This is a genomic window from Streptomyces sp. NPDC002835 (assembly GCF_053591995.1).
The window spans coordinates 1-57671 of the sequence record NZ_JBSFUW010000022.1 but is presented as its reverse complement, the minus strand read 5'-3'; the positions used below and the strand labels follow the sequence as shown (position 1 = coordinate 57671).

Annotated in this window: 46 protein-coding genes and 3 pseudogenes (1 of these 49 running past the window's edge); 30 read left to right on the top strand and 19 right to left on the bottom strand. The window is 73.1% G+C overall.

Annotated features, from left to right (window positions below; genetic code table 11):
- The 4 genes from ACWD01_RS22960 to ACWD01_RS22945 form a co-directional block, all read right to left on the bottom strand.
- Positions 1-303: the 5' end (the start) of an MlaE family ABC transporter permease gene (locus ACWD01_RS22960; protein ID WP_451164648.1), read on the bottom strand. The gene continues 531 nt to the left of window position 1, outside the view; the window shows 303 of its 834 coding nt (coding positions 1-303); the start codon lies at positions 301-303; the stop codon falls past the left edge of the window.
- Positions 300-1280, bottom strand: coding sequence for an ABC transporter ATP-binding protein (locus tag ACWD01_RS22955; protein ID WP_451164647.1), 981 nt, complete (start codon positions 1278-1280; stop codon positions 300-302). Before ACWD01_RS22955 ends, ACWD01_RS22960 begins: the two co-directional genes overlap by 4 nt.
- 260 nt (positions 1281-1540) lie before the next feature.
- Positions 1541-3067, bottom strand: a complete 1527-nt coding sequence (locus tag ACWD01_RS22950; RefSeq protein WP_451164646.1) for a DUF6801 domain-containing protein — start codon at positions 3065-3067, stop codon at positions 1541-1543.
- 281 nt (positions 3068-3348) lie between these two features.
- Positions 3349-3933 (bottom strand): hypothetical protein, encoded by a 585-nt coding sequence (locus ACWD01_RS22945; RefSeq protein WP_451164645.1) that lies wholly within the window; start codon positions 3931-3933, stop codon positions 3349-3351.
- A gap of 593 nt (positions 3934-4526) precedes the next feature.
- On the opposite strand from ACWD01_RS22945, the gene ACWD01_RS22940 reads away from it, so the two are divergent.
- The gene (locus ACWD01_RS22940) at positions 4527-5849 is read left to right on the top strand and encodes a PucR family transcriptional regulator (protein WP_451164643.1); all 1323 of its coding nucleotides are present in this window, start codon (positions 4527-4529) and stop codon (positions 5847-5849) included.
- 412 nt (positions 5850-6261) lie between these two features.
- On the top strand, positions 6262-6519 hold the full coding sequence (locus ACWD01_RS22935) for a hypothetical protein (protein WP_451164641.1): 258 nt from the start codon (positions 6262-6264) through the stop codon (positions 6517-6519).
- Positions 6520-6538: 19 nt separating this feature from the next.
- On the opposite strand, the gene ACWD01_RS22930 is transcribed toward ACWD01_RS22935, so the two are convergent.
- On the bottom strand, positions 6539-6931 hold the full coding sequence (locus ACWD01_RS22930; protein WP_451164639.1) for a hypothetical protein: 393 nt from the start codon (positions 6929-6931) through the stop codon (positions 6539-6541).
- Between the two features lie 116 nt (positions 6932-7047).
- On the bottom strand, positions 7048-7482 hold the full coding sequence (locus ACWD01_RS22925) for a YchJ family protein (protein ID WP_451164637.1): 435 nt from the start codon (positions 7480-7482) through the stop codon (positions 7048-7050).
- A gap of 115 nt (positions 7483-7597) precedes the next feature.
- Between ACWD01_RS22925 and ACWD01_RS22920 the strand changes: the two genes are divergently transcribed.
- The 10 genes and pseudogenes from ACWD01_RS22920 (at position 7598) to ACWD01_RS22875 (ending at position 17791) form a co-directional block, all read left to right on the top strand.
- Complete coding sequence (locus ACWD01_RS22920) at positions 7598-9418, top strand: hydroxysqualene dehydroxylase (RefSeq protein ID WP_451164635.1); 1821 nt, start codon at positions 7598-7600, stop codon at positions 9416-9418.
- A gap of 37 nt (positions 9419-9455) precedes the next feature.
- A complete protein-coding gene (locus ACWD01_RS22915; RefSeq protein WP_451164633.1) occupies positions 9456-10802 on the top strand; it encodes a 6-phospho-beta-glucosidase in 1347 nt (448 codons plus the stop codon).
- A gap of 99 nt (positions 10803-10901) precedes the next feature.
- Positions 10902-11957 (top strand): NAD-dependent epimerase/dehydratase family protein, encoded by a 1056-nt coding sequence (locus ACWD01_RS22910; protein ID WP_451164631.1) that lies wholly within the window; start codon positions 10902-10904, stop codon positions 11955-11957.
- Positions 11951-12637: a glycosyltransferase family 2 protein gene (locus tag ACWD01_RS22905; RefSeq protein ID WP_451164629.1), complete on the top strand. Its 687-nt coding sequence runs from the start codon at positions 11951-11953 to the stop codon at positions 12635-12637. Before ACWD01_RS22910 ends, ACWD01_RS22905 begins: the two co-directional genes overlap by 7 nt.
- On the top strand, positions 12634-13260 hold the full coding sequence (locus ACWD01_RS22900; RefSeq protein WP_451164627.1) for a TIGR04282 family arsenosugar biosynthesis glycosyltransferase: 627 nt from the start codon (positions 12634-12636) through the stop codon (positions 13258-13260). Before ACWD01_RS22905 ends, ACWD01_RS22900 begins: the two co-directional genes overlap by 4 nt.
- Positions 13257-13907, top strand: coding sequence for a class I SAM-dependent methyltransferase (locus ACWD01_RS22895; RefSeq protein ID WP_451164625.1), 651 nt, complete (start codon positions 13257-13259; stop codon positions 13905-13907). Before ACWD01_RS22900 ends, ACWD01_RS22895 begins: the two co-directional genes overlap by 4 nt.
- A gap of 309 nt (positions 13908-14216) precedes the next feature.
- Positions 14217-16508: a peptidoglycan recognition protein family protein gene (locus ACWD01_RS22890; RefSeq protein WP_451164623.1), complete on the top strand. Its 2292-nt coding sequence runs from the start codon at positions 14217-14219 to the stop codon at positions 16506-16508.
- A 101-nt stretch (positions 16509-16609) separates the two neighbouring features.
- Complete coding sequence (locus ACWD01_RS22885) at positions 16610-17056, top strand: TIGR03618 family F420-dependent PPOX class oxidoreductase (protein WP_451164621.1); 447 nt, start codon at positions 16610-16612, stop codon at positions 17054-17056.
- Between the two features lie 50 nt (positions 17057-17106).
- A pseudogene (locus tag ACWD01_RS22880) lies at positions 17107-17289 on the top strand (NADPH-dependent FMN reductase); the annotation flags it as partial.
- A gap of 178 nt (positions 17290-17467) precedes the next feature.
- A complete protein-coding gene (locus tag ACWD01_RS22875) occupies positions 17468-17791 on the top strand; it encodes a hypothetical protein (protein ID WP_451164619.1) in 324 nt (107 codons plus the stop codon).
- Between the two features lie 285 nt (positions 17792-18076).
- Here ACWD01_RS22875 and ACWD01_RS22870 read toward each other — a convergent pair whose 3' ends face one another.
- On the bottom strand, positions 18077-18469 hold the full coding sequence (locus ACWD01_RS22870; protein WP_451164617.1) for a hypothetical protein: 393 nt from the start codon (positions 18467-18469) through the stop codon (positions 18077-18079).
- The gene (locus ACWD01_RS22865; RefSeq protein ID WP_451164615.1) at positions 18469-19632 is read right to left on the bottom strand and encodes a molybdopterin-dependent oxidoreductase; all 1164 of its coding nucleotides are present in this window, start codon (positions 19630-19632) and stop codon (positions 18469-18471) included. The genes ACWD01_RS22870 and ACWD01_RS22865 overlap by 1 nt, the downstream gene beginning before the upstream one ends.
- Positions 19633-19747: 115 nt before the next feature.
- Here ACWD01_RS22865 and ACWD01_RS22860 point away from each other — a divergent pair, with 115 nt between their 5' ends.
- Entirely contained in the window at positions 19748-21163 is a 1416-nt protein-coding gene (locus ACWD01_RS22860; RefSeq protein WP_451164702.1) for a glycosyltransferase family 87 protein, read from the top strand.
- 61 nt (positions 21164-21224) lie between these two features.
- Here the strand turns inward: ACWD01_RS22860 and ACWD01_RS22855 are convergent, their stop codons facing one another.
- Together ACWD01_RS22855 and ACWD01_RS22850 are read right to left on the bottom strand one after the other, a co-directional pair.
- Entirely contained in the window at positions 21225-21461 is a 237-nt protein-coding gene (locus ACWD01_RS22855; RefSeq protein WP_451164613.1) for a DUF397 domain-containing protein, read from the bottom strand.
- The gene (locus ACWD01_RS22850) at positions 21462-22322 is read right to left on the bottom strand and encodes a helix-turn-helix domain-containing protein (RefSeq protein ID WP_451164611.1); all 861 of its coding nucleotides are present in this window, start codon (positions 22320-22322) and stop codon (positions 21462-21464) included. It abuts the gene before it with no gap.
- 125 nt (positions 22323-22447) lie between these two features.
- Here ACWD01_RS22850 and ACWD01_RS22845 point away from each other — a divergent pair, with 125 nt between their 5' ends.
- The 3 genes from ACWD01_RS22845 to ACWD01_RS22835 all read left to right on the top strand — a co-directional run bounded on the left by ACWD01_RS22845 (position 22448) and on the right by ACWD01_RS22835 (position 23716).
- Positions 22448-22936, top strand: coding sequence for an ATP-binding protein (locus tag ACWD01_RS22845; protein ID WP_451164609.1), 489 nt, complete (start codon positions 22448-22450; stop codon positions 22934-22936).
- A 5-nt stretch (positions 22937-22941) separates the two neighbouring features.
- On the top strand, positions 22942-23355 hold the full coding sequence (locus ACWD01_RS22840) for a hypothetical protein (RefSeq protein ID WP_451164701.1): 414 nt from the start codon (positions 22942-22944) through the stop codon (positions 23353-23355).
- A gap of 67 nt (positions 23356-23422) precedes the next feature.
- Complete coding sequence (locus ACWD01_RS22835) at positions 23423-23716, top strand: hypothetical protein (RefSeq protein WP_356890662.1); 294 nt, start codon at positions 23423-23425, stop codon at positions 23714-23716.
- Between the two features lie 48 nt (positions 23717-23764).
- Here the strand turns inward: ACWD01_RS22835 and ACWD01_RS22830 are convergent, their stop codons facing one another.
- Entirely contained in the window at positions 23765-24850 is a 1086-nt protein-coding gene (locus ACWD01_RS22830; RefSeq protein ID WP_451164607.1) for an MmyB family transcriptional regulator, read from the bottom strand.
- Positions 24851-25099: 249 nt separating this feature from the next.
- Between ACWD01_RS22830 and ACWD01_RS22825 the strand changes: the two genes are divergently transcribed.
- The 5 genes from ACWD01_RS22825 to ACWD01_RS22805 all read left to right on the top strand — a co-directional run bounded on the left by ACWD01_RS22825 (position 25100) and on the right by ACWD01_RS22805 (position 30457).
- Positions 25100-25750, top strand: a complete 651-nt coding sequence (locus ACWD01_RS22825) for a helix-turn-helix domain-containing protein (RefSeq protein ID WP_451164605.1) — start codon at positions 25100-25102, stop codon at positions 25748-25750.
- Between the two features lie 78 nt (positions 25751-25828).
- On the top strand, positions 25829-26359 hold the full coding sequence (locus tag ACWD01_RS22820; RefSeq protein WP_451164700.1) for a toxin-antitoxin system, toxin component: 531 nt from the start codon (positions 25829-25831) through the stop codon (positions 26357-26359).
- Between the two features lie 3 nt (positions 26360-26362).
- Positions 26363-27550: an MAB_1171c family putative transporter gene (locus tag ACWD01_RS22815; protein ID WP_451164603.1), complete on the top strand. Its 1188-nt coding sequence runs from the start codon at positions 26363-26365 to the stop codon at positions 27548-27550.
- Positions 27547-28995: an FAD-dependent oxidoreductase gene (locus tag ACWD01_RS22810; protein ID WP_451164601.1), complete on the top strand. Its 1449-nt coding sequence runs from the start codon at positions 27547-27549 to the stop codon at positions 28993-28995. Before ACWD01_RS22815 ends, ACWD01_RS22810 begins: the two co-directional genes overlap by 4 nt.
- A 187-nt stretch (positions 28996-29182) precedes the next feature.
- Positions 29183-30457, top strand: a complete 1275-nt coding sequence (locus ACWD01_RS22805; protein WP_451164599.1) for an ROK family protein — start codon at positions 29183-29185, stop codon at positions 30455-30457.
- A gap of 540 nt (positions 30458-30997) precedes the next feature.
- Here the strand turns inward: ACWD01_RS22805 and xylB are convergent.
- Complete coding sequence (xylB, locus tag ACWD01_RS22800) at positions 30998-32470, bottom strand: xylulokinase (protein WP_451164597.1); 1473 nt, start codon at positions 32468-32470, stop codon at positions 30998-31000.
- A gap of 167 nt (positions 32471-32637) precedes the next feature.
- Between xylB and xylA the strand changes: the two genes are divergently transcribed.
- Positions 32638-33807, top strand: coding sequence for a xylose isomerase (xylA, locus tag ACWD01_RS22795; RefSeq protein WP_451164595.1), 1170 nt, complete (start codon positions 32638-32640; stop codon positions 33805-33807).
- A 103-nt stretch (positions 33808-33910) separates the two neighbouring features.
- Here the strand turns inward: xylA and ACWD01_RS22790 are convergent, their stop codons facing one another.
- Positions 33911-34333, bottom strand: coding sequence for an ATP-binding protein (locus tag ACWD01_RS22790; protein WP_451164593.1), 423 nt, complete (start codon positions 34331-34333; stop codon positions 33911-33913).
- Between the two features lie 288 nt (positions 34334-34621).
- Between ACWD01_RS22790 and ACWD01_RS22785 the strand changes: the two genes are divergently transcribed.
- Positions 34622-37471, top strand: a complete 2850-nt coding sequence (locus ACWD01_RS22785) for an ATP-binding protein (protein WP_451164591.1) — start codon at positions 34622-34624, stop codon at positions 37469-37471.
- A gap of 210 nt (positions 37472-37681) precedes the next feature.
- On the opposite strand, the gene ACWD01_RS22780 is transcribed toward ACWD01_RS22785, so the two are convergent.
- The 4 genes and pseudogenes from ACWD01_RS22780 to ACWD01_RS22765 all read right to left on the bottom strand — a co-directional run.
- Positions 37682-38740 (bottom strand): YeiH family protein, encoded by a 1059-nt coding sequence (locus tag ACWD01_RS22780; RefSeq protein WP_451164589.1) that lies wholly within the window; start codon positions 38738-38740, stop codon positions 37682-37684.
- Positions 38740-39321 (bottom strand): cysteine dioxygenase, encoded by a 582-nt coding sequence (locus tag ACWD01_RS22775; protein ID WP_451164587.1) that lies wholly within the window; start codon positions 39319-39321, stop codon positions 38740-38742. The genes ACWD01_RS22780 and ACWD01_RS22775 overlap by 1 nt, the downstream gene beginning before the upstream one ends.
- 100 nt (positions 39322-39421) lie before the next feature.
- Positions 39422-40327 (bottom strand): LysR substrate-binding domain-containing protein, encoded by a 906-nt coding sequence (locus tag ACWD01_RS22770; protein WP_451164585.1) that lies wholly within the window; start codon positions 40325-40327, stop codon positions 39422-39424.
- A gap of 68 nt (positions 40328-40395) precedes the next feature.
- Positions 40396-40623, bottom strand: a pseudogene (locus ACWD01_RS22765) (transposase); the annotation flags it as partial.
- A gap of 50 nt (positions 40624-40673) precedes the next feature.
- Between ACWD01_RS22765 and ACWD01_RS22760 the strand changes: the two are divergent.
- The 4 genes from ACWD01_RS22760 to ACWD01_RS22745 all read left to right on the top strand — a co-directional run bounded on the left by ACWD01_RS22760 (position 40674) and on the right by ACWD01_RS22745 (position 43228).
- A complete protein-coding gene (locus ACWD01_RS22760) occupies positions 40674-41000 on the top strand; it encodes a transposase (RefSeq protein ID WP_442836407.1) in 327 nt (108 codons plus the stop codon).
- A 5-nt stretch (positions 41001-41005) separates the two neighbouring features.
- Complete coding sequence (locus ACWD01_RS22755; protein WP_451164699.1) at positions 41006-41761, top strand: IS3 family transposase; 756 nt, start codon at positions 41006-41008, stop codon at positions 41759-41761.
- Positions 41762-41961: 200 nt separating this feature from the next.
- Positions 41962-42990, top strand: a complete 1029-nt coding sequence (locus tag ACWD01_RS22750; protein ID WP_451164583.1) for an IS110 family transposase — start codon at positions 41962-41964, stop codon at positions 42988-42990.
- Positions 42991-43015: 25 nt separating this feature from the next.
- Positions 43016-43228: an IS3 family transposase gene (locus ACWD01_RS22745; RefSeq protein ID WP_451164581.1), complete on the top strand. Its 213-nt coding sequence runs from the start codon at positions 43016-43018 to the stop codon at positions 43226-43228.
- Positions 43229-43266: 38 nt separating this feature from the next.
- Here the strand turns inward: ACWD01_RS22745 and ACWD01_RS22740 are convergent.
- Positions 43267-43449: pseudogene (locus ACWD01_RS22740) on the bottom strand (IS200/IS605 family accessory protein TnpB-related protein); the annotation flags it as partial.
- 288 nt (positions 43450-43737) lie between these two features.
- Positions 43738-44271, bottom strand: coding sequence for a hypothetical protein (locus ACWD01_RS22735; RefSeq protein ID WP_451164579.1), 534 nt, complete (start codon positions 44269-44271; stop codon positions 43738-43740).
- Between the two features lie 132 nt (positions 44272-44403).
- Between ACWD01_RS22735 and ACWD01_RS22730 the strand changes: the two genes are divergently transcribed.
- From ACWD01_RS22730 to ACWD01_RS22720, 3 genes are all read left to right on the top strand, one after another.
- Entirely contained in the window at positions 44404-45537 is a 1134-nt protein-coding gene (locus tag ACWD01_RS22730) for a beta-ketoacyl-[acyl-carrier-protein] synthase family protein (protein WP_451164577.1), read from the top strand.
- A complete protein-coding gene (locus ACWD01_RS22725) occupies positions 45534-46508 on the top strand; it encodes a beta-ketoacyl synthase N-terminal-like domain-containing protein (protein ID WP_451164575.1) in 975 nt (324 codons plus the stop codon). The genes ACWD01_RS22730 and ACWD01_RS22725 overlap by 4 nt, the downstream gene beginning before the upstream one ends.
- Before the next feature lie 103 nt (positions 46509-46611).
- The coding region (locus tag ACWD01_RS22720; RefSeq protein WP_451164573.1) for an amino acid adenylation domain-containing protein at positions 46612-57671 on the top strand (11060 nt) is incomplete at its 3' end.

Below are 57671 nucleotides of genomic sequence, written 5' to 3'. Positions count from 1 at the left end.
GCCGCCGGTGAAGGACTGCGCGCCGAGCTGCTGGGTGAGCGAGCCGACCTGGAGGGCGATGACGGCGCCGAACGGGATGGAGACCAGCGCGGCGGGCAGGATGGTCACACTCGCCACGAACCAGAACTGTTCGACGAACTCCCGTAGTTGGAACGGCCGGCGGAACATGGCCCGGCTCACGGCGGCGGCGAGCGCGAACAGCTTCCCGGTCTCGCGGAGCGGCGCGAGCAGCTTCGAGGGCGGTCTCGGCGCGGGCCTGTCCTGCTTGGGCGCGTCCTGGCGCACCGGAAGTCCGGCGCTCACGTCGCCACTCCGCCGGCCGGGCTGTAGCTGCGCATGATGGCCGTACGGGCGGCCTCCGGCAGCTCGGACATCATGGCGAGGACACGTTCCCTGCGGCGCAGGGCGCCCTGGCGGACGGGCATCCCGGGCGAGGGCTCCAGCTGCGGGACCACGGTCCGCGGGCCGGTGTCGAACGCGCCGGCGGCCCGCTGCTCGGCGGCGAGGGTGGCGGCGTCCTTCTCCTCGGACATCCCGATGGGGCCCTCGCGCCGTCCGCCGAGGAACTGGGCGACGACCGGCTCCTCGCTGGTCAGCAGCACCTCACGGGGGCCGAAGGTGACGAGGCCCTGGCGGAAGAGCATCCCCATGTTGTCGGGGACGGTGGCCGCGATGTCGAGGTTGTGGGTGACGATCAGCATCGTGGCGTCGATCTGCGCGTTGAGATCGATCAGCAGCTGCGACAGGTAGGCGGTGCGCACCGGGTCGAGGCCGGAGTCCGGTTCGTCGCAGAGGATGATCTGCGGGTCGAGCACCAGGGCGCGGGCGAGCCCGGCGCGTTTGCGCATACCGCCGGAGATCTCGCCGGGGAGTTTGCCCTCGGCGCCGAGGAGACCGACGACCTCGATGCGCTCCATCACGATGCGCCGGATCTCCGACTCCTTCTTGCGGGTGTGTTCCCGCAACGGGAAGGCGATGTTGTCGAAGAGCGTCATCGAACCGAAGAGCGCGCCGTCCTGGAACATCAGGCCGAAGAGCTTGCGCGTCTCGTAGATGTCCCGTTCGGGGCTGTTGACCATGTCGACGCCGTCGATCATGACCCGTCCGTGCTCGGGCTTCAGCAGTCCGATGATCGATTTCAGGAACACGGTCTTGCCGGTTCCGGAGGGACCGAGCATGACGCTGACTTCTCCGGCCGGGAGGGTGAGCGTGACGTCCTGCCAGATGTTCTGTCTGCCGAAGGACTTGGTGAGTCCTTCGACGACTACCTCGATTCCCATTTCACCTCCCGATTCGTGTGGCCGTGGGCAGCGGGCTGCGCACAGGTGCCGAAAGTTGCGGAAGTGCACCGGGCGCCCGCACGTTACGTTCGGGTACGCGGCCGGGGCAATGGCTGTGACCAGCGGTTTCAGGTCGAACTGGCGGGTTTGTCACCTGGTGACAAAGCGGTGCGGAAACCTTGTCCCGCGATGCGTGTCCGGGCCGGCCGGCGCGCCCGGCGGGGGTGACCTCGCGGCCCGGGGGGGGTGGGGCCGCGAGGTCACCGGGAGGGTGGCCGGGGGGTCTCCTGGCCGGGGAGGGGCGGGATGGTGGGCGGGCACTCGTTGTTCGGGCTGTTCGGGATGCACAGCGGCCCCTGCGTCATGGCGATCAGGTTGTCCGGTCCGGAGAGCGACGCGCTGAACAGCTGGTCGAAGTCCTCCCCGCCGCTGCCGCAGCCGGAGAACTCGGGGATGGTCACCGTCCCCCGCATCGGACCGCCCTTGAAGACGCTCTCGTAGTCGGGGAACCGGCCGTGCAGGACCACCCGGTAGGGCCGGGCGGTACGGCAGTCGGGGCCCACGTCCAGCGGTACGCCGTTGACCTTCACGTCGTAGACGCGCAGGGCCTGGTAGAAGCCGGCGGTGGCGAAGTTGACCTGGTTCGGCTTGGAACCGACGGCGCCGGTCGAGATGGTGAGCGGGCCGTTGGTGAACTCCACCCGGGCGGAGACCGGCTGGAACCCGAAGGCGAGGAAGGTGCTCGACGCGTCGGGCAGGATGATCTCGCCGTACGAGTCGACGCGGAAGTAGTAGCCGCCGGGGCGGCTGCCGGACCGCGACAGGGTACGGGTGACGGCGAGTACGTTGATCGTCTCGGGGTCCGCGGCCGGGTCGTTGACGATCATCGCGCTGCCGAGCTTCTTCACGTTGGCGAGTCCGACGGCGAAGGCGCATCCGTGCCGGCCGGGGAGGTTGAAGGCTCTGGGCGGCTCGCCCGGCGGCGGCTGCGGTACGAAGCTCTCGTCGATCGGTCCGGGGGGCGGCTCGGAGGGGCACTCCGCGGCCGGCGTGCCGGTGGGCTGCGGCGGCTCCAAGGCGAGGCCCTCGCCCGCTCCGGGGTCCGCCTGCCCGCCGGGCGTCCCCTCGCCGTCCTCCGCGCCCGGCGAGGGGGTGCCGGTCGGTGCGGGGGACGTCTCCGCGGGGACCGGGACGGTGGCGAGGAGACCGTCCTGACCTGCGGCGGGCCGGCATTCGACGGCGGGCAGCGGCATCGGCTCGGCGCCGTCGGCGGTCACCGGCAGCAGCTCCAGCGAGAGGTCTCCGGCGGTGAAGGCGACGTCGCCCGCCGCGGTGACGGTGACCGAGGGGACGTGGCCGGTGTGTTCGAGCTCGAGTGCTCCGTCGTCGCCGAGGGGGGCCGCGGGTGCGGCGAGACCGGTCCAGGCCGCCTCGGCGGCCTTGGTGTTCTGGCTCACCCGCGTGGTCATGCTCAGCGAGCCGGCGACGGTCCGCGCCCCGGCGGGCAGGGCGCCGTCGAGCGCCCCGGCGGGAATCGCCACCCGTACGGTCGGCGCGCCCGGCTGGATGGGGCGGCCGACCCCGCCGGTGTCCGGGAAGGAGCCGCCGACCGCGACCCGTACCGTCCGCGTGCCCCGCGTGAAGTCGCAGTCGTACGCCAGGTCCACGCCGATGTCGCGGGCCTGGGCCGCGGACCCGGGGCCGACGAGCAGTGCGGCGACGAGTCCGGCGGTGGCGAGCACGGCGACACGCGCCGGGCGGGAGCGAGTGCTGATGAGGCCTGTCATCGTCGGTGTCTCTCCAGCTCTGGTCGGTCCGGCGGCGCGGGCGGGCGACGATCGCGGCGCGGGGTCGGGGGCAGCGCGAGCGGGGCCGCACGGCGGCCCGGTCGGCGGCGGCAGTCCGGACCGCGCGTCGTGCGGGCCGGCGGTGGCAGGGTCCACGGACCGGGGCGCCCCGGTCCGTGGCGGGCGGCACGGGTCTCCGTGCCGGTCTTGTGCCTGCTCCGGGTCCCGGAGGGACCCCGTGGCCCGAGGGGCCGGCCACGGGGTCCCCGCGTGCCGCCGGGTCAGGCCGGGTTGATCGTGTGGCCGCCGGAGACGTCGAACGTCGCCTCGAAGAGGGCCGGGTCGTCGTCGTTGATCAGGCCGAGGCAGTCGGCGTTCGACGCGACGAGGGTGCCGCCGTCGATCACCAGCTGCTTGGTGTCGTTCTTGTAGTGGCCGGTGGCCGTACCGGTGAAGTCGGCGGTGCAACCGCTGCCGCTGATGCTGGCGTCGACGCCGGTGATGGAGCCGTCGACGGCGTTCGGGACGGAGCTGACGCCGAGCGCGTTGAGGTCCCACGGCGTGTTGTTGCTGGTCACCTCGAACGGGATGCCGATGACCGAGCAGTCGTCGAAGGTGAGGGTCGCGATGTCTCCCACGTCGTTGGAGGAGCTGGACGCGACGGTGCCGGTGGCGGTGGCGGAGGCGCACTCCAGCACGGCGGCCGGCACGCTGAGCGTCGGGTACTGGGCGACGGCGGTGAAGGCGCCGCCCGGGCTGACCACCCAGCCGGCGGCGGAGGTGGCGGAGGCCTGGGTGACGGCGAGACCGAGGGCCGCCACGGCCGACGTCCCGACCAATGCGGCATTTCTGATGAATCTACGCACGGGTGTGTTCCCTTCAGGGGGATCTGCGTACCTGGGGATCACTCTTCGTCCGCACAGACCGAAGAGCGGTTTGCGGCTCGATCACGCGACGCGCACTGTGGGGGCGCCACCCGCGGCCACCGGGCCGCAGGAGGAGGAACACGGGTCGAATTCTGCCGGCCACCCGCTCGCCCTGCTTTCGGACAGTGACGCTACGAGCGGGTAACCAGTCGCGCAATACGGGTTCGGCAGATTCCCGCAAAGCCCCTACCAGCGGGTATTTTCTTGTCGCCGGCGCAACATGCCGCCGCGGTTTCTTGTCCGGAAGTGAGCGCCGCTCCCCCGCCCGCAGAGGGGTGCACCGGATCCCCCACAACGCCGTCACCACGCTCGGCGCCGCTCCCCGTCCGCACGCGGCGCCCCGTGCGTCTCCCGGCCACCTCCACCCCCGGCCAACCCTGTCCGCCCGCTGTGCAGTTGCGCTCCGCTGGACTATGTTCAGCACCCAACGAAGTTCAGCACCAAACGAAGTCGTCATGCCTATCGGTCCGTGGGAGCGCTTCCCGCCGCCCCGACCCCCCAACCGGACAACCGGAGACCGAGGGGAGAGAACCATGCCGAGAAAGTCCACCCAGCCGTCGGACGCCGGCGAGCCGCTGGGTCCGCTGCCGCAGGAGTTCGCCGCGATCATCAGGCCCGAACTGCCCAGTCTCATCCAGGAGATCGGCATCGAGGTGACCCGCGCGTACCCGGAGTACGGGCGGCTGCTGAAGGGTCCGTACGGTCAGGCGATCCAGATCGGCGTCGAACAGAACATCTCCGTCTTCGTCGAGCAGGTCGCCTCACCGTCGGCCCCGTCGCCGCTGCGCGACGAGATGCTGCGCCGCTTCGGCCGGTTCGAGGCGTACGAGGGCCGCAGCCTGGACTCGCTCCACGGCGCCTACCGGCTCGGCGCCCGGGTGGCGCTGCGCCGGGCCAAGCGGGTCGGCCGGCGGTACAACCTCTCCCCCACCCTGATGCTGAGCTTCGCCGACGCCCTCTTCGCCTACGTCGACGAGCTCGAAGCCCTCACCAGGGAGGGCTACTTGGAGGTGCAGACCAGGACCGTCGAGCAGGGTTCGGCGGCGCGCCGCAGGCTGCTGCATCTGATCATGGCTGGGCCGCCCGTGCCGCGTTCGACGGTCGCGGAGCTGGCTGAACAGGCGGGCTGGCCGCTGCCCGAGCAGGTCACCCTGGTCGCCCTGCGCCCGTCGCCGGAATTGGCCGGAACGGACCTCGACAACGATGTCCTCGCCGAATTAGGCGGCCCCCAGCCGCACTTACTCGTCCCGGGACCGGTCGACCTCCGGCGAAGACGCCTGCTGGAGAAGACGCTGACCGGCCACCGGGCCACCGTGGGTCTGACCGTACCGACAGCCGACGCCGCGGACTCGATCCGCTGGGCCCGCCGTCTGCTGGAGTTCATCGACTCGGGCGTCGTGGACGACGCCCCGCTGACCTTCTGCTCCGACCACATGCTCACCCTGTGGCTGCTCTCCGACCCCGCCCTCCTCGACCAGCTCGCCGAGCGTGAACTCGCCCCGCTCGCCGGGCTGACGCCGACCCGCCGGAGCCGGCTGATCGAGACCCTGCGGATCTGGCTCGACACCCGTGGCACCGCCGCCCAGATGGGCGAGCTGCTCGATGTGCATCCGCAGACGGTCCGCTACCGGCTGCGCAGCCTGGAGTCCATTTTCGGCGACCGGCTCAGCGATCCCGACGGCCGGTTCGCCACCGAGGGCGTGCTGCGGGCGCTCCAGCTGCGGGAGCGGCGCGGGCGCCGGTGGGCCGAGCCGGGAGCAGGCGGGTCTGCCGGGCCGGGCGGGCCGGGCGGGTCGCCGCCGGGCGCCGAGCCCGGAGCCCGGTCCGGGCCTCGGCACCGGCCGTCCCCGTCCTAGTCGCCGCTGCGGTGCACCGGCGGCGGCTACGGCGGGTGTGTCCGGAGTCACTCCCGGTCCGCCGCCGGGGCCCGGTCCGAAGACGATCAAGCCCTCTGCCGTTTCGCCGACTTGACCTGCGGATTCGGCCGCTGAAGGGGGTCCAGGGGCGGCCGTCGTCACCTTTGTGCCGCCGGACCACCGATTCGGGTGCTTCGGCCGCGTTCGCGTAAGGTATGTCGGCGGTGCTGCCGGAGACGGAGAGCCAGGCGGGGACGGGGTGTGCGCCTCCCGTTCGGCACCGCCCTCGCCGACCGGCACCACGGGTACGCGATCGACGGGTTGACGGGACCCCCGGCACTTACTCGCGGGCAGCGCACTCCCGCGCAACGAGAGACACGGGGCGACCCGTAACGGTAAAGAAGGACTTCACGTGACCGCCTCCCCACTCGTCCCGGTGCCGATCCCCGACCGTGTCGCGGCCCTGATCGGCTCCTGTATGCCGGTCCACATCCTGCAGGCGGAGATCGACGCGGAGTGCGCCGCACGTGAGGTGAGCCTGTTCCGCGGACCGCTGTGCGCCGAGGACCGGGTGGACCGGGAGCGGGCGCTGTCCGTGCTGGCACGGGCCAACAAGGTGCTGGCCGCCTACGACCCCCGGCTCACGGTCGGACCGCGCCGCGGTCGCTGACCCGGCCGCTCCACTGCGCTCACGCGCTGTCGAGGGCCTTCACGACCGGGTCCAGCTCCTCCGGCATGACGGCGATCAGCACGGTCTCGCCGCCGGCCTCGCACTCGATGATCCGGGATCGCGGGTTGAGCCCCATCGCCTCCCGCATCGACGGCGGCCGGAGCCCGGTGCGGCGCAGACCGGCGGGCAGGACGACCGTCCGCCCGCCCCAGGACGCCTTCCAGGCGAGCGGCCCCGCGCCGACGAGCAGCCGCCCCGGCCGCCAGCGCGTCCCTCCGGGCCCACCCTTGATCATGCACGCGATCCCCGCCTCGCCCGCCGGGGCCGGGGCGGACGACCGCTGCCGTTGCTTGCGGTGCACCAGCCAGCCGATCAGTGAGGCGAGCGCCCCGAGCAGTACGAGTTCGACCATGACCGCATTCAAGCAGGTGGGACGGGTCTTCCCCGGCGAGCCCTTCCGTGCGGCCGGTCCTGGCGGGGCCGGTCCGGGCGGCGCACCCGGCGCGGCCGATCACCCGGTGCGGCCGGTCATTCCATGAACGTTCCGTCGACGTACACCCACGCGCCCTTCTGGCGCTCGAACTTGCTGCGCTCGTGCAGCTCGCCGCGCTTGCCGTGGTGGCGGTAGCGGGCGCGGAAGGTGACGGTCCCGGTGGTGTGGAAGGCGCTGCCCTCCGTCGCGTCGACGATCTCGAGGGACGTCCACTGCATGCCCGGGTCGAGTTCGAGGTGGCGCGGGCGGGTCGACGAGTGCCAGGTGCGCAGCAGGTACGCCGCGTCGTGGGCGGCGAAGGCGCTGTAGCGGGAGCGCATCAGCAGCTCCGCGGTGGGCGGCGACTCCTCTCCCCGGTGGTACCGGCCGCAGCACTCGCCGTAGGTGGCGGGCAGCCCGCAGGGGCAGGGCGAGTCGGCGGTGAGGTCGGGAGGGGTGGTGCCTCTGGTGCGCTTGGTTCGTCGGGACATGGCTTCATTTTCCAGCCAATGCGCGCGGCAGGCGTACCTGTGGCTTCCGAGTCGTGGGGGATCTCCGTATGCTCCGGCGCCTGATATGGAAGTTACCGTCGGTAAGGGGCACCGGATGGATCGTACGGACACCTCACGACGCGCCTCTCGGCGCACCTTCATGGGCGGCGCCGCCAAGGTCACCGGAGCCGCCGCCCTGGCCGGCGCCGGCCTGCCCGGCACGGCGGCGGCCGCGGCCACCCGTCCCGCCGCCGCGCCCATCACTACGCCCGCCGCGCCCGCCTTGTCCGTGGCGGTGCTCGGCGGCGGCGTCGCCGGCCTGACGGCCGCTCATGAGCTCGCCGAGCGCGGTTTCGCGGTCACCGTCTACGAACGCCGGGCCCTGGGCGGCAAGGCCAGGAGCATGGACGTCCCGGAAAGCGCCAGAGGCGGCCGCAGACCGCTGCCCGCCGAGCACGGCTTCCGTTTCATCCCCGGGATCTACCACAATCTGCCCGACACCATGCGCCGCATCCCCTTCCCCGGGAACGCGAACGGCGTCTGGGACAACCTGGTCGCGCCGTCCGAGATGTCCTTCAGCCGCACCGGCCGCGAGGACCTGCGCTTCCCGCTCCCCTGGCCCGGCCACCGGCCGCCCGGTCTCACCCTCGACGACATCCGCCGCGCCCTGACGGCGATGGTGGACACGGCCCTCGGCATCCCGTTCCACGAGAGCGCGTACTTCGTGAACCGGATGCTCGTCTTCCTCACGAGCTGCGACGAGCGCCGCGACCGGAGCTGGGAGGCCACTCCCTGGTGGGAGTTCATCGGGGCGGACCGGATGAGCTACGACTATCGGCGCATTCTCGCCGTGGGCCTCACCCGCAACATCGTGGCGACCAAGGCGGAGGAGGCCAGCACCCGCACGGTGGCCACGCTGCTGGAGGCGTTCGTCCACAACGGGCTCGGCCGGGGCGCCGACGGGCCGCTGGACCGGATTCTCGACGCCCCGACCAACGAGGCGTGGATCGACCCCTGGGTGGCTCATCTGACCTCGCTGGGCGTGGAGTTCAAGGTCGGCTGGACCGTGCGGGACATCACGTACGCCGCCGGGCGGGTCCGTGCCGTCGTGGTCGAGAACCCGCGGGGCGGACGCGAGTCGGTCACCGCGGACCACTACGTCTCCGCGATGCCCGTGGAGCACGCCCGGCGCACCTGGGGGCCCGCGCTGCGCGCCGCGGACCCGCAGCTCGCGCGCTGCGACCGGCTGCGGACCGACTGGATGACGGGCATCCAGTTCTATCTGACCGAACGCGCCCCGCTGCTGCACGGACACATCAACTGCGTCGACTCCCCCTGGGCGCTGACGGCCATTCAGCAGGCGGCGCACTGGCCCGGCCGCGACTTCCCGGCCGACTACGGCGACGGCGCCGCCGTGGACTGCCTCTCGGTGGACGTCTCCGAGTGGGACCGGCCCGGCATCCTCTACGGGAAGACCGCCAAGCAGTGCACCCGCGCCGAGGTCGCCAAGGAGGTGTGGGCGCAGCTGAAGGCGGCGCTGAACGACACCGGCAGGACGGTCCTCAAGGACAGCGCCCTGCACTCGTGGTTCCTCGACCCGGGCGTCGACGGCCTCGGCACACCGCACCCCACCAACGAGGACGAACTGCTCATCCATCCCGTCGGCACCTTCCACAACCGCCCACGGGCGGCGACCGCCGTGCCGAACTTCTTCCTCGCCGGCGACTACGTGTCCGTCTCCATCGACCTGGCGACGATGGAGGGCGCCAACGCCTCCGCCCGGGCGGCCGTCAACGCGCTGCTGGAGCGCACCGGCTCGGCCGCGCCCCGCTGCACGGTCACCCCGCTGTTCCGCGCCCCGGAGCTGGAACCGCTGCGCCGGCACGACCGCGTCCGCCACCGCCTCGGGCTGCCCAACGCGCTCGACCTCGGCTGACCGCCGCCGGGCCGCCGGCGCCGAGTAGCGTACGGGCATGAAGCTCACGATTCTCGGCGGCGGCGGGTTCCGGGTGCCTCTCGTGTACGGGGCGCTCCTCGGCGATCGCGCGGAGGGCCGGGTCACCCGCGTCACCCTGCACGACGTGGACGCGGGCCGGCTCGACGCGGTGGCCCGGGTGCTGGCGGAGCAGGCGGCGGGGCGGCCCGACGCGCCGGAGGTCGTGGTGACCCGCGATCTCGACGAGGCCATGCGGGGCGCCGGCTTCGTCTTCTCCGCGATCCGGGTCGGCGGTCTCGAGGGCCGCGCGGCGGACGAGCGGGTCGCGCTCGCCGAGGGCGTCCTCGGGCAGGAGACGGTCGGCGCGGGCGGCATCGCGTACGGGCTGCGCACGGTGCCGGTGGCCGTGGACATCGCCCGCCGGATCGCCGCGCTCGCGCCCGACGCGTGGGTCATCAACTTCACCAACCCGGCCGGTCTGGTCACCGAGGCGATGAGCCGGGTCCTCGGCGACCGGGTCATCGGCATCTGCGACTCGCCGGTGGGCCTCGGCCGCCGGGTGGCGAGGGTGCTCGGGGCCGATCCGGCGACCGCGTGGATCGACTACGTGGGCCTCAACCACCTGGGCTGGCTGCGGGGGCTGCGCGTCGGCGGACGCGACGAACTGCCGCGGCTGCTGGCGGACTCCGAGGCGCTGGACTCGTTCGAGGAGGGCCGGCTCTTCGGGCCGGACTGGCTGCGGTCGCTGGGCGCCGTACCGAACGAGTATCTGCACTACTACTACTTCAACCGTGAGACGGTCCGCGCCTATCAGCAGGCCGAGCAGACCCGGGGCGCGTTCCTGCGGGCCCAACAGGCCGGTTTCTACGAGGAGATGGAGCGGCCCGGCACCCCGCCGCTCGCCACCTGGAACCGTACGCTCGCCGAACGCGAGGCCACCTACATGGCGGCCAACCGGGAAGCGGCCGGCGTCGGCGAGCGGGACGAGGACGATCTGGAGTCGGGCGGGTACGAGAAGGTGGCGCTGGCCCTGATGCGGGCCGTCGCCCGCGACGAGCGCACCACGCTGATTCTCAACGTCCGCAACCGCTCCACCCTGTCCGTGCTCGACGCGGACGCCGTGATCGAGGTCCCGTGCCTCGTCGACGCGAACGGCGCGCATCCGGTGGCGGTCGACCCGCTGCCGCTGCACGCGGTCGGGCTCGTCACCGCGGTCAAGGCCGTCGAGCGCGAGGTGCTGGCGGCGGCCGAGAGCGGTTCCGGGGCGCACGCGGTGACTGCGTTCGCGCTGCATCCGCTGGTCGACTCGGTGAGCGTCGCCCGCCGGCTGCTCGACGGCTACCGCGCCGAGCACCCGGGGCTCGCGTACCTGAACCGCCCGTAGGGCGGCTTCACCCGCTCGGAGGATCCCACTCCTTACCGACCTGTGACGGCGCGGCGCGGAACGGCCGTTCGCGGCGCCTGCGGCCGTAGCGTCGCGGTCATGCGTGTACTCGTCACAGGCGGCGCGGGCTTCATCGGCTCGCAGATCGTCACGGCCCTCACCGCGCGCGGCCATGACCCGGTCGTGCTCGACGCCCTCCTTCCCGCCGCCCATCCCCGGCCCCCGCGACCGCCCGACGCCGAGTGGGTCCACGCGGACGTGCGGGACCCGGCGGCGGTGGCGCGTGCCCTGCGCGGCGTGGACGCCGTGTGCCACCAGGCCGCGATGGTGGGCCTCGGCACGGACTTCTCCGACGCGCCCGACTACGTCAGCTGCAACGACCACGGCACGGCCGTGCTGCTCGCGGCGATGGCCCGGGCGCGGGTCACGGACCTGGTGCTCGCCGGGTCCATGGTGGTCTACGGTGAGGGCCGCTACGACTGCCCGGCACACGGCCGGGTCCGGCCGGGCCCGCGGGCGGCGTCCGACCTCGAAGCGGGACGCTTCGAGCCGCGGTGCCCCGAGTGCGGCGAGGAGCTGGCCCCCGGGCTCGTCGGCGAGGACGCGCCCGTCGACCCGCGCAACGTGTACGCCACGACGAAGCTGACGCAGGAGCATCTCGCGGCGGCCTGGGCCCGGTCGACGGGCGGGCGGGCCGTGGCGCTGCGCTACCACAACGTGTACGGGCCGGGGATGCCGCGCGACACGCCCTACGCGGGCGTCGCGTCCTTCTTCCGGTCCGCGCTGGCGCGCGGCGAGGCGCCGCGGGTCTTCGAGGACGGCGGCCAGCGGCGGGACTTCGTGCACGTACGGGACGTGGCGGAGGCGAACGCGATCGCGCTGGAAGCGGTCCACGGCCGTGATCCGGGCGCCCTGACCGCGTACAACACCGGCAGCGGGACGCCGCACACCGTGGGCGAGATGGCGGCCGCGCTGGCCGCGGCGCACGGCGGTCCTGCGCCGGTCGTGACCGGCGAGTTCCGGCTCGGCGACGTACGGCACATCACCGCGGACTCCGGGCGGCTGCGCGCGGAACTGGGCTGGAAGGCGCAGACCGGCTTCGCCGAGGGCATGGCCGAGTTCGCCGCGAGCGGGCTGCGGGGTGCGCCGTGCTGACCGCGGACGTCGTCCTGCCCTGTCTGGACGAGGCAGAGGCGCTGCCGTGGGTGCTGTCGCGCATCCCGGCCGGCTGGCGGGCGATCGTCGTCGACAACGGCTCGACGGACGGCTCCGCCGACATCGCCCGCGCGCTGGGGGCGCACGTCGTCCACGAGCCCCGGCGGGGTTTCGGGGCGGCGTGCCATGCCGGGCTGAGCGCGGCGGAGGCCGAGTACGTCTGCTTCTGCGACTGCGACGCGTCGCTCGACCCGGGGCTGCTGACCGGGTTCGTGACCGACATCGCCGCCGGCGGCACGGACCTGGTGCTGGGGCGGCGGCGCCCGCAGAGACGGGGCGTGTGGCCGGCGCACGCCCGCGCCGGCAACGCGGCCCTCTCCCATCTGCTGCGCCGGCGCACCGGGCTGCGGCTGCACGACCTCGGCCCGCTGCGCGCGGCCCGCCGCGCCGACCTGCTGGCGCTCGGACTGACCGACCGCCGCAGCGGCTACCCGCTGCAGATGGTGGTCCGCGCCGGCGACGCGGGCCTGCGGGTCACCGAGGTCGACGTCCCGTATCTGCCCCGGTCGGGGAAGTCGAAGGTCACCGGCACCTGGCGGGGCACCTGGCAGGCCGTACGGGACATGAAGGCGGTGCTCGCCGAACAGCCGCGGGCCCTGGCGGACGGCGGCGTGCGATGAACGGAACGCTGCTGGTGATCGCCAAGGCTCCGGTGCCCGGGCGGGTCAAGACACGCCTCACCCCCTTCCACACCCCCGAGGAGGCGGCCGCCCTCGCCGAGGCCGCACTCCGCGACACCCTCGACACGGTGCTCGCCACGCCCGCGCGGCGCCGGGTCCTCGTACTCGACGGCGAGCCCGGTCCGTGGCTGCCGGCCGGGATCGACGTCGTGCCGCAGTGCGCGGGCGGGCTGGACGAGCGGCTCGCGGACGCGTTCGGTCTGTGCGAGGGGCCCGCGCTGCTCATCGGCATGGACACCCCTCAGGTGACGCCCGGACTTCTCGCCTCCGGGCTGGAGTCGGGCCCCGGCGAGGCCGTGTTCGGTCCGGCGGACGACGGCGGGTTCTGGGCGCTGGGACTCGCGGAGCCGGACGGGCGGCTGGTGCGCGGCGTGCCCATGTCGTCGCCGGACACGGGCGCGGCGCAGCGGTCGCGGCTGGTCGGGGCCGGGCTCGCGGTGCGTGAACTGCCCCGGCTGCGGGACGTCGACACGCCGGACGACGCCCGGCGGGTCGCCGCCGTCGCACCGGGCACCCGGTTCGCCGCGGCGCTGGCCGCCATGGACCGGGCCGGGACGCGATGACGGCCGCGCCGCCCGCCTGGCAGGCCGACCCGTACACCGACGCCCTGCGCACCGGCCGCGGCCCGCTCTATCTGCGGCGGCCCGACGGCTGGCTGCTGCCGCTGGAGGTCGAACGCTGGTGCGCGGAACCGGACACCGCCGACGGCACGGTCCTCGCCCGCAGCCACGGCGCGGTCCTCGACATCGGCTGCGGCCCCGGCCGCCTGGTCGCCGCGCTCGCCGGGCGGGGCCGCACGGTGCTCGGCATCGACGTCAGCGCGGCGGCCGTCGCCCGCACGATACGCATCGGCGGCAGCGCGCTGCGCCGGTCCGTCTTCGACCCCCTGCCGAGGGAGGGCTCCTGGGACACGGCGCTCCTGATCGACGGCAACATCGGCATCGGCGGCGACCCGCGTGCGCTGCTGTCCCGCATCGCCCAACTCGTCGCCCCCGGCGGCCTCCTCCTCGCCGAGACGGCCCCCCTGGACGTCGACGAACGCGTCCGCGTCCGGGTCTTCGACGGCATCGCGACGGAGGGCACGCCGTTCCCCTGGGCCAGGGTGGGCACGGAGGCGCTGCTGCGGCACGGGCGGGGCGCGGGGTGGGCGCTGCGGGACGAGTGGGGGGTGGGCGCGCGGAGGTTCGTGGCGCTGGGGCGGACGGGGTAGGAACCCCGTACCGCCCTCCGGGCGGCGGGTCGGGCTCCGCCCGGACCGGTACCGCGCTTCGCGCGGTGGCCTCAATCTCCCCCTACGGCCTGGCGGCCGTGGGTGGGGGAACCTCCCACGCCGCCAGGCGTAGGGGAAGTACCCCCAGGCCGGACTCGAGACCGCCGGCCCCGCCGACAGCCTCAGTTGCCCCGGGCCCCGTCGGTCGGGTCGGAACAGGGGCTGTACGTTCTCCCTCGGTACGTCACTCATGGCACGCAGTCGTAGGTCCGCGTGTCTCGATGGGTTGATTGAAGGGGTGGGGGCTGCATGAAGCGGCGTCGGATATGGGGAACGGCCGCCACGGCGGTCGCGGGTCTGGTCGGTGTGCTGGTGTTCCAGGGAGTGACCGGTGACAGCGGTGTCACCGGTGCCTCGGCGAGGCCGGACGGGAAGGCCGGTCCGGTGAGCACCCGGGCTATGACCGCGCAGTTGGGGACGAGTGGCGACGGGCGCAGCGCCTCACTCGGCCGGCGTGAGACCGAGCCGTTCAGCATGCTGGGTGTGACCTGGACCGATCCTGGTGCACGGGTGAGTGGGACGGTCGAGGTCCGCACCCGGGTCGCGGGGTCCGGCGAGTGGTCCGGCTGGCTGCGGCTGGAGGGTGACAGCGGGCAGGGCGAGACGGGTGCTCTGCGCGGTGGTACCGAGCCCGCGTGGGTCGGGCCGTCGGACGGTGTCGAGGTCCGGGTGGCGTCGGGAGGGAAGACGTCGGCGGGGCTTCCGGCCGGGCTGCGGCTGGACATGGTCGACCCCGGCACGGGAAGCGTGACGGCCGTGGAGCCGGCGGCGTTCGCCGTCGAGGAGACCGAGGAGCCCACTCCATCGGCCACTGAATCCAATGATCCCGCACCGGATGCGACGGTCTCGCCGGACGCTTCCGTCAGCGACGAGCCGTCCGCCGAGCCGTCGGCGAGCGAGTCGGCGACCGTGTCGCCGACGCCGTCCGGTACGCCTTCCGCGTCCGCTTCGCCGTCCACGACCGCGAGCCCGTCCCCGTCCTCGTCCGCGACAACGGCTCCTCCGGCACCGCCGTCCACAGCGCCGCGGCCGCCGATCACCTCGCGGGCCGGCTGGGGCGCGGACGAGTCGATCAGCCCCGAGGCTCCCGGCTACCTCCCCGGCGGCAGGATCAAGGCCGTCGTCGTGCACCACACGGCCGAGTCCAACAACTACACCTGCGCCGACGCGCCGAAGCTGGTCCGCGGCATCTACGCCTACCACGTCAAGCAGCTCGGCTGGAAGGACGTCGGCTACAACTTCCTCGTGGACAAGTGCGGCACCGTCTACGAGGGCCGCAAGGGCGGCGTCGACCGGCCCGTCCAGGGCGCGCACGCCTACGGCTTCAACGCCGAGACCACCGGTGTCTCCGTACTCGGCACCTACACCGACGCCGCCCCCTCACAGGCCGCGATGACCTCTGTCGCCCGGATCGCCGCGTGGAAGCTCGGCCAGTACGGCGTCAACCCGGCCGGCACCACCACGCTCACCGCGGGTGACAGGGGCACCAACTACTTCGGGAAGTCCTGGGCCAAGGGCGCCCAGTTGTCGTTCCCCGTCATCCACGGCCACCGGGACGGCTACAACACCCAGTGCCCCGGCAGCGCCTTCTACAACCGGCTGGCCACCATCCGAACCTGGGCCGCCGGCCCCGTCACCGGGCTGACCGTCAAGTCGATCGCCGGCGCCGGACTGTCCGGCACCACCTACTACACCAAGGCCGGCATCACGGTGAACTGGTCGGCGACCACCCCGGCCTCGCTGATCAAGCAGTACGAACTCCTCGTCGACGGCAGGCCGGTGGCGACCACCGCGGGTACCGCGGCCTCGGCCCAGGCAACCCTCGCCCTCGGCTCGCACACCGTGGCCGTGCGGGCCACGCACGTCTCCGGGAGGCAGACCACCAGCCCTGCGGCGACGGTGATCGCGGAGACCACCGCACCCACCTTCACCACCAAGCCCGCCCTGACCCTGCGCACCGGGACCGTGAACACCACCGCCGTGCCGGTCACCCTGCGCTGGAAGGCCGCCGACAGCAACGCGCTGAGGGACGTCCGCCTGACCGCCCCGCTGGCCAGGACGTACGGCCCGACCACGTACAGCGCCTCCCACACCGCGAAGTCCGCAGTCGCGACCGCCTGGAACATGACCGCCTACGACCGGGCCGGAAACACCGGGAGCGCCTCGGTCACCGGTACTCCGGTCATCCTGCAGGAGACCTCGGCCGTCAGGTCGGGCACCTGGACCACCAAGTCCTCCACCAGCTACCTGGGCGGCAAGTCCTACTCCAGCTCGTCCAAGAACGCGAGCCTGACCTGGACCTTCACCGGCAGGTCGGCGGCCTGGGTCGTCTCCCGCGCCGCGAGCTCCGGGCAGGCGTACATCTACGTCGACGGTGTCAAGGCCGCCACTGTCGACCTGAAGTCGTCCACCACGAAATACCGCAACGCGATCTGGACCAGGACCTGGTCCACCAGCGCCAAGCACACCGTCAAGATCGTCGTGGTGGGCACCAGCGGCCGCCCCACCATCACCACCGACGGCCTCGTGTATCTGAAGTAACCGCCCGCTCGCCCCGGCCCCGCGCCATTCGTCCGGTGCGGGGCCGGTGGCCGGCGGGTGACTCGGGCCGCTCCGCCGGTCACGGTCGGTAGCCTCCCGGGATGACTGCGATTTTCGACGAAGCTGTCCGGGCCTGGCTGCAAGCACCCAACATCTGGTACGTGGGCACCGTGTTCGCCGACGGAGCGCCGCAGGTCAGCCCGATGTGGGTGGATCTGGAGGGCGAAGGGGAGCTGACGTTCAACACCTCGGTGGGCCGGGTGAAGGAGGAGAATCTGCGCCGGGACCCGCGCGTCTACCTCTCGCACGCGGACGCCGCCGATCCCTTCGACCGGGTGCAGATCAGTGGTGTGGTGGCCCGCTTCATCGAGGGCGCGGAGGCGCACGACCGGATGGACCGGCTCGCCAGGAAGTACCTGGGCAGCGAACGGTTCGAGTGGCTCGCGCCGGGAGAGCAGCGGGTCGCGGTCATCGTGCGTCCGGTCAAGGTGCGGCACATCGTCGGGGTGGAGCGGTTCCGTCCGGGCGGCCCCGTTCCCAGTGCGTAACGGCCCGGCGGGCGTTGGATACACGGTGCGGGATCTGTGACGGTACGCGCCGGATCGCGGAGGCCGACGCGGCCGTGGTGGTGACGCCGGACTACAACCGCGGTTTCCCGGCGTTCCTCAAGGCCGCGATCGACTGGCACTACACGGAGCGGCAGGCGCAGCCGGTCGGCTTCGTCGGGTACAGCGGCGGCGGTCTGCCGGCGATCGAGCAACTGCGCCAGGTCTTCGGCGAGGGTGCACCCCCGGACTTCGGCGTCGAGCAGCGTCATTCCCAGCACGGGCCACGCCTCCCGCCTGCGACGGTGCAGCCGCGTGGTGTCCATCTCGCTGCGTAAGCTGTTGGCTCGTATGCCCGTCTGTGATGTCTACGCGCACACTGACGGTCTCCCGTTCGACCCGAAGGACTGAGCCGTGCCCGACCGACCTGAGATTGTCTGCATCTGCGGCTCTACCCGGTTCGTGGACGAGATGAGCGCGGCGAACCGTGATCTGACCTTCGCAGGTGTCATCGTCGTCGCGCCAGGCGTCTTCCTGCGCACCGAGGATCACGAAGCAGACGAGTTGATCACCGACGAGCAGAAGACCGCGCTGGACGCCCTCCACCTGCGCAAGATCGACCTGGCAGACCGGGTTCTGGTCGTCAACCCGGGCGGGTATGTCGGCGAGTCCACGAGCAGGGAGATCGCATACGCCCACGCCACCGGCAAGCCGATCTCGTTCACCGATCCCTTCTGACCAGTAGACGCTTCGTGGTACGCGCGGGCAACCAGTCTCGGTCAGCCTTGGAGCGTGTTGCTGGGACCTTGCGACCCGACTCGGCGACAGCGACCAGCGTGCCGGGCGCCTCTCCGAGCCTCTGCCATGTCACGTCGAACGCTCCGCGTTCTGGAGCGAACGACGTCGCGAAGTCGCGGGCCAAGGGCCGGACCTGATCGGCGTCTCCCGGCTGGGCGGGGCGGATTCAGGCATCGCCGCAGTCTTCCGGGCGCTCACGCGTGCAGCAAGGCTTTAGCAACACGCCTAGCGCCGCTCCCGCGCCCGCCCGCGCAGCCGCCGTCCCACGAGGACGGCGGCGGTCACCGCGGCGACCGCCGCGAGCGTCAGCAGCCAGTTGCGCGGGTAGTCCAGCGGCAGCACGGAGGGGTTGCGCGGGGTGCCCGGGGCCAGGAGCACCGGCAGGGCGATCACCGTGAGGCAGCCGGCGGTGACGAGGGCGCCCCGCAGCAGGCCGCGGGCGGGCAGCAGGGCCAGCAGCAGGCCGACGGCGAGCACCAGCGGTGCGACGAGAAGGTCGTGGAGGACGACGGCGCCGGCCAGCCACAGGGCGACGTCCTTGAACTGCCCGCCGGTGACGAGGAGATACAGGCCGACGGCCATCAGGGCGAGGCCGGCCGCGCCCAGCGCGGTGCGCATCACCTCACCTCCATGCCGCTGACCCACTTGGTCTGCCAGACGCCGGGCCGGTTGGGGGCGATGATCCGGGCGGGGTAGCCGTGGTCGAGGGAGAGGACCTCGCCGTTCAGGCGCAGCGCGAGGAGGGTGAGCGGGTCGTCGGTGTAGCCGCCGCCCATCTCCATCACCCGGTAGGCGCCGCGTTTCTCCAGGGACACGACCCGCAGCGCGGCGCCGGGCGGCGCGCCGGCCCTCTCCAGCAGGTCCCGGACGCGTACGCCGGTCCACCGGGCGGACTTGCTCCAGCCTTCGACGCAGGCGATGGGCAGGGTCACGGTGTGCTGCGGCAGGGCGGCGAGCTGGTCGAGGGTGAGGGCGTAGGAGCGGGGGCCGGTGACGGTGAGCCGCCAGCCGTCGAGGCTCTCGCCGCCGACGCGGGCCGCTGCGGCGGTGCGGTTGACGGGCAGGCCCTGTTCGCCGTGGTCGGGGTGGCGGGGCGCGAGCAGGTCGAGCCGCCGCAGCGGTGTGACCGACTGGCCGACGGTCGTCAGGGTCACCGCTCCGACGGCCACGGCCACCCCGGTGAGCAGGGAGCGCCGGTCGGGCCCGTCCTCGGCGGGCAGTTCCAGCGTCCCGGGCGAGCGGCGGCCCCAGTGCGCCTTGATCTCGGGGTATTTGACGGCGATGTGCAGGACGAGCGCGCCGAGCAGCAGCCAGGCCACCGCGAAGTGCACGGGCACGAAGGAGAACGGCCACGGATACCACTGGACGGTGTTCAGCAGGCCCGTGCCGAGCTGGAAGACGGACGCCGCGACGAGCACCGCCACCGAGAGCCGTTCGAGGGCGTGGCGCGGCGACCGCAGCGCGGGCCACACGAACAGCCTCGGGTAGACGGCCCACAACTTGGCCAGCAGCAGCGGGATCGCCGCGATGCCACTCGCGACGTGCAGTCCCTGGGTGAACCGGTAGCCCCAGGCGGGGCGGCTGGGCAGCGCCCCGGCCAGCCAGTCCGGCGGCCGCTGCACGTAGTGGCTGAGCACGCCGGTCACGAAGCACACGGCGATCGCCGCGGCGAGCCACCGGCCGATCGCGGTGGCGGTGCGGGCGTCGTGCAGCCGTCCTGCGAACCTCGGCAGCCGGAAGGTGGCCGGCGCTCCGGCCCTGCTGATCCTCATGTCCTCCATGAGAACCCCGGGAGCCTGGCCCGGGCCGGGTCCGACACCTTACGGAATGCGGACGCCGGGACGCGTCCGCGCCGTTCCGGGCGGTTCGGCTGCCAGGCTGGGCACCGTGATCAACATGCGCTCGCTCCTGACCGGCGTCCTCGTCGCCGGCCTGACCGCCGCGCTCGCCGTGACCGTCCTCAAGGACGGTTACGTGAGCGATCCCGGCGGCCTTTCCCGGTGGTACGCCGTCTGCTGGATCCTGTTCGCGGCGGCGGCCTTCGCGGTGCGCCGGGCGCCGGTGCGGCACGCGGTGGTGCTGATCCTGGCGGGCGGCATCGCGGTCGCCGCGACCGGGCTGCTCGCCCCGCCGCGTACCAGCACCGACTCGTACCGCTATGCCTGGGACGGCAGGGTGCAGGCCGCCGGGATCTCTCCGTACGACCATGCGCCGGCCGATCCGTCGCTCGTGGAGCTGCGTGACGACTGGCTCTTCCCGACCGGTGCGCGGTGCGAGCCGTTCGGGCGGGCGCGGATCGCCGGGCCGGAGGGCGAGGTGCACTGCACCCGGATCAACCGGCCGAACGTCCACACCATCTATCCGCCGTTCGCGGAGGGGTACTTCCTGCTGGTGCACGCCGTCTCGCCGGATGACGCGCGGCACAAGGCGCTCCAGGTGGGCGGCGCGCTGCTGGCCGTCGGCACGACGGTCGCCCTGGTGCTGGTGCTGCGCCGGCGCGGCGATCCGCGGACGGCGGTGTACTGGGCGTGGTGTCCCGCCGTACCGCTGGAGGCGGTGAACAACGCGCATGTCGATGTGCTCGGGGTGCTGCTGGCAGTCGTGGGGCTCGCGGTGGTGGTCCGCCGCCGTTTCGAGGGCGGTGTGCTCCTCGGCGCGGCGATCGCGACGAAGCTGCTGCCGGCGGTGGTGCTGCCGGGCGCGCTGGCGGGGGTGCGGCGATGGCGGGACGCGGCGGCCGTCCTGGTGCCGGCCGCGGCCGTCGTGGGGCTGTCGTATCTGCCGCACGTGCTGCTCTCGGAGAGCTCGGTGCTCGGTTATCTGAGCGGCTACACGAAGGAGGAGGGGTACGACGACCCGTCCGCCCGCAACCGGTACGCGCTGCTGCGGCTGGTGCTGCCGGACGCCTGGGCGCTGCCCGCGGTCGTGGTGGTGATCCTGACCGTCGTCTGGTACGTGCTGCGGCACGGCGATCCCGAACGCCCGTGGAGCGGGGCGCTGCTGGTGACGGGTACGGCGTTCCTGCTGATGACTCCGGGGTACTCCTGGTACGCGCTGCTGCTGGTGGCGCTGGTGGCGCTCGACGGCCGGTGGGAGTGGCTGGGCGTCGCGGCGGCGGGTGCGGCCAAGTACGTCACGGGGCGCCTGGACGCCGACGGGGACACCATCGGCACGACCGTGTACGCTCTCGCGGCCGCGGCGGTGCTCGCCGGTCATGTCCTGCGGCGCCGGGGCGGCACGAAACCACCGGCCGCCCGGGCGGGGGCGGCGGAGCGGGAGGGTGCGCCGGGGCGGGCGGTGGCGGTGGAATGACCGCCGTACCGCCACGCCCGGCGGCTCCCGGCCGACCGGCTGCCGCCCCCGCGGCGGCAGCTCAGTTGACCAGGAAGTCCGCCTTGCCGGACTTGGCTCCCTCTATGAACGCCTTGATCTCGCCGGAGGTGTAGATCAGGGCGGGGCCGTCGGGGTCGGCGGACTGACGCACCGCCACCCGGCCGTCGGCCAGCTTCATGGTCTCGACACAGTTGCCACCGTTGCCACCGCTCCAGGGCTTGTGCCAGCCGGTCTCGCCGAGTTCGGCCGCCGGCATCCCGTTGTATATGCGGTTCATTCACAGCTCCTTGCGGAGATCGTCGAGGATCTCCCTCGTGCGTTGTGCTGATGCGGCCTGTGCCGCCATGCGGTCCATGACCTCGAGGTGTGTGGCGACCTCGGGGCGCGCGTCGAGGTAGACGGCGCCGGTCAGGTACTCGCTGTAGACCATGTCCGGGAGCTCGGGCACGGCGAATCGGAAGAGGACGAACGGCCCGTACGTCCCCGGGTGGTGGCCGCTCGCGAACTCGGCGAGCTGGAGGGTGACGTTCGGCAGCCGGGCGGCCTCGAGCAACTTCTCGACCTGGCCCTTCAGCACGCCCGGCGCGCCGACGGGACGGCGCAGGACCGTCTCGTCCATGACCGCCCAGAGTCTGGGGGCGTCCGGCCGGGTCAGCAGGGACTGGCGCTGCATGCGCAGCGCCACGTGCCGCTCGACGTCCTCGGGCTCGGTGTGGCCGATGGCTCCGCCGAACATGATCGCCCTGGCGTAGTCCTCCGTCTGGAGCAGACCGGGCACGAACTGCGGTTCATACGCACGGATGAGGCTCGCGGCGCCCTCCAGGCTGACGTACATGCTGAACCAGTGGGGCAGGACGTCGTGGAAACGCTGCCACCAGCCGGGCTTGTTGGCCTCCTCGGCCAGCTCCACGAAGCCGCGGGCCTCCTCGTCGCCGATGCCGTAGGCGCCGAGCAGCAGTTGCACGTACGGGATCTTCAGTGCGACCTCTGCGGTCTCCATTCTGCGGATGGTGCCGGGGGCGACGCGGAGGACCTGTGCCGCTTCCTCGCGCTTCATGCCGGCGCGCTCCCGCAGATCCTGCAGGCGCTTGCCGAGGACGACCTGCCCCACGGTGGGGGCGGACCGCGGTTCACTCACTTCGAGACCTCCCCACGTGCTGTTTGCGAGCAGTGTGCCACGCACTCCGACCGATGAATATCTCCACTCTGCATCTTTCAGAGTGGGGGTTGCCAAGGTGATGGTTGCAGCGGGAGAGTGTTCATGTGAACCGTGACGCACTCGCCCCAGAGCTCCTGGCTCCCTCCGCGGGGCCCGATCTCACCCGGTACTCCTTCGAGTTGCCGGCGCGCGTCGAACACGTCTCCCGGGCGAGAAAGCTGGTCTCCGCACGGCTCGCGGGGTGGGGCGTCGACGGGGACCCGCACGACACGGCCCTGCTGGTCGTCTCCGAGCTGTTCACCAACGCCATCGTGCACACCGGCGGCCATCTGGTCGCCTGCGAACTCCGGGTCGCCGCCGAGTGGTTGCGCATCACCGTGCAGGACCAGGGCTGCGCGGACACCGGCCCGCGCGTGTGCCACGGCGCGGCGGGCGAGCGCGGGCGCGGGCTGCTGCTGGTCGAGGCGGTGAGCCGCGCCTGGGGCACGTACGACGCCGTGCCGGGCACCGGCCGCGTGGTGTGGGCGGAGCTGGCGTACACCCTCCGGCCGCCGTTCGGCGACCGGCCGCAGACGACGGAGTGGCTGTGCTGAGCGACCTGGCGCCGCTCCGCTCCTGGAGCGTGCGCCACGACCGCGCCGACCGCCTCACCCGGCTCGACGTCCCGGCCGGACTCCGGACGGATCTGGGGTGCGACGCGGTCGGCGTTCCCGCGCGCCACGGATTCCGCCTGCTCGGCCGGATTCCGGGGGCCGGCTGCGTCTTCGCCGACGGCGCCTGGTGGTGGTGGATCGTCCCCGCCGGCTCCGACCAGGGCCTGACCTGGCCGCTCCCCTCCCACTACGCCCCCGGCGCCCTGGCCCCCGCGGCCGACGCCCGGCTGATCCACCGGCCGGAGGGCCCGAGCCCGTACACGCCGCCCATTCCGCTTTACCTGCTGCTCTGTCAACTCACCGGCGCACAGCCGCGTTGGCCCGCCGGGGTGGGCGGCTCCGGCCGGGGCACGGTCTGACCCCGCAGGACGGTGAAACCCGGTCCCCACGGACCGCGAGGTGAACCGCCGGGATAGGCTTCCGCGCATGTCGGAAGCGAACACGGGCCCCGAACGAGAGGGCCTCACACCGCGCCAGGCCCGCGGCGTGCGGATAGCACTGTCGGCCGCCATCATGACCGCGGTGGCCGCGACGCTGGCGCTGCGGCTGGGCAGTACGCAGTCGGTGCTCACCGTCGGTTTCTACGGCATCGCACTGATCCTCTCCGGCAGCGCGCTCGTCCTCAGCCGCGCCGGGCGCACCCGGTGGGCCACGCTGGTCCTCGGCATCGGCGTGGCGGTGGCGGTCGTCGCGGAGTGGGCCGTCGCCTCGATGGGCTGAACGGGCGTACGGGTCCGGGGTCGTACGGGTTGGGCCTCCGCGCCCGCGTCAGCCGCCGGAGACGGCGCGCAGGTGGCTCCTGCCCCGGCGCACGCCGGGCGCACCGGCCGAGCGGTTCTCGCGGAGGGCCAGCGTCATGCGCGTGAAGCCCCGGTCCCGGAGCGTCGCCGGGGTCTCGTCAATGATCCGGCAGTCGGTGCGGCCCCAGCGCGGATCGGGGTGGTTCACCGGCCGTACGGCCCCGTCGTGGTGGATCGCGGCGGCCCCGACCGCGCTCATCCAGTGCGGCAGACCGCACCGGTAGGCGACGTCCATGATCGGATCGTCGGCGATGTCGTCACGAATGGCCTGAAGCGCACCGTCGTCGCCGTGCCGGTCGAGCGCCGCGGCGAGCTGGGCCATCAGCGGCAGGCACCAACTGGTCTCGTGCTCCCCGAGCACCGTCCGGGCATCGGGGTGGAAGAGCACGAACCGCAGGAAGTTGCGGTCCGGCATGGCCGTGGGGTGCGGCCCGATACCCCGGAAGAGGGCGTCGAAGGCGGGGTTGGTGTGCGCGACGTCCCAGTGCCGGTCGAAGAGGACCGAGGGCAGCGGCACCGCGTCCATCACCGCGGCGTAGTCCCGCAGGTAGGACCGCGTCCCGGGGGCCACCGGCGCGTCCGACGGCTGTGGCTCCGACGTCGGCTCCGGTGGCCGTACGGGCACCGGCGGCGGAACGGGGACCGGGGGCCGCTCCGGGACGGGCCGGTGCGCCGGCCGTGAGGGCGGCACCGGACCCGACGGCCGGACGGGCGTGTGCCCGTCGAAGGCGCCGTGCACCACGGCGGCCGCCTCCGGCTCGGCGGCGAGGCGCAGCAGCCGGCCGCCCTGCTGGTCGTTCAGCTCCAGGGCGTCCCCGAGGGCGCACAGCGTGCCCTCGGGCCACTCGCGGCCGGGTGTGCGCTCCCAGGTGGCGTAGGTGTAGGCGGTGACGCCCAGGCGGGCGGCCACCTCCTCGAGACTGAGGCCCAGTTCCTCGCGGCGCGCCCTGAGGGCGTCGCCGAGCCGCTTCGTACGGGCCGCGGCCCGCGCGGCACCGGCTGGGCTCGGGCGTCCACGGACACCCCGGCGCCCGACTCCCACCTCGTGTGTCATCGAGAACGCCACCCTTCTCGGAGCCTGCCGCAAGTCCCGCTGTGCCGGCCCCCTTTGGATCTTCACACCGCGTGGCGATCCTGCTACCGCGGACACGGGGATGTCAACTATCGTGGCATTCCACGTCGCTGAGCGCTCAAATCACGCCACAGCTGTGGCAAGACCTTGGCTGCCAGGACATGAATAGGGTTAACTTCCGGCAGCCCCACAGGATGCGGGGCCGCCTCGCGTGATCTAGGAGACCTACTGGTGACAGACGGCTTCTCGGTTCCGGGTCCAACGGCCACAGGCCCTCTGGCGGCATCGGTTGCCCGGGTCACCGAACTTGCGGACAAGCTCGGAATGAGCCACGGCGAGGTTTTCGACGCCCGGAAGCTCTCCGAGGCGTCCGGCGTCCCCGCCGACGTCGTACGCGCCCTCCTCGACGGGCACCCGGCAGGCGAACCCGACCTTCAGGCACGCTTTCTGCAACGCTTCGACCTGCTGCGACGCACCCGGCTCAAGCCCAACGGCCGCCGGTACACGCAGCAGGAGATAGCCGACGGGGCGGGCATGTCCCGCCAGCAGGCGGGCGCGCTCATCAACGGCGACCGCCGGCCGACGATGGAGCACTGTGACGCGATTCAGCGCTTCTTCAAGGTGCACGCCGGCTTCCTCACCGCCGACGACGCCGACGCGCTCGACGGCGCCCTGCGGCGCACCGAGCAGCGGCTGCTCCAGGACTACGCGGGGGACGGCGGCGACCCGCTGGAGCGGCTGCTCCAGGACCACGGCGTACGCGGCATCGCCTGGCGGGCGGCCCAACTGCCCAGCGACAAGCACCGGGACAAAGTGACCGAATGGCTCGACATGCTCCTGGAGAGCGTGAAGCCCGCTCCGGACACTCCCACGGAGCCCTGATTTCCGGACAGGCTTGGATTTGGACGTGTCTGTGAAGGTTCTGGCGGGGAGGGGAGAGCGGTGAGCATAGGCAAAGAGATGCGCCGACTGTGCGGCGAGCTGGTCGGCGGAATCGATCTCCCCGCCCCCGCCGAACCCGCCGACCTCTACTCCGCGCTGTGCGAGGGCATGAGCAAACGCCGTGGCAGGCCGGTGCGTTACCGCACCGCCTCGTTCCCTCCCGGCACCGCCAGCGGGCTGTGGCTCGACATGGCGGACCAGGACCTCGTCGTCATCGAGGAGCGCACGGCGCCCGACCACCAACTGGTGATTCTCGGCCATGAGCTGTGGCACATGAAGGCCGGGCACTGCAGCCACCACGTCGAGGGCGCGGCCGTGGCCGCCCGGCTGCTGTCCGACGAGGCCGATCTCCAGGCGACCGTCCTGAGGGTCGCCGCGCGCACCCGCTTCGACCAGGCAGAGGAGAACGAGGCGGAGAGCTTCGGACTCCTGCTCGGCAGCAAGTGCCGTGCCTGGCTCGCCGGTTCGGGCGGCCGCGGCCCCGTCCGGCGCGACGGGCTCGCGGGCCGCATCGAGGCGTCCCTGGGATACCGCGGGTCACAGGGCTGAGGCGTGGACGGACCGGACTACTACATCCCCGCGGCTGCACTGGGAATCGCACTCGCGTTCAAAATACCGGGGATGCGGCGCGACTGGCGCGACCCGATGCTGCGGTCCGTGTGCGCCCTGCTGATCCTCGGCGCGGCCACCTTCTTCTTCGCCGCGCCGCCCACCATCGCCGAGGTCAACCGCGCCACCGGCGTTCCCAACTTCTCCGCGCCGCTGGTCTACTGCATCCTGTCCGCGTTCAGCGCCTCCTGCCTGGTGCTCCTCGTCAACTGGCGCGGCGGCCCGCCGGAGGAGACCCGGCGGATCTCGCTGCGCTGGATGGCCGCGTACAGCATGGTCGTCGGTGCGCTCGTCCTGCTCTTCCTGCTGGGCGAGGCCCCCGTGGAGCGGCTGCGGGACCTGGACACGTACTACGCCAGGACGCCGTACATCCGCGAGATGATCGCCCTCTACCTCGCCGCCCACAGCGTCGCCGCGGTCGGCATGACCGTGCTGTGCTGGCGCTGGTCGCTGAAGGTGAGCGGCTGGCTCCGCGGCGGCCTGGTGACCATCGTCGTCGGATCGCTGTTCAATCTCGCCTACGGCGTCACCAAGTCGGCCGCCGTGGCCGCCCGCTGGGCCGGACACGACTGGGACGACCTCTCCACTCTGGCCGCGCCGCCGCTCGCCTCGGCCGGCGCGCTGCTGAGCGCCGTCGGCTTCATCCTGCCGCTCGTCGGCCAGCGCGTGTCCGACAGCTGGCACACCTGGGCGGTCTACCGCCGCCTCGGCACACTCTGGCGCGAACTGCGCTCCGCCGCGCCGCAGGGCACGCCCTCGGTGCGCATCTCGCTGTTCTCCCCGGCCGAACTGCGCGTCATCCAGCGGGAGTCCGACATCCACGACGGAATGCTGCAGCTCGACCCGTACTTCGACCGTGTGCTGCGCGAGGACTCCTACGCCGAGGCGCTCGCCGCCGGAGCCGACCCCCGGCAGGCCCACGCGGTGGCGGACGCGGCGATGGTCGCCGCCGCCCTGCGGGCCCGGGCGGCCGACCCGGAGGGGCAGATCGTCAGGTCCGCCGAGGCCTACACACCCGTGGCAGCCGCTGGACCGCGCGACCTCGTGCGCATGTCCCTCGCGCTGCGCCAGTCCCCCGTCGTCGAAGCAGCGCGCACGCGTGCGGCCAGGTCAGAGAGCGGCACCTTATGAGCAGCGGTCCCTTGAGAAGTTGTCCGAATCCGGGCAGCAGAGCCGTGGTGATCGGCGGCGGTCTGGCCGGCATGCTGACGGCAGAGGTCCTCGGCGCGTACGTGGCAGAGGTCACCGTCGTCGAGCGTGACGTGCTGCCCGACGGGCCTCGCCCCCGCAAGAGCCTCCCCCAGGCCCACCACGCCCATCTGCTGTGGTCCGGCGGGGCGCGGGCGATCGAGGAGCTGATGCCCGGCACCACCGACCGGTGGCTCGCCGCCGGCGCCCGCCGGATCCCGCTGCCGACCGGGCTGGTGTCCATGTCGTCGCAGGGCTGGTTCCGCCGCTTCCCCGAGATGCAGTTCCTCGTCGCGTGCAGCCGGGACCTGCTCGACTGGGTCGTACGCGAGCAGGTGCTCACCGGCCCCCGGGTCACCCTCCTCCAGCGCACCGAGCTGCTGGGCCTGCGGGGCGCCGCCGGACGTGTCGACGGCGTACGGGTGCGCGGCGACGACGGGGCCGAGCGGGTGCTCCCCGCCGATCTGGTCGTCGACACCAGCGGCCGCGGCTCCCGGGCCCCGGAGTGGCTGCGGGGCCTGGGCGTGGACAAGGTGCGCGAGGAGAAGGTCGACTCGGGCCTGGCCTACGCGAGCCGGATCTTCCGGGCGCCCGAGGGCTCGGACGAGTACCCGGTCGTCAACGTCCAGGCCGACGCGCGCGAGCCGCGGCCCGGCTGCACGGCCACGATCGTGCCCATCGAGGGCCGGCGGTGGCTGGTGACCCTGTCCGGCACGCGGGGCGGGCAGCCGACGAACGCGGCCGACGAGTTCGAGGACTTCGCCCGCTCCATCCGGCACCCCGTCGTCGCCGACCTCATCGCGCACGCCGAGCCGCTTGCGGACGTCGTCGTCTCCCGCAGCACCGTCAACCGCCGCCGCTACTACGAGAGGATCCGCGACTGGCCCGAGGGCTTCGTGGCGCTCGGCGACTCCGTCGCCACGTACAACCCGGTCTACGGGCACGGGATGTCGGTCGCCGCGCAGGGCGTCCTCGCGCTGCGCCGGGCGCTGGAGGCGACCGGGGGCGTGGACTCCCCCGGCCTCGGCCGCCGCGTCCAGCGGGCGGTCGCCCGGCCGGTCGCCACGGCCTGGGACCTGGCCACCGGGCAGGACATCCTCTACCCCGGCGCGATCGGCAAGGCCCCGGGGGCCGGGGTGCGCGCCCTGCGGACCTACGTCGACCGGCTGATGCTGACCGCGACGGGCCGGCCCCTGGTCGCCAAGGCCCTGTTCGACGTGATGACGCTGTCCGCGCCGACGGCCTCCCTCGTCAGACCGGAGATCGCCCTCGCGGTCCTGCGCGGCCCCACGCTGCCGCCGCTGCCGGGACCGCCGCTGAGCGACGACGAACTCCGCATCGCGAAGGAGCCCCACGACGAACGCGAGGCGGACCCGGCGGGGACGTGACCGCTCCGGCGGGGGCGTGACCCGCTCCGGCGGGTACGCGTCACGGAGGGCGCGCGACAGCGCCGACGCGTAGGGGCGGTTCGCGGCCGGTGGGCGCCGCCTATGCGAGCGCCCCGCGGGAGCCGGAGCGCCGTTACGGAAGGCGCGGGGCCGGGGCAGAGGCGCATCCCATAGGCTCGGCGGCAATATGAACGGCAATCAATCAGGCGGCGCCCGCACCGGCGCGGCGGCCCGCCATGCCCCGCTGGGAGCGAAGGCCGACCGTGAGACGGTGCGCCGGCACAATCTCAGCCTGGTGCTGCGGGCGGTCCACGACCAGGTCGAGGCCACGCGCGCCGGCGTCGCCGCCCGCGTGGGGCTGACCCGTGCCGCGGTCTCCTCCCTGGTCGAGCAACTGCTCGAGAGCGGCTTCCTCTCCGAGTCGGGCAAGACGTTCAGCGGCCAGGCCGGCCGCCCCGGCACCGTGCTCAAGATCGCCCGCACCGGGGTCGCCGGCATCGGGGTCGAGATCAACGTCGACTATGTGTCGGTGTGCGTCGTCGACCTCGCCGGCACCGACCGGGTACGGCTCGTGGAGCACCTGGACAACCGGAACTCCGCACCGGCCGAGGTGTTCGACCGGGCCGCGCGGATCGGGGCGCGGGCCCTCGGGTCGGCCACGGAGCAGGAGTTGCGTCCGGTCGGCGCGGAGCTGGCCCTGCCGGGCCTGGTCTCCGGCGGCTCGGTCCGCCAGGCCCCGAACCTCGGCTGGACGGCCGTCCCCGCCGAGGCCCCGTTCGCCCGCGCCCTGGCCGCGCTGCGGCCCGGGGCGCCCGCACTGCCGGTGCGTTCGGAGAACGAGGCGAACCTGGCGGCGCTGGCCGAGCTGTGGTTCGGCGGCCTCGGCGACATCCGGAGCTTCCTCTATCTGACGGGCGAGATCGGCGTCGGCGGCGCGCTGGTGCTGGGCGGCGAACTGCTGCGCGGCGCGAACGGGTTCGCCGGCGAGATCGGCCACGTCTCCGTCTCCGACGACGGCCCCCGCTGCCGCTGCGGCTCGCGCGGCTGCCTGGAGCAGTACGCGGGCCAGTCCGCGCTGCTCCGGGCCGCCGGCCTCGACGAGCACGCCGGCGCGGCGGGCGTCGCCGAGCTCGAACGCCGCGCCCGCGCCGACGACCCGGCCGCGCTGGCGGCGCTGTCCGGGGCGGGGCGCGCACTGGGCCGCGCGTTGTCCGGCGCGGTGAACCTCTTCGACCCGGACGCGGTCGTGCTGGGCGGCGTCTACCGCCCGCTCCTGCCGTGGCTGGCACCGCCGGTGGGCGCGGAGCTGGAGACCCGCGTCGTCTCCGGCCTGTGGCCGGCGGCGGGCACCCGGCTGCGGCCCTCCTCCCCCGCGGCGGACGCCGCGCGCGGCGCGGCGGCGCTGGTGGTCCAGGACGTCCTGGCGGACCCGGTGGCGTACGCGCCGCGCGGGGCGCACTGAGGTCTGCTGAGCCTTGGGGGCTCCGCCCCCGGGGTGCCTGCGCCTCAAACGCCGGCAGGGCTGGGAGCTTGCCGGTCACGTCGAGGCGCCGCCTCAAACCCCGCGCCTCAAACGCCGGCGAGGCTTGAGTTGCCCGGTTCCGTGCCGGGTCCGGCACCTGAGCGCGCGCGGGGCTGAGAGCTTGCCGGTCACGTCGAGGCGCCGCCCCGAACCCCGCGCCTCAAACGCCGGCGAGGCTTGAGTTGCCCGGGCACATCCAGCCCGGGCAACTCAAGCCCGGCCTGGGGGTACTCCTCCTACGCCTGGTGGCGTCGGAGGCCCCCACCCACGGCCGCCAGGCCGTAGGGGGAGATTGAGGCCACCGCGCGGAGCGCGGTACCGGGCCCGGGCGGAGCCCGGCCCGCCCACCCAGCGGCACGGGCCCGGGGCCCCAGCCCGAAGCGGCGCCCCTGGGGGCCGGGCTCCAGGACAGGCCGGCCCTGAGGGCGGGAAACGGGTCCGGGCGGAGCCCGGTTCGGGAAGGGGTGGGGTGGGGGAACGTCACCCCGTCGCCGCCTCCACCGCCGCCGACACCCGCTCCCACGTCTCCACGTCCCGCTCCATCGCCGACAGCGACGTCCCCGCCCCCGCGCCCCACCCCGCCGCCAGGGCCACCGCGTCCTCGCCCGTCGCCGCCGACGCGGCGAGGGCCGCCGCGCCCAGAGCGACGAGTTCGCCGCTGGACGGGAGAAGGACGGGCCGGCCCGAGAGGCGGCGGATGGTCTCGACCCAGTGGCGGCCGTTCGCGCCGCCGCCGACGAGCCGGAGCGGGCGGGACGCCGTGTCCGGTGCGGCCGGGTCCTCGCCACACGCGCGCAGGACTTCGTCGAGCGCGCGCAGCACGGTCACGGCGGCGCCCTCGTAGGCCGCGCCGAGGATCTGCTGACGGGTCGTCGTGTGCCGTAGCCCGGTAAGCGTGCCGGAGGCGCCCGGCAGGTCCGGGGTCCGTTCGCCGTCGAGGTACGGCAGGAGGACGACTTCGCCGCCCGCCTCCGCGGCCTCCCGGTCCAGGCCGAGCAGGGACGCGATCTTGTCGACGGCGAGCGTGCAGTTGAGGGTGCAGGCGAGCGGCAGGTAGGTGCCGTCCGTCGCCGCGAACCCGGCGAGTGCGGCGGAGGCGGGCCGGGTGCGGGTGGCGGCGAAGACCGTGCCGGAGGTGCCGAGGCTGAGCACGGGATGGTCGAGCAGCCCCGCCCCGCCGAGTCCGAGGCCGACCGCCGCGGCCATGTTGTCGCCGGTGCCGGCGGCGACGGCGATCCCGGCGGGCAGGCCGAGCCGGGCCGCGGCGGCCGCGGCGAGGGAGCCGACACGCGTGCCGCCGGTGGGGGCGACGGGCGGCAGCAGTGCGGCGTCCAGGCCGACGAGTTCCAGCAGGCCGGGGTCGTAGCCGCCGGTCGCGGTCGAGTACCAGCAGGTGCCAGACGCGTCGCCGGGGTCGGTGGCGGCGACGCCCGCGAGGCGTTCGGTGAGGAAGTCGTGCGGCAGGCGCACCGCCGCGGCGGCGGCCGCGGCGGCGGGCTCGTTCTCCCGCAGCCACTGCCACTTGGCGGCGGTCATGGAGGCGACGGGCACGGACCCGGTGCGGGCGGTCCAGGCGTCGGGGCCGCCGAGCGCCTCGGTGAGCTCGGCGGCCTGCGGGGCGGAGCGGGTGTCGTTCCAGAGCAGGGCCGGTCGAAGGGGCGCGCCCGCGCGGTCGAGGACGACGAGCCCGTGCTGCTGTCCGGCGACCGCGATGCCGGTGACGGCGGACGGCGCGACGCCGAGCCCGTCGAGTTCCTTGAGACCGGCGTGGACCGCCTCCGCGAGAGCCGTCCACCACACCTCGGGGTCGGTCTCCCGGGCGCCCCCCGCGCCGGTGACCTGGTGGGGCGCCCTGCCGACGGCGAGCAGCCGCCCGGTCACGGCGTCGGTGAACGCCGCCTTTGTGGACTGGGTGGAGCTGTCCACCCCGATGACGACCGCGTTCGCCGGCATTGCGCACCTCTCCGTCAGCGTCTCACCCCACCATTTGGTCGAGCCAGAAACAAATTACGCCACGCGCCCACGCGACAACAGACCCCGGGAGTCTTCTGTCATCGGGGCCATCCGTGCATTATTAGTAAGGTCAGAGAACAAACCAGTGATCCAAGGCGGACATGGCCATGACGGAACGCTTCACCCCCACCCCCGAGGACAAGTTCAGCTTCGGCCTCTGGACGGTCGGCTGGCAGGGCCGGGACCCGTTCGGGGACGCGACCCGGCCGCACCTGGACCCCGCGGAGTCCGTCCGGCGGCTCGCCGACCTCGGCGCGTACGGTGTGACCTTCCACGACGACGACCTGATCCCGTTCGGGTCGAGCGACGCCGAGCGCGAGGCGCACATCAAGCGCTTCCGCGAGGCGCTGGACGCCACCGGCCTCGTCGTGCCGATGGCGACGACCAACCTCTTCACCCACCCGGTCTTCAAGGACGGCGGCTTCACCGCCAACGACCGCGACGTGCGCCGCTACGCGCTGCGCAAGACCATCCGCAACATCGACCTGGCGGTCGAGCTGGGCGCCGAGACCTATGTCGCCTGGGGCGGCCGCGAGGGCGCGGAGTCCGGCGGCGCCAAGGACGTGCGCGTCGCGCTGGACCGGATGAAGGAAGCCTTCGACCTGCTGGGCGAGTACGTCACCGAGCAGGGCTACGACCTGCGGTTCGCCATCGAGCCGAAGCCGAACGAGCCGCGCGGCGACATCCTGCTGCCGACGGTCGGCCACGCGCTGGCGTTCATCGAGCGCCTGGAGCGCCCGGAGCTCTTCGGCGTCAACCCGGAGGTCGGCCACGAGCAGATGGCGGGGCTCAACTTCACCCACTCCATCGCGCAGGCGCTGTGGGCGGGCAAGCTCTTCCACATCGACCTGAACGGGCAGAGCGGCATCAAGTACGACCAGGACCTGCGCTTCGGCGCCGGTGACCTGCGCTCGGCGTTCTGGCTGGTCGACCTGCTGGAGACGGCAGGGTACGCGGGCCCCCGGCACTTCGACTTCAAGCCGCCGCGTACCGAGGACTTCGACGGCGTGTGGGAGTCAGCGGCGGGCTGCATGCGCAACTACCTGATCCTCAAGGAGCGCGCCGCCGCGTTCCGCGCGGACCCGGAGGTGCGGGAGGCGCTGCGGGCCTCGCGCCTGGACGAGCTGGCGCGCCCGACGGCCGCGGAAGGACTGGCCGAGCTGCTGGCGGACCGGTCCGCGTTCGAGGAGTTCGACGTGGACGTCGCGGCCGAGCGCGGTATGGCGTTCGAGCGCCTCGACCAGCTGGCGATGGACCACCTGCTCGGCGCCCGCTGAGCCGACCCCTCACGCGCACGGGGCCGCTCCGACCGGGTCGGGGCGGCTTCAGGGGTTCCCGCCGGCCGCGCCCGGCGCGGTCACAGGTGCGGGTCCGGCGCGGTCACAGGTGCGGGTCGAACGCGTGCAGCGGGCCGCGTACGACCGGCGGCGGCGTTCCGTGCAGCGCGATCTCGGCGAGCACCGCGCTGCCCCGCTCCATCCGGTGGGTCACGGTCCGTGTCGCGTACGCGTCGACCAGGCGCAGCCCGCGCCCGCAGCGGACGTCCGCGTCGAGCGGTTCCTGGCGGCGGCTCACCCGGTGTTTCCAGCATCCTCCGTCCATCACCTCGACCGTCAGCGCGTCTCCCCGGACGGCGATCACCGTGGACACCCAGGGGCTGCCGCTGTGCAGCACCACATTGGTGACCAGTTCGGTGACGATGACGGACAGTGCCTCGTCGAAGTGCTCGGCCAGCCGCCATCGGCGTGCGACTGCCCGGGCGAAGCGCCGTAGTGCGCGCGCGGCCTCCGGCGAAGCCGGCATGGCACAGTGGGCCAGGCTTCGCAGCGCGGAGGTGGGCCCGGGCCGCCGCGGGGCGGGGCTCGGGGCACGTTCTATGGCAATCACTTGGGCTCCTGTTCGGTCGGGCGGCGTCGCCCTGATCAGGTCCAGCAGCCGGGAGCGTCGATCTCACCGGGCCGTCGAAAGCCATGCAGATCTTCTGCGGCACCCCAACACTCGTATCCGGACACCTCGTGTTCAATCAGGGAGACTGAAACCCGTATACGTAAAGAATCGAAATGCCCGGGAAACACCGAGGAGAGTGATTCGGTGGACACGTCGAGTGACGAATCGGCGGACCGATGGCTGGAACGGGCGCTGTCCGCGCCGGCCGGCCGGAGGTCCGGCCCGGGCGGTACCTCGCTGCTGCTGGTCGAGGGGGCGGCCGGGACGGGCAAGACCCGGCTCGCGAGCCGCCTCGTCGGGGCCGCTGTAAACCGCTCGGTACCCATCGTGACCGTCTCGTTCTCGTCGTACGGCGTCACCGTCGACCGCCCGGCGCCCGATGCGAAGCCCGGAGCAGCGCCACGGACCGGGAACCCGCGGGTCCCGAATCCGCAGGTCACGAATCCGCAGGTCACGACTCCGCCGACCGCCTGCCCCGAGGACGCCCGGGCCGCCGAACTGTCCTCCGCCCTGGCCCCGCTGCTCGGACGGGGTGAGCGGTTCCTGCTCCTCGCCGAGGACGTCCACCGCGCCGGCGGCGCGGCGCTCGAACTGCTCCGCAGGCTCGTGGACCGGCCGCCGGACGGTCTCACCGCCGTCGTGACCTACCGCCCCGAGGAGCTGCCGGAGCCCGGCCTCGTGCTCGGCAGGGGCGCCCACTTCCCCGCGAGCCTCGCCGTGCTGCGGCTGCGGCTCGGGCCGTTCGACGCCGGGCAGGTGCGCGCACTCGTGGCGAACGGGCTGGGCGAGAGCCGCTGCCCGGCCGATCTGATCACGCGGATCGTCGAACGTTCCGGCGGTGTGCCGCAGGTCGTCACCGACGTGGTGGGGCTGCTGCGCGAGTCGGGCGACGGCCGGGAACGGTTCCTGGTCAGGGACCTGGACGCGGCGGGCGCACCGCCCCGGCTCGCCGAGCTGGCCCTCGGCCGGACCGCCGAACTCCCGGAGCACATACGGCCGGTGGCCTGGGCGGCCGCCGTGCTGGACGAGCCGGTGGAGGCGGAGGAGCTGTCCGCGGTGGCCGGCCTGGGCCACGACGACGGCAGGGACGCCCTCGTCGTGGCGCTGCGCGCGGGGGTGCTGCGGGAGGACGGCGAGGGCCGGTACGGGTTCTTCGTCCCGATGGCGGCGGCAGCCGTGTACGGGCAGGTCCCCGGCCCGGTCCGCCGGGAGATGCACCGCAGGGCGGCCACCGCGCTCGGCCGCCGGCATCCGGTGCCGTGGGTACCGCTGGCCCGCCACCGCCGCCACGGCGGCCAGGTGAAGGCGTGGCTGCGGGCCGTGGAGCACGCGGCGCTGCAGTGCGCGGCGGCCGGCGACCACCAGGCCGCGATCGACCTTCTCGAGCGGACCCTGTCCCGTCCGGCGGTGCCGCCCGCCGCCCGCGCCAGGCTCGCGCCGCTGCTGGCGCACAGCGCGGTGCTGGGGCTGCGCAGCGACCAGACGGTGTCGATGCTGCGGCAGATCCTCGACGAGCAGTCGCTGCCGCCCGCCGTGCGCGGCCAGATCCGGCTCGACCTGGGGCTGCTGCTCTGCAACCAGGCCGTCGCCGGCATACAGGGCTGGCTGGAGCTCCAGCAGGCGGTGGAGGAGCTTCAGGAGCGGCCGGTGATGGCGGCCAGGGCCATGGCCGCGCTGGCCATGCCGTTGCTGTCGACGGTCCCGCTGGAGCGGAACCTGTACTGGCTGGAGCGCGCGGAGAAGGCCGGCGCGGACAGCGGCGACGAGGAGGCGGCCACGGCGGTCGCCGCCAACCGGGCCGGCACGCTGATGTACATAGGCGACCCGTCGGCCTGGCAGGTGCTGGAGCAGCTGCCGAGGGAGACGGAGGACCCGGCCTGCCGCCAGCATGTCGCCCGTGGCCTGTGCAACGCGGCCGACGGCGCGCTCTGGCTCGGTCAGCTCGGCCCGGCGCGCGGGCTGCTCGCCGAGGGCGTGGAGCTGGCGACCCGCAGCGGCGCCTCGTACGTCGAGCAGGGCGCCCGCGGCACCCTGCTGCTGCTCGACTGGGCCGAGGGCAACTGGTCCGAACTGCCCGCCCGGGCCCGCGCGTTCGTGGCCGAGGCCGACACCATGCCGGGGCAGGCCGTCGACGGCCGTACGGTGCTGGGGCTGATGGCGCTGTCCCGGGGCGAGTGGCAGCAGGCGACGGCCTGGCTGGCCGGTGAGGGCTCGCGGGAGACGGACGGGACCGCCGTGCCGCATGTGGCGACCGCGTCCGGGGCGCTGATCCGGATGGCCCTCGTCCGCGACGACGTCGAGTCCGCCGTGGCGGAGGCGTCGATGGCCTGGGACAGGATCAGGGACAAGGGCGTGTGGGTGTGGGCCGCCGAACTCGCGCCCTGGGCCGTCGACGCGACGCTGCGCGCCGACCGGCGCGACACGGCGCACGGCATGGTCCTCGAGTACGAGGTGGGTCTCGAAGGACGCCAGGCGCCCGCCTCGTCGGCGGCCCTGAACTGGTGCCGCGCGCTCATCGCCGAGGCGGACGGCGAGCACGCGGAGGCCGCGGAGCTGTACCGCCGGGCGGCTCTGCTCTACGCCGGCATCACCCGCCCGTACGCCACCGTCCTGGCCACCGAGGGAGCGGCCCGCTGCCAGTTGGCGTCGGGGACGGACACCGCGGCCGCCGTCGCCGAACTGTCCTCGTGCGTCGCCCAGTTGACCGAGCTGGGCGCGGTGTGGGACGCGGCCCGCTTCCGTGCGGAGCTGCGGTCCCACCAGCCCGCCGACGAGCAGCGGCCCCGCGGCCGCCCCAGCTACGGCGACCAGTTGTCGCCGCGCGAGCAGGAGGTCGCGGACCTGGCGGCGACCGGGCTCACCAACCGGGAGATCGCGGCGACGCTGCATCTGTCGCCGCGTACGGTGGAGCAGCATGTGTCCCGCGCCCGGCGGAAGCTGGAGTCGCAGTCCCGGCAGAGCATTTCGCGGACCCGCTCGCAGCGCCCGGAATGAGCCCTGCGGAGCGGGCCGGGCGGTCCGGCCGATTCTTTGCGTATAGGTACATCACCGGTTCCCTATAGGCGGCGCCCGGCCGGCGGGCATAGCTTCCGAGTGTGCCCGGGGCAGCCGGGATGCCGACCGGCCACGTCGTACCCCACATGCGACCGTAGCCGTGACGCCATGGGAGTCCCGGCCCCGGGCACAACAGAAGACACCTCCGGTTCAGCTCGCGACGAGCAGCACCCCGGCGTACGACACGCCCGCCACGACCAGCCAGGCGGACAGTCCGAGGAGTGCCACGCGGCCGCCCGTGCGGGTGAGCGAGGGCAGGTCGACGGCGCTGCCCAGCCCGAACAGGGCGGCAGCCAGCAGCAGTTCCTGCGCGGTGCGGGCGGCGTCCAGTGCCTGCGCCGGCACCAGACCGGTGCTGCGCACCGCCACCGCGACGAGGAAGCCGACGACGAACAGCGGCACCAGCGGCACCCGTTTGCGGCCGGTGTCGCGGTAGCCGGCCGTCCCGCTGCGCCTGCGGCGCCGTACGGACAGCGCCACGACTGCGACCAGCGGGGCGAGCAGCGCCACCCGCATCAGTTTCACGAGCACGGCCTCGCCGAGTGCCGGGCCGCCGGCGGTCTGCGCGGTGGCGACGACCTGGCCCACGTCGTGCACGCCGGCCCCGACCCAGCGGCCGAACTCCGCGTCTCCGAGTCCCAACGGGCCCTGAAGCAGGGGCAGTACGACGATCGCGAGGGTCCCGCAGAGGGTCACCAGCGCCACGGCGGTGGCGGCGTCCCGTTCCTCGCTGTCCGTCGCCTCGCTCACCGCGCCGATCGCGGAGGCCCCGCAGATCGCGTATCCGGTGGCGACCAGCAGCGGCTGATCGCCGGGCAGCCCCAGGCGCCGCCCGAGCCACCAGGTCCCGAGCAGGGTGGCCGTCACGACGACGAGCACCATGGCCACGGTCGCCCAGCCCAGGCGGCGTACGTCGTCGAGGCCGAGCTGCAGCCCGAGGAGCACGATCCCGACACGCATCAGCCGCTTGGCGGTGTATGACAGGCCCGGCCGGGCCGGGCCGCGCACCGCCGCCCGCAGCCGGGGCAGATGGGCGGCCAGGACGCCGAGCACCACGGAGGCGGTGAGCAGGGGCACGGCGGGCAGCAGCCGGTGGACGGACCAGGCGAGGGCGACGCCGAGCACCGCGAGCGCGAGCCCGTGCCGGCGGCGGGCGGCTGCCGGTCCGCTGCCCGTCGAGGCGGCCGGGCGCTCCCGCAGGAGGGCCATCAGCGGTCGGCCGGCACGTCGTAGACGCGCCGGACGCTGGTGCCGAGGCGGGATATGTCGGCGCCATAGACGTGCAGGGATATCGCGGCCGAGGGCCCGGCGTTCCACACCCGGTGGATGTCGCCGGGGGGCGCGAAGCCGCAGAACTCGCCCTGTGCGTTGACCACGTCGGCGGTGGCGACGAGCCGCGCCGTGCGCTCCGTGCCGGCGGCGGGCACGAGCCGGTAGCGCCGCTCGTGCTCCTGCCCCTCGTGGACGCCCGTGGTGCACCAGGAGACGTGGTCGTGCACGGACGTCCCCTGGCCGGGCAGCCAGACGAGCGCCACCACGGAGAAGCTGCCGTCGTGTTCGGCGTGCAGCAGATGCTGGCGGTAGCGGACCGGGTCGCTCTCACGCTGCTCGTCCGTGAGCAGGTCGGCGGCGCCGAGGTACGGCGCGAGGCGCTCGCCGACCAGGTACGCCGTCAGATCGGGCGGCAGTCCGCGCCCGACCGCCGCGCGCACGTCGGCGATCAGGGCGTCGAGCCGTTCGGTGGTGCGGGCGGCGGTGAAGGCGCCCGGGGCGGTGGATGCCGGTGTCATACAGGCAGCGTCGGACCCGGCGACCATGACGTCCAACGACGCTTTCTTCGCAGGTCCCAAGCGGTGCTTATGGATGCGGGGCGGGCGACGGGGGCCGGTGTCAGCAGCCGGTCTTGTTCGCGGCGACCGTCCGCAGTTCGTCGAGCACGAGCGCCGTCGCGGGCACGCGCAGATGTTCCCGCAGCACGTACGCGGAGATCTTACGCCGCGTGGCGGGCTGCAGCGGGCGCCCGGCGACATGCGCGTGGCGCATGAAGTTCAGTACGAGTGACGGGACCATGGCGACCCCCAGCCCTTCCGCGACCAGGCTCTGCACGGCGAGGTTGTCGTCCGTCATGAAGGCGATGTCCGGTACGAAGCCGGCCTCCGCGCACTCGTGGAGGAGGTTGGCGCGGCAGCGCGGGCAGCCCGCGATCCAGCGTTCGCCCGCGAGGTCGGTGAGCCGTACGACCCTGCGGCGGGCCAACTGGTGCCGGGCGGGGAGCAGTACGGTCAGCTGGTCCTCGAGGAGCGGTATCTCCACCAGGTCGTCGGGCACCTGCTCGTGCAGACCGGGGTAGGTGAAGGCGAGGGACACGTCGCACTCGCCGCGTGCGAGGCGGCGCAGCGACTCGGGCGGCTCGTTCTCCAGCAGGTCGATGCGGATGGCCGGATGGGCCGCCGTGAGCCGGGCCAACGTCTCCGGTACGAGGGTGGAGTTGGCGCTCGGGAAGGCGCAGAGGCGGACCCGGCCGGCGCGCAGCCGAGTGAGCGCGTTCATCTGCTCCTGGGCGGCCGACATGGAGTCGAGGATGGTCGTCGCGTGTCCGGCCAGCGCCTCGCCGGCCTCGGTCAGCCGCATGGTGCGGCCCACGCGGACGAACAGGGGCGTGCCGACGTCCCGTTCGAGGGCCTTCATCTGCTGGGTGATCGCCGGCTGGGTGTAGCCCAGGACGCGGGCGGCGGCCGAGTAGGAACCGGCCTTGACCACCTCGTGGAACGTCTTGATGTGCCGGGAATCGAACACCGGTGCATCATAAGCGGAATTTGGGGGCCGGTGAGGGCCCCGCGCCCCCCGCCATGTGACGCTGTTGGTTAATTCGGGCCCTGTTGCTTCACCCCGTCGGCTTGGTCGGCGGGGCGAAGTGCTGCGAAGTGGCTGGTGCGGGTGCGGGCCCGGGGTGTTTCGGTGAGGTGGGCGTCGATGCGGGCGAGGTTGATGGCGGCGCCGGTGAGCTGGTGCTGAAGGCTGGTCTTCGCCAGGCCCCGGTAGCGGGATCTGCGCAGGCCGCAGCGCCCGACGCCTTGGGAGATGGTGCCTTTGAACCGCCCCGTGTCGAACGGAGACTCGATTTCATGAAAGGGATCGAGTCATGGCACGACCTTCCCGTTACCCGCTTGAGCTCCGCCGCCGTGCGGTGCGCATGGTCGCCGAGGTGCGCGACGACTACCCGAACGAGACGGCCGCTCTGCAGGCGGTCACGGACAAGCTCGGCATCGGTTCCCGCGAGACGCTGCGGAACTGGCTCAAGCAGCACGAGATCGACGCCGGGACGCGCCCGGGCACGACGACGGAGGAATCGGCCCAGCTCAAGGCGCTGAAGAAGGAGAACGCCGAGCTGAAGCGGGCGAACGAGATCCTCAAGGCGGCGGCGAGTTTCTTCGCGGCCGAGCTCGACCGGCCACACACACGCTCGTAGCGTTCATCGACGAGCACCGGGACCGCTTCGGCGGCGTCGAGCCGATCTGCAGAACGCTCACCGAGCACGACTGCAAGATCGCCCCTTCCACCTACTACGCGCACAGGAAACGACTGGCCACCCCGTCCGCCCGTACCGTGCGGGACGCGGAACTCAAGGAGCTGATCCGCCAGGTCCACACCGACAACTACCGTGTCTACGGGGCGAGGAAGATCTGGCGCGAGCTGAACCGGCGGGGTCACGCGGTGGCCCGCTGCACCGTCGAACGCCTCATGCGCGAGCTCGGCATCGCAGGCGCCGTCCGCGGCAAGAAGGTCATCACCACGATCCCGGACCAGCAGGCCGAGCGGGCACCGGACCGGGTGGACCGCGACTTCGTCGCCACCGCTCCGAACCGCTGCTGGGTCGCGGATTTCACGCATGTGGCGACCTGGGCCGGGGTGGTCTACGTCGCCTTCGTCGTGGACACCTTCTCCCGCCGCATCGTCGGCTGGTCCGCCGCGACATCGAAGGAGACCCAGCTCGTCCTGGACGCTCTGGAGATGGCGCTGTGGCAACGCGACCGCGATGAACACCCCTATATTCGCGGCGAGTTGATACACCACAGCGACGCGGGCAGCCAGGGCGGATTCAAACTTGCCGAACACCTGGACGCGGCCGGCATCGCCGCCTCGATCGGCTCCGTCGGCGACGCCTACGACTGTCAGTCTTTACGCACCGGATCCCGCAAGGATCGGGTAGTCCCGGCTGAGGCGGTCTGACTCTTGCTTATGACTGACCCCGTGAGTGTCCTGGCGTTGATCTGTCGACCGTCCGGCCGGGCACGCAGCAAGCGCTGCCGCCGGACGGACGTGACCTGATAGGAGCCTGGAGCCGACTCACCAAAGCGTCCCCGTGACAGTCCTGTCCGTCCGACCGGCGACAGCGTGAACACCCACGTTAGCGACCGGAAGGACCAACCGTGCACCACAGCGAGCAGCCCAGGTCCGGGCATGTCGTGATCGGCGTCGACACGCACAAGCACGTGCACGTCGCAGCGGTGATGGACACGATCGGCGGGATCCTGGCCACCTTGACGATTCCCACCGACACCGGCGGCTTCCAGCAACTGGCGGACTGGGCCGCCTCGTTCGGTAAGGTTCTGGCCTTCGGGATCGAGGGCACCGGCTCCTACGGCGCCACGTTGACCTCGTTCCTGCGCAGGGCCGGCCACAAGGTGGTCGAGGCCGGACGCCCGGACGCCGAGAACGCCGCCCGCGCAGTGTTGGCCGGGTTCGCGACCGCCACGCCGAAGACCGCCGACGGCAAGGCCGAGATGATCCGCCAGCTCAAGATCGCCCATGATCAGGCCGTTGAACAGCGTGCGGCAGCGATGGTCACAATGAAGGCGATTCTCGTCCATGCCCCGGACGCCCTGCGCCGGGAGACTGCCGGCAAGACTCAGATCAGCCTGGCGCGGCAGCTCGCGGCTCTGCGTCCTCGCCGTCTGGAAGGACCCGAGGACGCACTTCGCCACACCCTGCGGACGCTCGCCAAGCGATGGCAGTACCTGGACGCCGAGGCCAAGGAACTGACGAAGATGATCGGCGACCTGGTCCAGCGGGCCGCTCCGCAGCTGCTCGAGCCGTTCGGCATCGGCGTGGACACGGCCGCGGAGATCCTCGTCGTGACCGGCGACAACCCCGAGCGGATCAAGTCTGAGGCCGCTCTCGCCAAGCTCGCGGGCATCGCTCCCGTGCCCACCGGCTCGGGCATGACCAGCGGCAGGCACCGCATCAACCACGGCGGCCACCGCCAGTTGAACGCCGCGATCTACCGAACCGTCATCGTCCGGATGCGGTTCCACCAGCCCACGATCGACTACGTCGCCCGCCGCACTGCCGAGGGCAAGACGAAACGGGAGATCATCCGATGCCTCAAGCGATACGTCATCCGCGAGGTCTACCACCTGCTCCGACCCGCCCCGCGGACGGCCTCCGCGGCGAGTTGACAACTATAGGAGCGTCAACGCCCTGATGGAGAGCACGATCGGCCTGTTCAAAACCGAGCTGATCAAGCCGCAACGGCCATGGAAGACGCTCTCCCAGATCGAGCTGGCCACCGCAGAGTGGATCGACTGGTACTGCCACCGCCGACTCCACGGTGAGATAGGACACGTCCCGCCCGTCGAGTACGAGACCAACTACTACCTGACAACCACGAAACCCCAGATCACAACCACCAACTGAGATCTCTACCGAACCCGGGGCGGTTCAGCTGTTCAGCTGTGCTCCAGCCCCTCCACGCACCGCACTTTGAGGTCCTTCGAGGCCAGCGAGCCCAGCTGCGCACCCACCAGGCACAGCACCTTCTCATCCTCCGGAGTGAGACCCTTCAGCCGAGTACGCACCGCAACACCCGAAGGGCCGGAAACGACGAACGACGCCGCCACCTCCCGCAGACCACCCACAGCAAACACCCCCTCCATGCCGGACCACACGCACCCGCCACCACACCAACGACCCACCACCCGCAAAGGTCACCCATTCGACAGACGAACCCCCGTCCACCACACCGCCCCCCACGCACAACAGCCCACAAGAACTCACCCGCACACGCCAGAACTCACTCATACGAAGTCGCACCACAGCAGTTCACCACCCCCGATCGTGCTGGGGTGCCGCACGTGACCCGCTCCTCCTGCCGCGCCTGGCGCGAGGGCGAGGCCGCCCGCCGGGTTCCGGCGGCGTCCGCCGCTTCAGGCCGCGTCTTCCCGGAGGGCATCACTGGCGGAAGGCGTGGCCGTCCTGCGCCGGAAGTAGGCGAGGGCGACCGCGATGAGCAGCGGCGGCCAGGACAGCATCGGGATGTAGCAGACCAGCAGGAGCGCGAACTGCCCCGGTGTGCCGGTGCCCTCCGGCCCGATGTGCGTGGAGTAGGACCAGAACGCCCGGTAGAGCAGGAACGCCAGCACCAGCCCGCCCAGCACGGCCGGCACCGTCGCCGCCAGCGGGTGGACCCGGCGCCCTCCCAGCAGCGGGATCCAGCCCGGAACGGTCTCCCCCCACGGCCGCACCAGGCCCAGGGTGAGCAGTGCCAGCCCTTCGCTGATCACGGCGAGGCCGACCACGTACAGCACCTGCCAGGCGTGCGGGACGGGGATCTCGGACACCGGCAGTCCAAACGCGAAGGCGAGCCGCCACAGCGCCGCGGGCAGCGTCACCAGGGGCACGGCGTGGGCCGCCAGGACGGTCCGACGCGGCACGCCGGGCAGGGCCTTCGTCGTGAACATGAGGTCATGCTGTCACAGCCGGGGAAGACGGCACGGTGCGTGGCAGTTTGCTGCAGAACGGTTTGCTCGCCCCGCGGCGACAGGTGAGGCTGACTGCCGGGACAGCCGACCGGGCTGGGCGGGGGGGGTTGCATGAGTTGGGTGGTGTCCGGGATGGGCGCGGTGTCCGCGGTCGGTGCGGATCCCGACGAGATGTTCGCGGAGCTGTGCGACGGCCACAGCGGGGTACGGGAATTCTGCGGTTTCGACCGGACACCTTTCCGGGGACGGTACGCCTACCAGATCGACGACCATCCCGGTGGGCGCGACGTACCGGGGAGAGCGTCCGCGTTGCTCGCCCGTGCCGTCGAGCAGGCCGCCGTACAGGCGGGGCTCGGGACCGACTTGCGTGAGGTGCCGATCCTTGTCGGCAGCGGGCTGCGCCAGTTGCGCGCGGCCGAACTGCACTGGCGCGACAGCGGCAGTCTCGACGCGATGTCGACCGAGGATCTGCACTTCGGTGTTCCGCTTCGGGAACGTTTCGGTGCCACCGACACCCACACCATCGCCAACGCCTGCGCGGCTTCCGTCTACGCCCTGGCGCTCGCCGTGGACATGCTGGCCACCGACCAGGCGGACTCCGTGGTCGTCGCCGGTGTGGATGTGCTCAACGAGAGCATGTCAGGCGTCATGGAGCGGGTGCACCCCGTCATTCCCGAACGGGTGCAGCCCTTCGACCGCAACCGGGTCGGTTTCATGATGGGCGAGGGCGCCGCAGCCGTGGTGCTCTGCCGCGACGCCGCCGAACCGCTCTGCCGCGTACGGGCCGTCGAGGTGGGCTGCGACGCGATGCACGACACGGCACCCGACCCCGCCGGTCTCGCGAAGGTGATGCGTGCCGCGCACAGTTCGGCCGGGGTGAGGCCCGAGGAGGTCGATCTGGTGATGCTGCACGGCACCGGCACCGGGCTCAACGACAAGGCGGAGGCCGCCACGACGCGGGAGGTCTTCGGTGCCGCCGCGGGGGTGCCGCTGATGACGGCGATCAAGTCGATGACCGGGCACAACGGGGGCGCTTCCGGGGTGATGAGCCTGATCAGCGCCGCCCAGTCGATGCGGCACGGGGTGGTCCCGCCCGTGGTCGGCCTGACCGAACCCCTGGCGGAGGCCGAGGGGTTCCGCCTCGTCACCGGAGCCGCCGCCCGTGAACCGGTCACCATCGCCCAGGTCAACGCCCTGGGCTTCGGCGGCATGAACACGGTGGCCGTACTGGAGGCAGCCCGATGAGAAGTCACGCCTACCGGGGGATCGTCGTCACCGGCACCGGGGTGACCCTGCCCGGCGCCGACCGTCCCGAGGCCGTGCTCGACGGGCGGCGGCAGGAAGCGGAACCCGTCGAGACCACCCGGATCCTCGGCCGCGGAGGCGGCCACCGGAGACTGCGTTACCTGGACCGGGCGACACAACTCGCGCTGTGCGCCGCGCACGCGGCGTTACGGGATTCCGGACTCCTCCTCCCGGAGGGCGAGTTCACCGTGCCCACCGAGACCGTGGGCGTGGTGGTCAGTTCCAACACGGGCACGCTGGACACGGTGATGGGCGTGATCGACACGCTGCGCGGCGCGACCACGGACGAGCTGAGCCCCATGGACCTGCCGAAGCTGTGCAGCAACGTCATCGCCTCGTCGGTGGCCATCAAGTACGGTCTGCGCGGCCCGAACCTGATGGTGTGCAACGGGTCGGCATCCGGCCTGGACGCGATGCGCTGGGCGGCCACGATGCTCGAAACGGGCCGTCTGGCACGGGCGTTGGTGATCGGTGTCGAACCCGACACGGAGCCGGTCCGCAGTCTGCGGGACGGGGCGGCGCCGCTGGACGGGGCCGTCGCCGTGGTCATGGAGAGCGCGGCGGCCGCGGCCGAGCGCGGTGCCCGGTCCCTCGCCCGCGTCGACGGGCACGCGCGGGGCGCGGATCTGGCGGCCTGCCTCGCGGGCCTGGCCGCCGTGACGTCCGCGGAGCCGGTGGCCTGGCACGTGCCGGCCGGCGGGGCCCCGGGGACGACGCGGCTGCCCGAGGTACCGCGCCACGATCTCACCGCCGCCTGGGGGTCCTGCTCCGGCGCACTGGGGGTGCTGCAGTGCGTCGCCGCGGTCGGCGCCTTCAACGCCGGCACGACCGGCGCGGTCTACGCGACAGCGGGTGAGGAGGAGCGTCACGCGGTCGCGGGCCTGGCACTGACGTCGCCGTCCGGATCCTGACCGGCCGCCCCGACATCCGAACCGGTCGCCGACAGGCCGGCCGACATCCGTACACGCCGGTGGGCAGGGCACAGCGGCGGTGTTCACCCTTCCTGGAGATCCCATGCCGGACGCCACTTCCGTCTTCGACGTACCGCTGACCGCCGGACAGCGGGGCCTGTGGTTCGCGCAGCTCATCGACCCCACGAATCCTCGCTACCGGGTCGCCGAAGGGACGCGCATCCCGGGGGCGCTGGACGTCGGGCTGTTCCGCCGGGCGCTGGCGCGGACGGTTGCCGACATGGAGGTGTTGCGCGGCCGGGTGTCGGACACGGGCAGCGGCGGCGAGCCGGTGTTCGTCGTCGGTGAGCCGGTGGGTGAGCCGCCGCTGACGTATGTCGACCTGTCCGGCGCCGAGGACCCGGCTGCCGCCGCCGAGAAGTGGCAGCGCCGGCGGCTCGACCTGCCGCTGGACGTCAGCAGGCCGGCGGCGTACGACTTCGCGCTGCTGAAGCTGGCCGACACCGAGTTCGTGTGGTTCCAGCAGTACCACCACCTGCTCATGGACGGCGTCGGCCAGTTCCTCGTCCAGCAGCGCTGTGCCGAGGTGTACACCGCGCTGGTCGGCGGGCAGCCGGTCCCCGAGGCGGGCATCCCGCCGCTGCGCACCCTGTCCGACTCGGAGGCCGAGTACCGCGCCTCGGCGAACCACGAGCGGGACCGGGCGTTCTGGACGGCGCGCCTGGCCGACGCCGCCGAGCCGGTGTCGCTCGGCGCCGATGTGCCGCACGCGCCGACCGAGCAGCACCGTGCCGTCGTCACCTGGTCCCCCGAGCGGCTGGAGGCGGTGCAGGCCGCCGCCCGGGAACTCGGGGTGGCCTGGCCGGTGCTGCCGGTCGCCGCTCTCGCGCTCTACCTGGACCGGCAGCGCGGTGACGGTGAAGTGGTGCTCGGGCTGCCCGCCGCCGCGCGCGGCGGGGTCCGCGACGCCGTCCCCGGCATGATCTCCAACGTCCTGCCGCTGCGCGTGCGCCTGGACGCGGTGGCGACGGTCGGCGAACTGGTCCGCGCCGTGTCCGCCGACATGCGGGCCACGGTCCGGCACCAGCGTTACCGCCAGGAGGACCTGCGTCACGACCTCGGACTGCTCGGCAGTACGCGCCGGCTGTACGGCCCGCAGATCAACCTGGTGCTCGGCAGGACCACGCTGCACTTCGCGGGCCTCCGCGCGCTCTGCCGCAACGTGTCCACCGTCCCCACCGACGACCTCTCCCTCGCCCTGGAACGCCGTGCTGAGGACGGTGGCCTCAACCTCGTCTACGACGTGCACGCCGAGGTGTTCACCGAGCGGGAGTTCGCGGACCTGCGTGCCCGGCTGGACGCCGTGGTCGACGTCCTGGTCGGCGCGGCGGCCGACCGTCCGCTCGCCACCGTCGATGTCACGACCCCGGCCGAACGCGAGGAACTCCTGCGCGGCGCGGACGACACCGTGCGCGAGGTGCCGGCGACGACGCTGCCCGCCCTGTTCGAGCAGCGGGTACGCGAGACCCCGGACGCCCCGGCCGTGGTGTTCGACGGCAACACGCTGACGTACGCCGAGTTCGACGAGCGGGTGAACCGGCTGGCGCACCGGCTCCTGGGCGAGGGCGTCCGTCGTGGGGACCGGGTCGCCGTCACGATGGAGCGGTCCTTCGAACTGGTCACAGCGCTGTACGCGGTGCACAAGGCCGGCGCGGCCTATGTCCCGGTCGACCCGGGCCTGCCCGCCGACCGGATCGCTTTCATGGTTGCCGACGCCCGTCCGGCGCTGCTCCTGACGACCGCCGCGCTGGTCCCGGTGACGGCGTCGGTCCAGGACGTGCCGTGCCTGGCGGTCGAGGACCTGGACCTGCCGGGCGATGCCCCGGCCCACGCCCCGGTCGACGCCGAGCGGGGTGGTGCCCTGTGCGGCCTCGACACGGCCTACGTCATCTACACCTCCGGCTCGACGGGACGTCCCAAGGGCGTCGCCGTGTCCCAACAGGCCATCGTGAACCGCCTGTTGTGGATGCGGGAGGAGTACGCGATCGGCCGTGCCGACCGGATCCTGCAGAAGACGCCGGTCAGTTTCGACGTGTCGGTGTGGGAGTTCTTCCTGCCGTTGCTCGCCGGCGCGACCCTGGTGGTCGCCCCTCCCGGCGCGCACACCGATCCGGCCGCGCTGAGCAGTCTGATCGGCGCGGAGCGGATCACCGCCGTGCACTTCGTGCCGTCGATGCTGGACGCGTTCCTCACCGCCGCGCGACCGGCGGACTGTGCCGGACTGCGCCGGGTGTTCTGCAGCGGAGAGGCGCTCAACAGCCCCACCGCGGAGCGGTTCAGCACCGTGCTGGGCAGCGGGTCCGGTGTCGAACTGCACAACCTCTACGGGCCGACCGAGGCGGCCGTCGACGTGACGGCACACCAGTGCGGTCCCGACGAGCCCCGTACCGGTGTCCCGATCGGACGCCCGGTGTGGAACACGCGGGCCCTCGTACTGGACCCCGTGCTGCGGCCCGCGCCGGTCGGTGTCATGGGTGAGCTCTATCTGGCGGGTGTCCAGCTCGCCGACGGCTACCTGGGGCGCTCGGGGCTGACCGCGGAGCGGTTCGTGGCCGACCCTTGGGGCCCGCCCGGCACCCGGATGTACCGGACCGGCGACCTCGCGCGCCGGACCGCCGAGGGCGAGCTGGAGTACTGCGGCCGGGTCGACCAGCAGGTGAAGATCCGCGGCTTCCGTATCGAACCCGGTGAGATCGAGACCGTGCTGGCGGCGTCACCCGGGGTCGCCCAGGCGGCGGTGGTCGCCCGTGACGACAACCCCGCCGCGCCCGGCGACCACCGGCTCGTCGCCTACGTGGTGCCGGCCCCCGACGCCGTCCCGGACCCCGAGGTGCTGCGCGCCCTGGTCGCCGAGGCGCTGCCCGCCTACATGGTGCCCGCCGCCTTCGTCGTACTGGACGCGCTGCCCACCACCGTCAACGGCAAGCTCGACCGGCGTGCGCTGCCCGCGCCGCGTTACGGTGCGCCCGGTACCGGCAGGGCCGCCCTCACGGTCGCCGAGGGCCTGATGTGCGGGCTGTTCGCCGAGGTGCTGGGCGTGGACCGGGTCGGGGTGGACGACGACTTCTTCGCGCTGGGCGGGCACTCCCTGCTGGCGAGCCGTCTGGTCGCCCGGGTGCGCACCCTGCTGGGCGCCGGAATCACCGTACGGGACGTGTTCGAGGCGCCCACCGCCCTGCGACTCCTCGAACGCACCGGGTCGGCGAGCAGCCGCCCGCCGCTGCGTCCGGCGGGCGGGGACGGTCCCGCGCCGCTGTCGTCCGGGCAGCACCAGCAGTGGGTGCTGCACCGGCTGGAGGGCCCCTCCCCGACGTACAACATGGGTCTCGTGCTGGGGATCACCGGCGCGCTGGACCCGGAGGCGCTGCGGGCGGCGCTCCACGACGTGGTCGCCCGGCACGAGCCGCTGCGGACCCTCTTCTCCGACGACGACTCGGGGGCGCCGCGCCAGGTGGTGCCGGCCCCGGAGAACGCACGACCGGATCTGGACGTCGTCCCCACGGCCGAGGACGAGTTGCCCGCCGCGCTGCGGGCCGCCACCGGCCATGCCTTCGACCTGACCGCCGAACTGCCGCTGCGTTCCGTCCTGTTCACTCTGGGCGACGACGAGCACGTGCTGCTTCTGCTGCTGCACCACATCGCCGGTGACGGCCAGTCGCTGGGCCCGCTCGCCCGTGACCTCTCGCTCGCCTACACCGCCCGTCTCGACGGCCGGTGTCCCGAGTGGGCGCCCCTCGCCGTCACGTACGGGGACTACTGCCACTGGCAGCGCGAGGTCCTGGGCGCCGACGAGGACCCGGAGAGCCTCGCCGCCCGGCAGTTCGCGTACTGGCGTGGCGCACTGGACGGGCTGCCCGAGGAACTGTTGCTGCCGACCGACCGCCCCCGGCCGGCGCACCCGACCTTCCGCGGCTCCACGGCCGCGATCGAGATCGACGCCGACCTCCACGGCGGACTCGTCCGGCTGGCCCGGAGCCAGGGGGCGACCCTGTTCATGGTGGTGCAGGCCGCGCTGGCCACCGTCCTGACCAAACTGGGCGGCGGTACGGACCTGCCGATCGGCAGCGTCGTGGCCGGGCGGGGCGATCAGGCGCTGGACGACCTGGTGGGCTACTTCGTCAACACCGTGGTGCTGCGCACCGACACCTCGGGGGATCCCAGCTTCGCCGAACTGGTGGCCCGCGTACGGGAGAGCGATCTCGCCGCCTACGCCCACCAGGACCTGCCGTTCGAGCGGCTGGTGGAGGGGCTGCGGCCGGAACGGTCGACGGCCCACAACCCGCTGTTCCAGGTGATGCTGGTCCTCCAGGACGACGACCCGCGGCTGGAACTGCCGGGCGCGGAGGTCCGGTTGCTGCCGGCGGAGCGGGAGTACACCAAGGTCGACCTGGTCCTCGAGGTGCGTGAGCGGCGGGCCGCGGACGGTACTCCCGCCGGGCTGACCGGTCACCTCGAGTACAGCACCGACCTGTACGACCGGGACACCGCGGTGGGGATCGTCGACCGGCTGGTCCGGGTGCTGGGCGCGGCGGTCGCCGATCCCGGCGGCCGGATCGGCGCCGTCGACGTGCTCGGTCCGGCCGAGCGGCACCGGCTGCTGACCGAGTGGAACGGCACCTCCCGCGACGTTCCCGCGTGGACCCTGGCGCGGATCTTCGAGGACACCGCCGCCGTGGCCCCACAGGCCCTCGCGGTGCTGGCGGGCGAGGAGCGGCTGAGCTACGCCGCGCTCGACGACCGGGCCGGCCGGCTGGCCCGGCTGCTGGCCGCGCGGGGTGCGGCGCCGGAGCGGCTGGTGGCGGTGGTGCTGCCGCGATCGGTGGATCTCGTGGTCACCGAACTGGCCGTCAGCAAGGCGGGAGCCGCGTTCGTGCCCGTCGATCCGGCCTTCCCGGCCGAGCGGATCGGGCACATCCTGGGCGATGCCCGGCCGTTGCTCGTGGTGGCGTCGTCGGCGACCGCCGCGGCGCTGCCCGAGTCGTCCTGTCCGGTGCTGCTCGTGGAGGACCTGCTCGCCGAGGCGGACACCGCGGCCGGCCCCGCCGGCGCCGGCACGGGCGCCGACGTCAGCACGGGCGCCGGCGCCCGTGCCGCGGCGTCGGCGGACAACACCGCCTATGTCATCTACACCTCCGGGTCGACGGGCGTCCCGAAGGGCGTCGTCGTCCCCCACCGCGGTCTCGCCGGCCTCACCGCGTTCCTGCGGGACCGGTTCGCGGCCGACCGGGACAGCCGGGTGCTGCAGTTCGCCTCCCCCAGTTTCGACACCTCGATCCTGGAGCTGTGTCTGGCGTTCGGATCGGGCGGCGCGCTCGTGGTGTCCTCCGAAGGCCCGCTGATCGGTTCCACGCTCGCCGACGTGCTCACCGCGAACCGGGTGACCCACGCGCTCATCCCGCCCGCCGCGCTGTCCACCCTGCCCGAGGTGGACCTGCCCGACCTGCGTACCGTCGCCGCCGGTGGTGACGTCTGTCCGGCCGAGCTGGTCACCCGGTTCGCCGACGGCCGCCGGATGCTCAACGGCTACGGTCCGACCGAGTACACGGTCGCCACCACGTTCAGCGGGCCGCTGCGCCCGGGAACGGCCCCGCCGATCGGCGGCCCGCTGTACAACACCAGGGCCTTCGTGCTCGACGACGCGCTGAACCTGGTGCCACCGGGCGTACCGGGCGAGCTGTACGTCGCGGGCGAGGGGCTGGCCCGGGGATATCTCGACGGTCCCGCGCTGACCGCGCAGCGGTTCGTGGCCGACCCGTTCGGGGCGCCGGGCGCCCGGATGTACCGCACCGGTGACCGGGTGCGCTGGAACGCCTCGGGTGAGCTGGAGTTCCTCGGCCGGACGGACGACCAGGTCAAGATCCGCGGGTTCCGCATCGAACTCGGCGAGGTGGAGGCGGTGTTGTCCGCCCATCCCGCGGTCCGGCAGTGCGTGGTCGTCGTACGTGAGGACACACCGGGCGTCAAGCGTCTGGTGGGCTACGTCGTCCCGGCCGGGCGCGGCGGTGCCGACGGCGACGTGCTGCGCGCCCACGCGGCGTCGGTGCTGCCGGAGTACATGGTGCCCTCCGCCGTCATGGTGCTGGACGCACTGCCGATGAGCGACAACGGGATGAAGGTGGACCGCAGGGCGCTGCCCGCCCCCGAGTTCACCACCTCCGGTGTCCGGAGCGCGCCCCGCGGTGCGAGCGAGGGCGTCCTGTGCGAGCTGTTCGCCACGGTGCTGGGGCTGCCCGCCGTGGGTGTGCACGACAGCTTCTTCGACCTCGGCGGCGACAGCATCATGTCCATCCAGCTGGTCACGCGGGCCCGCGCGGCCGGTCTGGTGTTCACACCGAAGGACGTGTTCACCCACCGCACCGCCGCGGCCCTCGCCGCCGCCGCGGAGCACGTCGGGCAGGAGGCGGCCGACGGCGCGGGCGAGGCCCGGGTCGCGGCGACCGGACCGGTGCGGCTCACGCCGGTCATGCACTGGCTGCGCGAACACGACCGCCCGGTGGCCGACTTCGCCCAGTCCATGCTGCTCACCACCCCGGCGGGCCTGAGCGAGGAAGACCTGCACGCCAGGGTGCAGTCGGTCCTCGACCGGCACGAGGCCCTGCGGATGCGGCTGGTCCGCCGCCGCACCTGGCGGGCCGTCATCGACGGCCGGCCCTCGCAGAGCGCCGAGGGATGCGTGCGCCGCGTCGACGTCACGGGCGGCGGTCCCGATGAACTGCGCGCCGCACTGCGGGCCGAACACGAGCGGGCCCACGGCGAACTCGACCCCGACTCCGGTGTCACGGTGCGCGTGGTGTGGTTCGACGCGGGCCCCGGCGAGCAGGGGCGGCTCCTGCTCGTCCTGCACCACCTGGTGGTCGACGGGGTGTCCTGGCGCATTCTCGCCGCCGACCTCGCCGCCGGCCCGGCGGCCCTCGCCGGCGAGCAGTCCTCGCCGGTGCCCTTCCGGCGCTGGGCGCACGCCGTCGCCGAGGGCGCGCACGACCCGTCCGTACTGGCCGATCTGGACGCCTGGCTGGCGGTCCTCGGCGAACCCGAGGCCCCGCTCGGTGCCCGCCCGGTCGACCCCGCGGCCGACACCGCGGCGACGCAGCGCCGTGTCCGTCTCGCCCTGCCCGCGCCGCTGACCGGCGCGTTGCTGACCACGGTGCCCGCCGCGTACCTCGCCCGCACCCACGAGATGCTGCTCACCGGTCTCGCGCTGGCGGTGACCCACTGGCGCGCCCGGCACGGCGAGGGCTCCCCGGCGCTGCTGGTGGACCTCGAGGGCCACGGCCGTGACCAGGTCGACGCCTTGGACGTCTCCCGTACCGTCGGCTGGTTCACCGTCATGTACCCGGCCCGCCTGGACCTGTCCGGGGTGGACGTCGACGCCGTGTTCGCCGCAGGCTCCACCGGGGAGGCCGCGGTGCAGGCGGCCGCCGCGGTGCGCCGGGTCAAGCAGCATCTGAGGACGCTGCCCGCGGGCCTCGGCTACGGCCGGCTGCGCCACCTCAACCCGGAGACGGCTCCGGAGTTCGCCGGTCTCGCCACACCCCAACTGGCGTTCAACTATCTCGGCCGGATCGCCGCCTCCACCGGAGCGGACGACTGGGTGCTCGCACCGGAACAGACCGAACTCGGCGGCGGCACCGGGGCCGACGCCCCGGTGCGGCACGCCTTGGAGATCAACGCGGTCAGCGTCGAGGGCGCCGACGGTCCGGAACTGTCCGCCACGGTGAGCTGGCCGGCCGACCTGTTCGGGGAACGGGACGTCACGGAGCTGACGGAGCTGTGGCGGCAGGCACTGGAAGTCCTCCGGGACGCCGCGGGCACGGCCAGTGGCCACACCCCGAGCGACTTCCCGCTGACCGCGCTCGACCAGGCCGAGGTGGACACCCTGGTGGCCGCCGTACCGGACCTCACCGACGTACTGCCGCTGCCCCCGCTCGCCGAGTCCTTCTACTTCCACGCCGCCTACCACGAGCGCGGGGCCGACCCGTACACCCCGCAGATCTTCCTCGACCTCAGCGGTTCCCTCGACGCCGACCGTCTGCGTGCCTCGGCACAGCTGGTGCTGGACCGTCACCCCAACCTCCGTTCCGGGTTCACCGACCGGGGGCTGCGTGCCCCCGTCCAGTTCGTGCCCGGCGCCGCCGAGGTGCCCTTCCGGGTGTTCGACCTGTCGGCGGAGGACGAAGAGGCCGCGCGGCGCGAGAGCGATCGGATCGTCGCCGCGGACCGGCGCGCGGGTTTCGTGCTCGACGAGCCGCCGCTGGTGCGGTTCACGCTGCTGGTGCTGCCCGGCGGCCGTCACCGGCTGGTCCTGACCAACCATCACATCCTTCTCGACGGCTGGTCGGTGCCGTTGCTGCTGCGGGAGGTGTTCGACTGCTACGCCGCCGGTGCCGACGTCTCCGGCTTCCCGCCCGCCCCCCGGTACCGCGACTACCTGGCCTGGCTGGGCGACCAGGACCGCGCCGCCGCCGCCGACAGCTGGCGCCGGGCGCTGGCGGGCGTCGAGCAACCGACCCTGTTCGCCGGGCCCGCCCGCACCACATCGCCGGAGCCGGGCCGCTCGCAGTGCCGTACGGTACGGCTGCCCGGGCTCACCGGTCTCGCCCAGCGCTGCGAAGTCACCGTCAACACCGTCCTGCAGGGCCTGTGGGCGCTGCTGCTGGCCTCGAGGACCGGCCACGACGACGTGGTGTTCGGGACCACGGTGTCCGGCAGGCCGCCGGAGGTGCCCGGCGTCGAGTCGATGGTCGGCCTGCTGATCAACACCGTCCCGGTCCGGGTCCGGACCGGCGAGGCGCACTCGTTCGGCGAACTGCTGCGCCGTGTCCAGGCCGACCAGGCGGACCTGCTGGGCCACCACCACCTGGGTACGACCGACATCCAGCGTGCCGCGGGCACCGGTGAACTGTTCGACACCCTGCTGGTGTTCGAGAACTACCCGCTGGCCCCGGAGACGACGGAGCTTCCCGGCACCGGCCTGCGGCTCACCGCGGTGAGCAGTGAGGAGCGAGGGCACTACCCGCTCGCCGTGATCGCGGTGCCGGGCGAGGAGCTGGAGCTGCAGCTCCACTTCCGGGAGGACCTGGTGCCCGCCACCGAGGTCGAGTCGGTCGCCGAGCAGCTGCGCACCATGGCCGACCGGCTCACCGCCGACCCCGGAACCGTGCCGGCCACGGCGGACCTCCTGCCCGCCGCCGAGCGTGCCGTGGTCCTCGCGGCCGGCCAGGGACGTACGCGTGAGCTGCCGGACCTGTCGATCCCCGCACGGTTCGCGGAGCAGGTGGCCGCGGCTCCGGACGCGGTGGCCCTGGTCTTCGAGGGCCGCGAGGTGACGTATGCCGAGCTGGACCGGCGTGCGAACCGGCTCGCCCGCCGGCTGCTGGCCCTCGGTGTGCGCGCCGAGGACCGGGTGGCGGTCCTGCAGCCCCGTTCGGTGGAGCTGGTGGTCTCCGTGCTGGCCGTGCTGAAGGCGGGCGGCGCCTACATGCCGATCGATCCGCGCAGCCCGCTGGAGCGGCAGGCGGAGATGATGGCCGACAACGGGGTCGTCGTCCTGGTGACCGATGTCGAGGGGTACGAGGCCGCGCGGGCGGCGACCGTGGTGGTCGGCGTGGACGCGCTGCCGGAGGACGACACGGACCCGGGCGTGCACGTCCGCCCGGACCAGCTGGCCTATGTGATGTTCACGTCCGGGTCGACCGGCAAGCCCAAGGGCGTCGGCGTGCCGCACCGGAACGTGGTCGGCTTCGCCCTCGACACGCTCTGGTCCGGGCCCGGCCAGGAACGGGCGCTCCAGCACCTGGCCCACTGGTTCGACCCCTCCGTCCATGAACTGTGGGTGCCGCTGCTGTCGGGGCGTCAGCTGGTGATCTCGCCCCCCGGCGAGCTGGACGTCGCCGAACTCGCCCGCACCATCGAGGAGAACGCGGTCCGGGCCCTCGCCATGCCCACGGCGGTCTTCCGGCTCGTCGCCGAGGACCGGCCGGAGTCCCTCGCGGGCGTACGCGAACTGGTCGTCGGCGGCGAGGCGTTCCCGGCCGCCGCGGCCCGGCGCGTCCTGGCGGCCAATCCGTCACTGCTCCTGCACAACGCCTACGGCCCCACCGAGACCACCGTCACCGCCCTTGCCTCCACCATGCGCGGTGCCGCCGGGGTGCCCGACTCGGTGCCGATCGGCCGGCCGCTCGACAACCGGCGCGTCTACGTGCTCGACCGGCATCTGCGGCTGGTGCCGCGCGGGGTGACGGGTGAGCTCTACCTGTCGGGTGCCGGGCTCGCGCGGGGCTACCTGGGCAGGCCGGATCTGACCGCCGACCGCTTCGTGGCCGACCCGTTCGGGGAACCCGGTGCGCGGATGTACCGGACGGGCGACCTGGTCCGCTGGAACACCGACGGTGCCCTGGAGTTCGAGGGGCGCGCGGACGAGCAGGTCAAGGTGCGCGGCTTCCGTATCGAACTCGGCGAGATCGAGGCGTGCCTGCAGTCCCGTACCGACGTCGCGCAGGCGACCGTCGTCGTCCGCACCGACCCGCCCGGCGACAAGCGCATCGTCGCCTACTACGTGCCGGCCGCGGATGCGGAGCCGGAGGAGTCCGAGGTGCGTGCCTCGGTGGCGGCCGCACTGCCGGACTACATGGTGCCCAGCGCCTTCGTCCGCCTCGACGCCCTGCCGCTCACCCTCAACGGGAAGGTGGACAAGGCGGCGCTGCCCGCCCCCGTCCGCGGCCCGGCCCGCGGGCGTGCCGCGCGCAACGAGCGGGAGGCGACGCTCTGCCAGGTGTTCGCCGACATCCTCGGCCTTACCTTGGAGCAGGTGAGCATCGACGACGGGTTCTTCGACCTGGGCGGCCACTCCCTGCTCGCCACCCGGCTCGTCAGCCGCATCCGGACCGTACTGGGTGCCGAGGTCTCCGTCCGTACGGTGTTCGAAGCGCCGACTGTCGCGGAGCTGGCCACCGCGCTCGGCGAGGCCGGACTCGTCGGCGCACAGGGCGGTTCCACGGTCCACGGCCGGCCCGCGCTGCGTTCCGTGCCGCGCGGCGAGGTGGTTCCGGCGTCGTTCGGCCAGCGGCGGCTGTGGTTCCTCAACGCGATGGACCCGGACACCTC

Excerpts from the sequence above, each read along its gene's own strand:
- ACWD01_RS22955 (WP_451164647.1), bottom strand. The coding sequence starts at position 1,280 with ATGGGAATCGAGGTAGTCGTCGAAGGACTCACCAAGTCCTTCGGCAGA.
- ACWD01_RS22950 (WP_451164646.1), bottom strand. The coding sequence starts at position 3,067 with ATGACAGGCCTCATCAGCACTCGCTCCCGCCCGGCGCGTGTCGCCGTG.
- ACWD01_RS22940 (WP_451164643.1), top strand. The coding sequence starts at position 4,527 with ATGCCGAGAAAGTCCACCCAGCCGTCGGACGCCGGCGAGCCGCTGGGT.
- ACWD01_RS22930 (WP_451164639.1), bottom strand. The coding sequence starts at position 6,931 with ATGGTCGAACTCGTACTGCTCGGGGCGCTCGCCTCACTGATCGGCTGG.
- ACWD01_RS22925 (WP_451164637.1), bottom strand. The coding sequence starts at position 7,482 with ATGTCCCGACGAACCAAGCGCACCAGAGGCACCACCCCTCCCGACCTC.
- ACWD01_RS22920 (WP_451164635.1), top strand. The coding sequence starts at position 7,598 with ATGGATCGTACGGACACCTCACGACGCGCCTCTCGGCGCACCTTCATG.
- ACWD01_RS22915 (WP_451164633.1), top strand. The coding sequence starts at position 9,456 with ATGAAGCTCACGATTCTCGGCGGCGGCGGGTTCCGGGTGCCTCTCGTG.
- ACWD01_RS22910 (WP_451164631.1), top strand. The coding sequence starts at position 10,902 with ATGCGTGTACTCGTCACAGGCGGCGCGGGCTTCATCGGCTCGCAGATC.
- ACWD01_RS22900 (WP_451164627.1), top strand. The coding sequence starts at position 12,634 with ATGAACGGAACGCTGCTGGTGATCGCCAAGGCTCCGGTGCCCGGGCGG.
- ACWD01_RS22895 (WP_451164625.1), top strand. The coding sequence starts at position 13,257 with ATGACGGCCGCGCCGCCCGCCTGGCAGGCCGACCCGTACACCGACGCC.
- ACWD01_RS22890 (WP_451164623.1), top strand. The coding sequence starts at position 14,217 with ATGAAGCGGCGTCGGATATGGGGAACGGCCGCCACGGCGGTCGCGGGT.
- ACWD01_RS22885 (WP_451164621.1), top strand. The coding sequence starts at position 16,610 with ATGACTGCGATTTTCGACGAAGCTGTCCGGGCCTGGCTGCAAGCACCC.
- ACWD01_RS22870 (WP_451164617.1), bottom strand. The coding sequence starts at position 18,469 with ATGCGCACCGCGCTGGGCGCGGCCGGCCTCGCCCTGATGGCCGTCGGC.
- ACWD01_RS22865 (WP_451164615.1), bottom strand. The coding sequence starts at position 19,632 with ATGGAGGACATGAGGATCAGCAGGGCCGGAGCGCCGGCCACCTTCCGG.
- ACWD01_RS22860 (WP_451164702.1), top strand. The coding sequence starts at position 19,748 with ATGCGCTCGCTCCTGACCGGCGTCCTCGTCGCCGGCCTGACCGCCGCG.
- ACWD01_RS22855 (WP_451164613.1), bottom strand. The coding sequence starts at position 21,461 with ATGAACCGCATATACAACGGGATGCCGGCGGCCGAACTCGGCGAGACC.
- ACWD01_RS22835 (WP_356890662.1), top strand. The coding sequence starts at position 23,423 with ATGTCGGAAGCGAACACGGGCCCCGAACGAGAGGGCCTCACACCGCGC.
- ACWD01_RS22830 (WP_451164607.1), bottom strand. The coding sequence starts at position 24,850 with ATGACACACGAGGTGGGAGTCGGGCGCCGGGGTGTCCGTGGACGCCCG.
- ACWD01_RS22820 (WP_451164700.1), top strand. The coding sequence starts at position 25,829 with ATGCGCCGACTGTGCGGCGAGCTGGTCGGCGGAATCGATCTCCCCGCC.
- ACWD01_RS22810 (WP_451164601.1), top strand. The coding sequence starts at position 27,547 with ATGAGCAGCGGTCCCTTGAGAAGTTGTCCGAATCCGGGCAGCAGAGCC.
- ACWD01_RS22805 (WP_451164599.1), top strand. The coding sequence starts at position 29,183 with ATGAACGGCAATCAATCAGGCGGCGCCCGCACCGGCGCGGCGGCCCGC.
- xylB (WP_451164597.1), bottom strand. The coding sequence starts at position 32,470 with ATGCCGGCGAACGCGGTCGTCATCGGGGTGGACAGCTCCACCCAGTCC.
- xylA (WP_451164595.1), top strand. The coding sequence starts at position 32,638 with ATGACGGAACGCTTCACCCCCACCCCCGAGGACAAGTTCAGCTTCGGC.
- ACWD01_RS22790 (WP_451164593.1), bottom strand. The coding sequence starts at position 34,333 with ATGCCGGCTTCGCCGGAGGCCGCGCGCGCACTACGGCGCTTCGCCCGG.
- ACWD01_RS22780 (WP_451164589.1), bottom strand. The coding sequence starts at position 38,740 with ATGGCCCTCCTGCGGGAGCGCCCGGCCGCCTCGACGGGCAGCGGACCG.
- ACWD01_RS22775 (WP_451164587.1), bottom strand. The coding sequence starts at position 39,321 with ATGACACCGGCATCCACCGCCCCGGGCGCCTTCACCGCCGCCCGCACC.
- ACWD01_RS22760 (WP_442836407.1), top strand. The coding sequence starts at position 40,674 with ATGGCACGACCTTCCCGTTACCCGCTTGAGCTCCGCCGCCGTGCGGTG.
- ACWD01_RS22745 (WP_451164581.1), top strand. The coding sequence starts at position 43,016 with ATGGAGAGCACGATCGGCCTGTTCAAAACCGAGCTGATCAAGCCGCAA.
- ACWD01_RS22735 (WP_451164579.1), bottom strand. The coding sequence starts at position 44,271 with ATGTTCACGACGAAGGCCCTGCCCGGCGTGCCGCGTCGGACCGTCCTG.
- ACWD01_RS22730 (WP_451164577.1), top strand. The coding sequence starts at position 44,404 with ATGAGTTGGGTGGTGTCCGGGATGGGCGCGGTGTCCGCGGTCGGTGCG.
- ACWD01_RS22725 (WP_451164575.1), top strand. The coding sequence starts at position 45,534 with ATGAGAAGTCACGCCTACCGGGGGATCGTCGTCACCGGCACCGGGGTG.